The 57,671-nt window shown below is 42.7% G+C and carries 56 protein-coding genes (1 of these 56 running past the window's edge); 22 read left to right on the top strand and 34 right to left on the bottom strand.

All coding sequences use genetic code 11. The annotated features are described in order from the left end of the window. Window positions 1-369: 369 nt before the first annotated feature. The 4 genes from guaB to AC5WJX_RS04340 all read right to left on the bottom strand — a co-directional run bounded on the left by guaB (window position 370) and on the right by AC5WJX_RS04340 (window position 4,993). Window positions 370-1,839, bottom strand: coding sequence for an IMP dehydrogenase (gene guaB, locus AC5WJX_RS04325; RefSeq protein WP_440430510.1), 1,470 nt, complete (start codon window positions 1,837-1,839; stop codon window positions 370-372). 105 nt (window positions 1,840-1,944) lie between these two features. Beyond that, complete coding sequence (locus AC5WJX_RS04330; protein ID WP_494483513.1) at window positions 1,945-2,406, bottom strand: GNAT family N-acetyltransferase; 462 nt, start codon at window positions 2,404-2,406, stop codon at window positions 1,945-1,947. 75 nt (window positions 2,407-2,481) lie between these two features. Then, complete coding sequence (locus AC5WJX_RS04335; protein ID WP_494483514.1) at window positions 2,482-3,756, bottom strand: M16 family metallopeptidase; 1,275 nt, start codon at window positions 3,754-3,756, stop codon at window positions 2,482-2,484. Next, window positions 3,749-4,993 carry a M16 family metallopeptidase gene (locus tag AC5WJX_RS04340; protein ID WP_494483515.1) on the bottom strand — a complete coding sequence of 415 codons (1,245 nt, stop codon included), beginning with the start codon at window positions 4,991-4,993 and terminating at the stop codon, window positions 3,749-3,751. Before AC5WJX_RS04340 ends, AC5WJX_RS04335 begins: the two co-directional genes overlap by 8 nt. Window positions 4,994-5,092: 99 nt before the next feature. Here AC5WJX_RS04340 and mqnC point away from each other — a divergent pair, with 99 nt between their 5' ends. Next, window positions 5,093-6,217, top strand: coding sequence for a cyclic dehypoxanthinyl futalosine synthase (gene mqnC / locus AC5WJX_RS04345; protein ID WP_440430506.1), 1,125 nt, complete (start codon window positions 5,093-5,095; stop codon window positions 6,215-6,217). Window positions 6,218-6,303: 86 nt separating this feature from the next. Here mqnC and AC5WJX_RS04350 read toward each other — a convergent pair whose 3' ends face one another. Then, window positions 6,304-7,155 (bottom strand): ferritin-like domain-containing protein, encoded by an 852-nt coding sequence (locus tag AC5WJX_RS04350; RefSeq protein WP_494483516.1) that lies wholly within the window; start codon window positions 7,153-7,155, stop codon window positions 6,304-6,306. A gap of 11 nt (window positions 7,156-7,166) precedes the next feature. Continuing rightward, on the bottom strand, window positions 7,167-7,898 hold the full coding sequence (locus tag AC5WJX_RS04355) for a ferritin-like domain-containing protein (protein WP_494483517.1): 732 nt from the start codon (window positions 7,896-7,898) through the stop codon (window positions 7,167-7,169). Between the two features lie 141 nt (window positions 7,899-8,039). Here AC5WJX_RS04355 and AC5WJX_RS04360 point away from each other — a divergent pair, with 141 nt between their 5' ends. The 4 genes from AC5WJX_RS04360 (at window position 8,040) to AC5WJX_RS04375 (ending at window position 13,536) form a co-directional block, all read left to right on the top strand. Beyond that, entirely contained in the window at window positions 8,040-8,813 is a 774-nt protein-coding gene (locus AC5WJX_RS04360; RefSeq protein WP_440430503.1) for a LytR/AlgR family response regulator transcription factor, read from the top strand. An 11-nt stretch (window positions 8,814-8,824) separates the two neighbouring features. Next, window positions 8,825-11,752, top strand: coding sequence for a ligand-binding sensor domain-containing protein (locus AC5WJX_RS04365; RefSeq protein ID WP_494483518.1), 2,928 nt, complete (start codon window positions 8,825-8,827; stop codon window positions 11,750-11,752). Between the two features lie 394 nt (window positions 11,753-12,146). Beyond that, window positions 12,147-12,344 carry a hypothetical protein gene (locus tag AC5WJX_RS04370; RefSeq protein WP_494483519.1) on the top strand — a complete coding sequence of 66 codons (198 nt, stop codon included), beginning with the start codon at window positions 12,147-12,149 and terminating at the stop codon, window positions 12,342-12,344. Window positions 12,345-12,417: 73 nt separating this feature from the next. Next, entirely contained in the window at window positions 12,418-13,536 is a 1,119-nt protein-coding gene (locus tag AC5WJX_RS04375) for a GNAT family N-acetyltransferase (RefSeq protein ID WP_494483520.1), read from the top strand. On the opposite strand, the gene AC5WJX_RS04380 is transcribed toward AC5WJX_RS04375, so the two are convergent. The 7 genes from AC5WJX_RS04380 to mce form a co-directional block, all read right to left on the bottom strand. Further along, a complete protein-coding gene (locus AC5WJX_RS04380) occupies window positions 13,533-13,865 on the bottom strand; it encodes a helix-turn-helix domain-containing protein (RefSeq protein ID WP_440430499.1) in 333 nt (110 codons plus the stop codon). The two genes, AC5WJX_RS04375 and AC5WJX_RS04380, sit on opposite strands and share 4 nt — an antisense overlap. A 29-nt stretch (window positions 13,866-13,894) precedes the next feature. Then, entirely contained in the window at window positions 13,895-15,247 is a 1,353-nt protein-coding gene (locus AC5WJX_RS04385) for a UDP-N-acetylmuramate--L-alanine ligase (RefSeq protein WP_494483521.1), read from the bottom strand. A 5-nt stretch (window positions 15,248-15,252) separates the two neighbouring features. Then, a complete protein-coding gene (prmA, locus tag AC5WJX_RS04390; protein WP_494483522.1) occupies window positions 15,253-16,092 on the bottom strand; it encodes a 50S ribosomal protein L11 methyltransferase in 840 nt (279 codons plus the stop codon). After that, window positions 16,092-16,853 (bottom strand): triose-phosphate isomerase, encoded by a 762-nt coding sequence (gene tpiA, locus AC5WJX_RS04395; RefSeq protein ID WP_494483523.1) that lies wholly within the window; start codon window positions 16,851-16,853, stop codon window positions 16,092-16,094. The genes prmA and tpiA overlap by 1 nt, the downstream gene beginning before the upstream one ends. 50 nt (window positions 16,854-16,903) lie before the next feature. Continuing rightward, a complete protein-coding gene (locus AC5WJX_RS04400; protein ID WP_494483524.1) occupies window positions 16,904-18,079 on the bottom strand; it encodes a GlmU family protein in 1,176 nt (391 codons plus the stop codon). 71 nt (window positions 18,080-18,150) lie between these two features. Beyond that, window positions 18,151-18,399 carry a type B 50S ribosomal protein L31 gene (locus tag AC5WJX_RS04405; protein WP_440430494.1) on the bottom strand — a complete coding sequence of 83 codons (249 nt, stop codon included), beginning with the start codon at window positions 18,397-18,399 and terminating at the stop codon, window positions 18,151-18,153. A gap of 99 nt (window positions 18,400-18,498) precedes the next feature. After that, a complete protein-coding gene (gene mce, locus AC5WJX_RS04410; RefSeq protein ID WP_494483525.1) occupies window positions 18,499-18,897 on the bottom strand; it encodes a methylmalonyl-CoA epimerase in 399 nt (132 codons plus the stop codon). 116 nt (window positions 18,898-19,013) lie between these two features. Here mce and AC5WJX_RS04415 point away from each other — a divergent pair, with 116 nt between their 5' ends. From AC5WJX_RS04415 to lysS, 5 genes are all read left to right on the top strand, one after another. Continuing rightward, window positions 19,014-20,225, top strand: coding sequence for an IscS subfamily cysteine desulfurase (locus AC5WJX_RS04415; RefSeq protein ID WP_494483526.1), 1,212 nt, complete (start codon window positions 19,014-19,016; stop codon window positions 20,223-20,225). 56 nt (window positions 20,226-20,281) lie between these two features. Further along, the gene (gene iscU / locus AC5WJX_RS04420) at window positions 20,282-20,695 is read left to right on the top strand and encodes a Fe-S cluster assembly scaffold IscU (protein ID WP_188625793.1); all 414 of its coding nucleotides are present in this window, start codon (window positions 20,282-20,284) and stop codon (window positions 20,693-20,695) included. A 64-nt stretch (window positions 20,696-20,759) separates the two neighbouring features. Beyond that, on the top strand, window positions 20,760-21,086 hold the full coding sequence (locus tag AC5WJX_RS04425) for a HesB/IscA family protein (protein WP_440430491.1): 327 nt from the start codon (window positions 20,760-20,762) through the stop codon (window positions 21,084-21,086). 129 nt (window positions 21,087-21,215) lie between these two features. Then, window positions 21,216-23,129, top strand: a complete 1,914-nt coding sequence (locus AC5WJX_RS04430) for an AMP-dependent synthetase/ligase (RefSeq protein ID WP_494483527.1) — start codon at window positions 21,216-21,218, stop codon at window positions 23,127-23,129. Between the two features lie 67 nt (window positions 23,130-23,196). After that, complete coding sequence (gene lysS / locus AC5WJX_RS04435) at window positions 23,197-24,912, top strand: lysine--tRNA ligase (RefSeq protein ID WP_494483528.1); 1,716 nt, start codon at window positions 23,197-23,199, stop codon at window positions 24,910-24,912. Between the two features lie 304 nt (window positions 24,913-25,216). Here lysS and AC5WJX_RS04440 read toward each other — a convergent pair whose 3' ends face one another. After that, the gene (locus AC5WJX_RS04440; protein ID WP_494483529.1) at window positions 25,217-25,753 is read right to left on the bottom strand and encodes a DUF2892 domain-containing protein; all 537 of its coding nucleotides are present in this window, start codon (window positions 25,751-25,753) and stop codon (window positions 25,217-25,219) included. A 100-nt stretch (window positions 25,754-25,853) separates the two neighbouring features. On the opposite strand from AC5WJX_RS04440, the gene AC5WJX_RS04445 reads away from it, so the two are divergent. Both AC5WJX_RS04445 and ung read left to right on the top strand, forming a co-directional pair. Next, the gene (locus tag AC5WJX_RS04445) at window positions 25,854-26,366 is read left to right on the top strand and encodes a thioredoxin family protein (RefSeq protein WP_494483530.1); all 513 of its coding nucleotides are present in this window, start codon (window positions 25,854-25,856) and stop codon (window positions 26,364-26,366) included. Between the two features lie 3 nt (window positions 26,367-26,369). Next, window positions 26,370-27,047, top strand: coding sequence for a uracil-DNA glycosylase (gene ung / locus AC5WJX_RS04450; protein WP_494483531.1), 678 nt, complete (start codon window positions 26,370-26,372; stop codon window positions 27,045-27,047). 13 nt (window positions 27,048-27,060) lie between these two features. On the opposite strand, the gene AC5WJX_RS04455 is transcribed toward ung, so the two are convergent. Next, window positions 27,061-27,531: an Lrp/AsnC family transcriptional regulator gene (locus tag AC5WJX_RS04455; protein ID WP_188625786.1), complete on the bottom strand. Its 471-nt coding sequence runs from the start codon at window positions 27,529-27,531 to the stop codon at window positions 27,061-27,063. Window positions 27,532-27,988: 457 nt separating this feature from the next. Between AC5WJX_RS04455 and AC5WJX_RS04460 the strand changes: the two genes are divergently transcribed. Together AC5WJX_RS04460 and smpB are read left to right on the top strand one after the other, a co-directional pair. Next, window positions 27,989-29,851, top strand: coding sequence for an Nramp family divalent metal transporter (locus AC5WJX_RS04460; RefSeq protein WP_494483532.1), 1,863 nt, complete (start codon window positions 27,989-27,991; stop codon window positions 29,849-29,851). A gap of 59 nt (window positions 29,852-29,910) precedes the next feature. Next, the gene (smpB, locus tag AC5WJX_RS04465) at window positions 29,911-30,360 is read left to right on the top strand and encodes an SsrA-binding protein SmpB (protein WP_440430484.1); all 450 of its coding nucleotides are present in this window, start codon (window positions 29,911-29,913) and stop codon (window positions 30,358-30,360) included. Here smpB and AC5WJX_RS04470 read toward each other — a convergent pair whose 3' ends face one another. Further along, window positions 30,361-31,017 carry a protein-L-isoaspartate(D-aspartate) O-methyltransferase gene (locus AC5WJX_RS04470; RefSeq protein WP_440430598.1) on the bottom strand — a complete coding sequence of 219 codons (657 nt, stop codon included), beginning with the start codon at window positions 31,015-31,017 and terminating at the stop codon, window positions 30,361-30,363. 178 nt (window positions 31,018-31,195) lie between these two features. Between AC5WJX_RS04470 and AC5WJX_RS04475 the strand changes: the two genes are divergently transcribed. Then, a complete protein-coding gene (locus AC5WJX_RS04475) occupies window positions 31,196-31,837 on the top strand; it encodes a hypothetical protein (protein ID WP_494483533.1) in 642 nt (213 codons plus the stop codon). Here the strand turns inward: AC5WJX_RS04475 and priA are convergent. Together priA and AC5WJX_RS04485 are read right to left on the bottom strand one after the other, a co-directional pair. Further along, window positions 31,834-34,314 carry a replication restart helicase PriA gene (gene priA / locus AC5WJX_RS04480; protein WP_494483534.1) on the bottom strand — a complete coding sequence of 827 codons (2,481 nt, stop codon included), beginning with the start codon at window positions 34,312-34,314 and terminating at the stop codon, window positions 31,834-31,836. The two genes, AC5WJX_RS04475 and priA, sit on opposite strands and share 4 nt — an antisense overlap. Then, on the bottom strand, window positions 34,315-34,698 hold the full coding sequence (locus AC5WJX_RS04485; protein ID WP_494483535.1) for a DUF423 domain-containing protein: 384 nt from the start codon (window positions 34,696-34,698) through the stop codon (window positions 34,315-34,317). It lies immediately after the preceding gene. An 88-nt stretch (window positions 34,699-34,786) separates the two neighbouring features. On the opposite strand from AC5WJX_RS04485, the gene AC5WJX_RS04490 reads away from it, so the two are divergent. Beyond that, the gene (locus tag AC5WJX_RS04490) at window positions 34,787-36,376 is read left to right on the top strand and encodes a hypothetical protein (RefSeq protein ID WP_494483536.1); all 1,590 of its coding nucleotides are present in this window, start codon (window positions 34,787-34,789) and stop codon (window positions 36,374-36,376) included. 3 nt (window positions 36,377-36,379) lie between these two features. On the opposite strand, the gene tsaB is transcribed toward AC5WJX_RS04490, so the two are convergent. From tsaB to mscL, 8 genes are all read right to left on the bottom strand, one after another. Next, window positions 36,380-37,069 carry a tRNA (adenosine(37)-N6)-threonylcarbamoyltransferase complex dimerization subunit type 1 TsaB gene (gene tsaB / locus AC5WJX_RS04495; protein WP_494483537.1) on the bottom strand — a complete coding sequence of 230 codons (690 nt, stop codon included), beginning with the start codon at window positions 37,067-37,069 and terminating at the stop codon, window positions 36,380-36,382. 18 nt (window positions 37,070-37,087) lie between these two features. Then, window positions 37,088-37,321, bottom strand: a complete 234-nt coding sequence (gene yidD / locus AC5WJX_RS04500; RefSeq protein ID WP_440430478.1) for a membrane protein insertion efficiency factor YidD — start codon at window positions 37,319-37,321, stop codon at window positions 37,088-37,090. Next, on the bottom strand, window positions 37,305-37,700 hold the full coding sequence (locus AC5WJX_RS04505) for a ribonuclease P protein component (RefSeq protein WP_440430477.1): 396 nt from the start codon (window positions 37,698-37,700) through the stop codon (window positions 37,305-37,307). Before AC5WJX_RS04505 ends, yidD begins: the two co-directional genes overlap by 17 nt. Before the next feature lie 62 nt (window positions 37,701-37,762). Beyond that, window positions 37,763-37,921, bottom strand: coding sequence for a 50S ribosomal protein L34 (rpmH, locus tag AC5WJX_RS04510; protein WP_008241331.1), 159 nt, complete (start codon window positions 37,919-37,921; stop codon window positions 37,763-37,765). Window positions 37,922-38,027: 106 nt separating this feature from the next. Next, window positions 38,028-38,762, bottom strand: coding sequence for a LytR/AlgR family response regulator transcription factor (locus AC5WJX_RS04515; protein WP_440430476.1), 735 nt, complete (start codon window positions 38,760-38,762; stop codon window positions 38,028-38,030). Next, the gene (locus AC5WJX_RS04520) at window positions 38,740-39,795 is read right to left on the bottom strand and encodes a sensor histidine kinase (RefSeq protein WP_494483538.1); all 1,056 of its coding nucleotides are present in this window, start codon (window positions 39,793-39,795) and stop codon (window positions 38,740-38,742) included. The genes AC5WJX_RS04515 and AC5WJX_RS04520 overlap by 23 nt, the downstream gene beginning before the upstream one ends. A gap of 2 nt (window positions 39,796-39,797) precedes the next feature. Then, window positions 39,798-40,604: a LiaF transmembrane domain-containing protein gene (locus AC5WJX_RS04525; protein WP_494483539.1), complete on the bottom strand. Its 807-nt coding sequence runs from the start codon at window positions 40,602-40,604 to the stop codon at window positions 39,798-39,800. A 109-nt stretch (window positions 40,605-40,713) separates the two neighbouring features. Next, entirely contained in the window at window positions 40,714-41,172 is a 459-nt protein-coding gene (mscL, locus tag AC5WJX_RS04530) for a large conductance mechanosensitive channel protein MscL (protein ID WP_494483540.1), read from the bottom strand. A 172-nt stretch (window positions 41,173-41,344) separates the two neighbouring features. On the opposite strand from mscL, the gene rpoN reads away from it, so the two are divergent. After that, window positions 41,345-42,817: an RNA polymerase factor sigma-54 gene (rpoN, locus tag AC5WJX_RS04535; protein WP_440430472.1), complete on the top strand. Its 1,473-nt coding sequence runs from the start codon at window positions 41,345-41,347 to the stop codon at window positions 42,815-42,817. A gap of 3 nt (window positions 42,818-42,820) precedes the next feature. Here rpoN and AC5WJX_RS04540 read toward each other — a convergent pair whose 3' ends face one another. From AC5WJX_RS04540 to AC5WJX_RS04555, 4 genes are all read right to left on the bottom strand, one after another. Then, complete coding sequence (locus AC5WJX_RS04540; RefSeq protein ID WP_494483541.1) at window positions 42,821-43,828, bottom strand: PorP/SprF family type IX secretion system membrane protein; 1,008 nt, start codon at window positions 43,826-43,828, stop codon at window positions 42,821-42,823. Then, window positions 43,828-45,876, bottom strand: coding sequence for a gliding motility-associated C-terminal domain-containing protein (locus tag AC5WJX_RS04545; RefSeq protein ID WP_494483542.1), 2,049 nt, complete (start codon window positions 45,874-45,876; stop codon window positions 43,828-43,830). The genes AC5WJX_RS04540 and AC5WJX_RS04545 overlap by 1 nt, the downstream gene beginning before the upstream one ends. 152 nt (window positions 45,877-46,028) lie before the next feature. Continuing rightward, window positions 46,029-46,493 (bottom strand): response regulator, encoded by a 465-nt coding sequence (locus AC5WJX_RS04550; RefSeq protein WP_494483543.1) that lies wholly within the window; start codon window positions 46,491-46,493, stop codon window positions 46,029-46,031. A 74-nt stretch (window positions 46,494-46,567) separates the two neighbouring features. Next, window positions 46,568-47,032 carry a response regulator gene (locus tag AC5WJX_RS04555; RefSeq protein ID WP_494483544.1) on the bottom strand — a complete coding sequence of 155 codons (465 nt, stop codon included), beginning with the start codon at window positions 47,030-47,032 and terminating at the stop codon, window positions 46,568-46,570. A 119-nt stretch (window positions 47,033-47,151) separates the two neighbouring features. Between AC5WJX_RS04555 and AC5WJX_RS04560 the strand changes: the two genes are divergently transcribed. From AC5WJX_RS04560 to AC5WJX_RS04580, 5 genes are read left to right on the top strand one after another with little or no spacing between them, the layout of a single operon-like run. After that, entirely contained in the window at window positions 47,152-49,452 is a 2,301-nt protein-coding gene (locus tag AC5WJX_RS04560) for an Rv1355c family protein (protein ID WP_494483545.1), read from the top strand. A 1-nt stretch (window position 49,453) separates the two neighbouring features. Then, complete coding sequence (locus AC5WJX_RS04565; protein WP_440430466.1) at window positions 49,454-50,149, top strand: hypothetical protein; 696 nt, start codon at window positions 49,454-49,456, stop codon at window positions 50,147-50,149. Continuing rightward, window positions 50,142-52,286, top strand: coding sequence for a sensor histidine kinase (locus tag AC5WJX_RS04570; protein ID WP_494483546.1), 2,145 nt, complete (start codon window positions 50,142-50,144; stop codon window positions 52,284-52,286). The genes AC5WJX_RS04565 and AC5WJX_RS04570 overlap by 8 nt, the downstream gene beginning before the upstream one ends. A 14-nt stretch (window positions 52,287-52,300) precedes the next feature. Further along, the gene (locus tag AC5WJX_RS04575) at window positions 52,301-53,386 is read left to right on the top strand and encodes a hybrid sensor histidine kinase/response regulator (protein ID WP_494483547.1); all 1,086 of its coding nucleotides are present in this window, start codon (window positions 52,301-52,303) and stop codon (window positions 53,384-53,386) included. After that, window positions 53,370-53,789 (top strand): response regulator, encoded by a 420-nt coding sequence (locus AC5WJX_RS04580; RefSeq protein WP_440430463.1) that lies wholly within the window; start codon window positions 53,370-53,372, stop codon window positions 53,787-53,789. Before AC5WJX_RS04575 ends, AC5WJX_RS04580 begins: the two co-directional genes overlap by 17 nt. Before the next feature lie 5 nt (window positions 53,790-53,794). Here AC5WJX_RS04580 and AC5WJX_RS04585 read toward each other — a convergent pair whose 3' ends face one another. The 4 genes in view from AC5WJX_RS04585 to AC5WJX_RS04600 are tightly spaced (at most 47 nt apart) and all read right to left on the bottom strand, a layout consistent with a single transcriptional unit that may run on beyond the window. Further along, window positions 53,795-54,406 (bottom strand): OmpA family protein, encoded by a 612-nt coding sequence (locus AC5WJX_RS04585; protein ID WP_494483548.1) that lies wholly within the window; start codon window positions 54,404-54,406, stop codon window positions 53,795-53,797. 47 nt (window positions 54,407-54,453) lie between these two features. Beyond that, the gene (locus AC5WJX_RS04590) at window positions 54,454-55,215 is read right to left on the bottom strand and encodes an MBL fold metallo-hydrolase (RefSeq protein ID WP_440430461.1); all 762 of its coding nucleotides are present in this window, start codon (window positions 55,213-55,215) and stop codon (window positions 54,454-54,456) included. Window positions 55,216-55,233: 18 nt separating this feature from the next. Continuing rightward, window positions 55,234-55,884: an outer membrane lipoprotein periplasmic chaperone LolA1 gene (lolA1, locus tag AC5WJX_RS04595; RefSeq protein ID WP_494483549.1), complete on the bottom strand. Its 651-nt coding sequence runs from the start codon at window positions 55,882-55,884 to the stop codon at window positions 55,234-55,236. A 1-nt stretch (window position 55,885) separates the two neighbouring features. After that, on the bottom strand, window positions 55,886-57,671 hold the 3' portion of the coding sequence (locus tag AC5WJX_RS04600; RefSeq protein WP_494483550.1) for an FtsK/SpoIIIE family DNA translocase. 866 nt of this gene lie beyond the right edge of the window; only the last 1,786 of its 2,652 coding nucleotides appear in the window; its start codon lies off the right edge, out of view — the gene reads right to left on this strand; its stop codon occupies window positions 55,886-55,888.

Below are 57,671 nucleotides of genomic sequence, written 5' to 3' on the forward strand. Positions count from 1 at the left end.
GCAGCAGTTTATCAGATCTCCCCGGGTAAGAACGCAAACTTTCTCTCCATATACCTGTCGAATATACAGCGGGATGTTTCGGATAGTTTTGGGCTTTATTTTGTTGTGCAAACTCACCCACATCCAACTGCCTGATTCGCTTCCTGTTCGTCAGGCCAGAGATTTACCGCCGGCTTCCTTCAGATTCCTCCTCGCGAAGGACACCCTTGCCTTAGGTTAACGCTTCCCACTATCAAGGCGCGTTCGGGACTTTCACCCTATAGTTTGCGCCCGTGCCGGGCGCACACAAACAAGGCCCTGACGCGGCAATTGCCAGGTCAGGGCCTTGTGTAAGCCTTGTCAACCCCTTGTCAACCCCTTGTTAAGGGCCTATCTGGAATAATTAGGGGCCTCCTTAGTTATGGATACATCATGTGGATGGCTTTCACGCATACCAGCTGCCGTAATGCGCACGAACTTGGCATTTTGAAGAGCCTCTATCGTTGCTGCTCCACAGTAGTGCATACCTGCACGAAGACCACCGATATATTGGTATATTACTTCTCCAAGCGTGCCTTTGTACGGTACACGACCAACAATTCCCTCTGGTACAAGTTTGGTAACCACATCTTCTTCATCCTGGAAGTAACGATCTTTTGATCCTTGCTGCATGGCTTCAACAGAGCCCATACCGCGGTAAGACTTGAATTTACGACCTTCATAGATGATGGTTTCACCTGGAGATTCTTCGACACCTGCGAACAGCGAGCCAGCCATAATGGTGCTTGCACCTGCTGCAATTGCTTTCACGATATCACCAGTTTGTTTGATACCGCCATCAGCGATAACAGGAATGCCTGTACCTTTCAAAGCTTGTGCACATTCATAAACGGCATAGAGCTGCGGTACACCTACTCCAGCAATGATACGGGTGGTACAAATCGAACCAGGACCGATACCAACTTTTACGGCGTCCGCACCAGCCTCTGCCAAGGCACGGGCAGCATCTGCGGTAGCAATATTTCCTGCGATAACCTGCAGATCAGGGAAACGTTGCTTAATCGCAATCACCATATCAATTACACCTTTGGAATGTCCGTGTGCAGTATCAACGGTTACGACGTCTACGCCGGCCTGTACCAATGCAGCTACACGTTCTATATTATCAGCAGCAACGCCAACAGCAGCACCTACCCTAAGGCGACCATGTTCGTCTTTACATGCTTTTGGGAAGTTTTTATATTTCTGGATGTCTTTAAAGGTGATCAGTCCTGCAAGGCGGCCTTCCTGATCAACAACCGGAAGTTTTTCAATCTTGTAATCTTGAAGAATTTCTTCCGCCTGCAATAATGTTGTTCCCTCAGGAGCAGTAATCAGGTTTTCCTTTGTCATCACCTCAAAGATGGGGCGCTGCATATTTTTCTGGAATCTAAGATCACGGTTGGTAATGATGCCGACAAGTTTATTGTCTTCGTCAATTACCGGAATACCACCGATCTTGTATTTATTCATGATCTGAAAGGCATCTGAGACTTTAGCATCTTTGCTAAGTGTTACCGGATCCTGGATCATACCACTTTCCGAACGCTTAACTTTACGAACCTCTTCAGCCTGTCGTTCAATGCTCATATTTTTATGCAGCATCCCGATACCACCTGCCTGCGCAATTGCAATGGCTAAGCCGGATTCTGTTACCGTATCCATAGCAGCAGAAACAACAGGAACATTTAAGCGGATTTTTTTGGTCAGATAGGTCTGTGTATCCACATCGCGTGGAAGAACTTCTGAATATGCCGGAACCAGCAATACGTCATCGTATGTTAGTCCTTCAGCAATAAATTTTTGGGGATCGAGTTGCATAGCAAATAATTTAGGAGTTATTATTTGCCGGGCAAATCTACATTAATAATAAGGAATACACAATAGACATCTCGTTATATGCGCCTTTTAACCTGCGGCTGACAATTATTCGGCTTCAGGCTCCGTATGCTGACGCCGCTGCTTCGGTCCTTGCGGCCAGATAAATGCGGTCGTCTGTTTTTTCCAACCCAGACTTTTGTAGAAGTCGCCCTTTCCCGGTGCAGCGGTGAGTGTTACAAAATGATAATTTTCCAGTTGTTCGTTAATTTTACTGACCAGGCTTTTTCCAAGCCCATTACCCTGATAGTCAGGATCTACAATAATGTCGGCCAGTTGAGCATAGTATCTTCCATCATCCACGGTCCTGCCAAAGGCAATGATCTGCGCTTCAAAATAAACAAACAAGGTCACGGTACTTTTGCTAAAAGCCAATCTAATCTCGTCCTCAACTCGGGTGCGCCAGTTAACTTTATAGAACAGTTCACAGATGTGTGTCCAGTCAATGCTGTCCAGGTCTGGGTTGAAAATATAAACAAGCGTGTTTTTATCTATGGGCGTATGAGGCATAAAAAATGTTTAGCGTAGAACAGCAAAGCCGCCTTTGTGTTTCAGCTATTTTAAAGTATATGATCGTAATTTGCTTTATTTTTTACCCACAATTACACTCGTAAAATGCTCTTGTTGCAAATAGCGATTCGCCAGAACCAAGAGTTCTTCGGGTGTGATGGTTTTCACAATGTTGATGTACCGGTCATAGTAGCTGTAATCAAGATTAGAAAAGTAGAGGTTTTTAAATTTATCCGCGTGAGAAAACGCATTCTCCAGACTACCAAGCATGGATCCAAGCATATAGTTTCGTACAAGGTCCAGCTCCGGTGCTTGAACGAGTTCATTTTTCAGCATCTCAATTTCAAGCTCAATCTCCTTTACTGCACTAGTACATACTTCTGCACCCACCTCTGTAGCGATAAAGAAATATCCTGCATCACGCAGCGACACAACAGCTGAACCAATGCCATAAGTATAACCTTTATCTTCACGGATATTAGCCATCAAACGTGAGCCGAAGTAACCTCCCAAAAGTGTATTTAGTACTTGTAAGCCTGGAAAGTCAGGATGGCTACGGTTAATTGCCAATCGTCCCATTCTTATGGCCGATTGTACCGCTTCCGGTCGCTCGATAAAAATCTCTTTGCGATCCTTTATTTTGAAGTCAAATTTATTAATCTGAAATGGCACCTGCTCGCCCCAGTTACCGCCAAAGTTCCGGTTTAGGATTTCAAAAGCATCTGCATCGAATTTCCCTGCAGCAAAGATGGTACAGTTTTCTGGCTTATAAGCTGCATGGAAATAATCCAGCAACTCTTGTCTTGATATTGCATCATAGTGCTCGGGTTCTATGCTGGAACCATAGCTGGTATTGCCGAAAATTTCATTGGCGAATTGCTTCCTAGCCAGGTAGTCATTTTTCTGCATGCTAACCTGTAACGATTGTTTCTGGTTCTGAACAAAAATTGCAAGCTCCTGCTCGGGGAAAATACTTTCTGTGATGATTGATTTTAAAATCGGAAGAACAGCTGCCAGGTGCTTATTCAGCGTATACACACGGACACTGCTTTGATCAGCTCCATATTCGGTTTGCAGGAATGCTCCATAATAATCCACACGCTCTGCAATCTCCTTTGCGCTTAACGAAGGTGTCCCATTGTTGATCAACTGGTTCACGGCTATTGCCTGTAGCGGCTTTAAGGCATTGTAGTTTACATTTTCAAAAATAAACTCAATTCGTACCAGGTGCTGTTGTCCCGCGTTAATGGTAAATACCGGGATGCCGTTGTCCAGCTGTTGTTTGTTTGGCACCAGAAAATTAATATCATTGACCTGTTTAAATTCAGGTGTTATCGTTCTGTTAAGCATCTTTTTTAATCAAATAATACAATGTGGAACATTTCTCAGGAAGGAAAGTAGATTGTGCAGCCATTTGGATTTTTTCTGGTGTCACAGCAAGGTACTTGTCAATCTCTGCATTGAGCAGATTAGCATCGCCCAATAGTTCATAATAGGCCAGGTTCATCGCCTTGTCTAAAAGGTTCAACTCCGCAAAAACCATGATCGACTCCGTTTTGTTCTTCACTTTTGTGATTTCATCATCGCTCACGCCCTGGATTTTTAATAACTCCAGTTCACGCCAGATGGCTGCTTCCGCATCTTCCACCGATACGCCTTCCACAAGCTTACCTTCTATCACAAATAAACCCTCGTCCATGCTGCTGGTAATGTATGCATGAATATCACTGAATAGTTGCTGCTCCTTTAGAAGACTATTATATAACCGGGAAGATTGTCCCTGCGACAACACGTCTGACATGAGATCAAAAGACTGATAAGCGGGATCTCGTCGGGCTGGCATTTTAAAAGCCATATAAATTGCGTTTAATGGCACATCCGCATAAACAACTTCCTTTCTAGCAGCGGTCTGCGCCGGCTCTGTTGGAAGATTTCTGACATACTTCTCACCGGAAGGAATCGGTTCAAACCATTTCTCAGCAAGCTGCTTTACCTCCACCGTTTTAACGTTACCGCCAACAACCATGATGGCGTTCATAGGATTGTAATGCTTCTTAAAAAACGCTTTCACATCTTCCATCCTTGCATTTTCGATCTGTTTAAGATCCTGACCGATGGTGGCCCATTTGTAAGGGTGCTGCTCATAAGCGAGTGGACGCAGTTTCAACCAAACATCACCATAAGGCTGGTTCAGGTAACGTTGCTTAAACTCTTCACACACTACGTTACGCTGGGTTTCCAGGCTTTTTTCAGAAAAGGCAAGACTCAACATCCGGTCACTTTCAAGCCAGAAGGCAGTTTCCAGGTTTGTTGCAGGCAACGTGATGTAGTAATTGGTAATATCGTTACTGGTAAAGGCATTGTTCTCGCCGCCGACCCTTTGCAGGGGTTCATCGTAACTGGGAATATTAATGGACCCTCCAAACATGAGGTGTTCAAACAAATGGGCGAAGCCGGTTTTACCTTGTTCTTCATCTCTGGCACCTACATCGTACAGGATGTTTAATACGGCCATTGGTGTTGTATCATCTTCATGAACCAAAACCCGAAGGCCATTGGCTAATGTAAAACGGTTGAAATCTACCATAAAATATAAAAAAGTTCCGGCAAATATAGGTATTACAGGCAGGGGAAATGTGATATTCTTGTGAAATAATAATAGCGCAGGGAATGGTATATTTGCGACATGAATACTGCCAATTTACTGGAACGGGCCTTGAATTTTGACTTCTTAACACAGGAAGAAGGCGTTTATCTCTATCACCATGCGGCAACAGCAGAACTCGCTTATGTGGCCAATGAATTACGTAAAAAGCAAGTGCCTAGCGGAAAGGTAACCTGGCAGATTGACCGCAATGTAAATACAACCAATGTATGTATTGCGAATTGTAAGTTCTGCAATTTTTTCAGGCGCCCCGGCCACGAAGAAAGCTACATCACCGATATCGAAACTTATAAGCAGAAGATTGAGGAAACTTTTCGCTTAGGGGGTGATCAGCTGCTCTTACAAGGTGGACACCACCCGGATTTGGGCCTGCAGTTTTACGCAGACCTGTTTAAAAAGTTAAAAGAACTTTATCCCGACCTGAAACTACATGCTTTAGGACCACCAGAAATTGCCCACGTAGCCAAACTCGAAGGTATCAGTCATACAGAAGTACTCAGCACACTTAAAGCGGCTGGTATGGACTCACTGCCAGGGGCTGGTGCAGAAATTCTGAATGACCGCGTTAGACGCTTGATATCTAAAGGTAAATGTGGCGGTCAGGAGTGGCTGGACGTGATGCGTGCCGCGCATAAACTGGATATTACCACATCAGCAACCATGATGTTTGGTCATGTGGAGACGATTGAAGAGCGTTTTGAGCACCTCGTCTGGATCCGCGAAGTTCAGTCCGAAAAACCAGCAGATGCAAAAGGATTTTTAGCCTTCATTCCATGGCCTTTTCAGGATGATGGCACGCTGTTGAAGCGCTTAAGGGGTATCAGCAACAATGTTTCCGGTGATGAATACATTCGTATGCTAGCGTTAAGCAGGATCATGTTGCCAAACATTAAGAATATACAGGCAAGCTGGCTTACTGTTGGCAAATCTGTTGCACAAATTTGCCTGCACTCCGGTGCCAACGACTTCGGTTCCATTATGATTGAGGAGAATGTGGTGTCAGCAGCTGGTGCACCGCACCGGTTTACAGCAAAAGGTATACAGCAGGCCATCATGGAAGCTGGCTTTGTGCCGCAGCTACGTGGACAGCAGTATAACTACCGCGAACTGCCGAAGGAAATGGAAGAACAAGTGATTACATATTAAAGCTTTACCGGTATATTCAAAGATCGGTATAAAAAGAAAACGGCGGTAGGATGTTTCTATCGCCGTTTTCTTTTTATATGATGTTATTAGATGATCACCTTGAACTGTGCCAACACATCCTTTAAAGCTGCTTTACTAATCGGTTCATCAAATGCTTCAGTGGCCCTTGCAGCATCGACAGATCGATTATCGTTTATACCTGTAATATTATGTCCTTGTTGCGTAACATTCTCTTCACCTAAATATGCGCCTTGTCCAGGGCGTGCATCGGTCTCATCGTTCAATGAAATCCAAGGCTGTAAGCTCTGTGAAAGATTTCTGGAAAGACGGATCATTCGGATTTTTGTTGAATGCCTTGCTTCTACCGCATGCATATTTAATGCAGCAGTTAAGTATGGACTACCCATTAAATCTTCAGCTACCCCCTTGGTCGCACGTAACGCAACATCTTCCAAGCCCTGTGCGATTTTCAAGAAGCTGTCCAAGTTTTGGAACGGACGAGCAAACTCGCCCTTACCAGTAAAATCGTAAGATGAAACTAATGGTGCTGAAACTGGCGTACCGCCTGCCTTTGAAATGGTATCCTGAAGAAATTTCACGTGAGCCAGCTCATGATCTCTGATAATTGCAATGGCGGCTTTGTCCGCTGCTGCTGTAGAGACACTACCAAATGGTGCTTCATTGAAGCCTCTGGTGTAAAATTCTGCGGAGAAATATTCTATCGCAAGCGCAATGTTCAAAGCATTAATCACCGCCGGACTTGCGGTTTGTCCATAAGCTTTTTTGAACATAGTACCTATTGCAAGTGGTACAGACGCGGCGGCTACTTTCTTGCCAAAGCTGAAGAAGTCTTTCATTGCAGCCCTGCGTGGATTTATGCGATCATAAATCTCACTGTCGGCCTTTTCTATTTCGTTAAGTATATTTAAAAAATTCATAAGGGTTCTGTTTAAGCAGTTGGTAAATTACTGGCGTTGATTTCGGTGGTGATATATTGTTTTACGAAGTTCAGTACCTCTGAAGGTTTTAATGACCGGTCCTGTCCGTTTGCACCTACCACCCCTGCAGCAAAGTCATTTTGCTTTAAAATTTCACGGATATACGCTGCATGACGTGCCTCCACCGACACAATCTTTGCAGCTGTAATTAATGCATCTTTTGATTTAAGTAAATGTGCCACACCATTATAGGCGGCCACGCCAATATCCTCAAGATCTTTCGCTGCAGTCAATACCGAGTTTTTATCACTAAAGTTTACTTTGCTAAAATCAAAAGCTAGGCTTCCAATTTTTTTATCTCCTAACAAGTTTTTGAATAATTCACGATGCGCAACCTCATGCAATTGAATATCTGTAATGAAGTCACGCTCCTTTTCGCTAATGCCCGACCAGAAAGACTCCACCACCTTCGTGTAGAATGCCGCTTCCAATTGTTCCAGCGCATATGCATAGTTTAAAATGCCAGTGTCTCCCGAACCTAGCTCCACTTTGTTCTCTCCAGGAACAATTGGGTCGGTTGGACCAACGTAATCTTTATCTTTGCTGCATCCTGCCGCCATCAGGGCAACGCCTACCGCCCCGGCACCAGCAAATTGCAGGAACGAACGGCGAGGCAAAACTGAATTTAAAATACGCTCACTATCGTGAGTTACTTCTTTTTCTTCTTGTATTAAATTCTTCATGGAAATTTAGATTAACTATTTTGCAAGTTAGATTAAGTACTACGATTAAACCAGATATAGGACAGACTGTGAAAGAAAATGTGTAGTGATTTCACATAGCTACACACTTGATTTCTAGTATATTAACACAACCCGAATGGAATGAGTAACACAATTAATGCCATAATAGTTGACGATGAGGAATTTGCGAGATCCTCGCTATATTTCCTGTTACAAGAGAACTGTAAAGTGGTGCATATCACGGGGATAGCCAAATCCGTCGCCGAGGCAAAACTTCTTTTACAGAAGCATCAGGTAGACTTAATCTTTCTTGATATTGCAATGCCGGGAGAGAATGGATTCGAGTTAATTAGCACAGCTGAGCAGCATAACGCACATGTGGTGTTCACTACCGCATATGACCAATATGCCGTAAAAGCAATTAAGGCCAACGCCCTTGACTATCTGCTAAAACCGATTGACATTGATGAACTGAAGGAAAGTGTCGAGAAAGCGGTAAAGTTTATTTCGTCAAAAAAATCGGATACCTCGAGCAGCGCCCGCCTGTTAAGCTTAAAAAATGACCTTGATCAAAAAAATGTCCGGAAAATCAGCCTACCAAACGGCCAGGGCTATACACTGGTGGATCTTGATCATATTGTACATGTGGAGGCGGACAGTAACTATTCGATCTTCCATCTTCATGATAATGAAAAAATAACAGTCTCTAAAGTTTTGAAAGAATACGAAGAGATCCTTCCAGAAAGTCAGTTCGTGCGGGTTCATAAATCAAGCATTGTAAATCTAAACTATCTGCAAGAATATAATTCCAGGAATGGACTCGAACTTACCCTAAAAAATGGTCAGCGAATTGCGGTTTCCCGGCGACGAGCAAGTGATTTCCTGGAACGGATAAGAAACTACACGCAGCTATAAACAACATCCCAGTGTTATACAAATACTTCCTATATATCCTCTGCGCTGTGCTCTTATCCTCCACGCAGCTTCTTCAGGCGCAAACCACTTACATCGAACATTTCGACGTGAGGGATGGATTGCCCAGCAATACTTGCTTTTTTAGTTTACAGGACAGCAAGGGCTACATCTGGGTCGGCACTGACGCCGGCGTAAGTCGTTTCGACGGCAAATACTTCCGCAATTTCAGCATTGACGATGGTCTTCCCGACAATCAGATCCTCCAGATCAAAGAGGATAAGAACGGACGTATCTGGTTTCTGAGTTTCAGTGGCAAGCTCAGTTATTTTCACAACGGTAAAATTTACAACAAATCCAATTCCCCTCTACTCCGCAAGCTGAATATTACCGAAATCATTATCTCATTTTTCGAAGATAGCCGAGGACGATTCTGGTTAGGAACAAACAAAAACCTGCTCTACCTATTTGACGGCGAAAGGTTGGTAAATTTTCAATCGAAAGACATGAACCGGCAATTCACAGATGCTTCCGTTTATGAAGATCAAGATCGAAATATATGGGTGCTCAATCAGAATGCAGGTATGGTCTTCAAAAATAATGCATTTTATCACGCAGACGGGATGCCAAAGTCCTTGTCCTACAAGACAGTCGATATCAGACCAAAGCACAACCTTTTATACCTTGACAATGATGGCTTGAAGCGCTTTGAGCATGGAGTGAAAGCGATCGACATCAAGGTACCTGCAGAAATGCTGAACAACAAACTGGGGTTCATTCATGCAACATCTACCGAATTGTGGCTTAGCAATAATGAAGGCGTCTTCAAGTTTGAAAAAGGTAAGCCTTCAGTGCAGTACCTACACAACATTCCTGCAAGTCAGGTTATCAGGGATAAGCACCAAAACATGTGGTTTACGACCTCTAATGGTATCTACATGCTACCTGGCGAGGAAAACCGGATGTACATCTTGAATCAGGAACAAGGCTTGTCCAGCAACTACATCAAAAGCATCACCAAAGATAAGAACAACCGCCTTTGGTTGGGTCTGGATAAGGGGATGTTGAATGTTCTTGACCTGAAGTCCAGTTCCATTCAAAAGATCGGCCTTGCTAAACTCGGATTTAAAAACAACATCAAACAGCTACACCTGGATAGTGGTAACAGTTCCATTTATTTCAGTACAGACTTTGCCTTAGGTCGAATTAAAAATATCTATCAACAACAACAAGCAGAATTACTGAGGGAAGCTACAGGTTCAGTACTCGCGGTTAAAGATTTCAGCCTGAGCGCTAAAAACCAATTGGCGATTGCTTCCGCATCCGGAGTATTCCTGATTGACAACCCCCGGGAGCAATTCCATTTTCATGCTTTAAAGCTTAGAAATGGAAAGAACTTCTTTGCCAATCGGGCCTATTCGGTTCATTTCAATAGTACCGGACAACTGTGGTACTCGAATACCGAAGGCTTAAGTTCGGTAGGTGGCGAAGGTTTAAAGAGCGCAAAAGACATCGAGTACCTCAAAGACAAACGGGTTAACGACATCAAGGAACTTGGAAACGGTATGCTTGTACTTGCTACTGACGGTTACGGTCTGACTTACATTAAAGATGGCAAGATCATCAGGACAGTTACGATCTTAGACGGATTAGCCGACAACATATGTAAGAAACTATTCGTTGACGGTGATCACCTTTGGGTAATTACAAACAATGGGATTAACAATGTCCACATCGATGGAGCTAAGGTAGAAATACAAAGCTTTGAATATACCAATGCACTGTTAAAAAACGATGTTAATGACCTTTACATCAGTGGCAAAACAGCCTATTTTGCGACGAACAATGGATTGATTTTCATTCCAAAAAAAGCATTTACCAAGAAAAGCAAGGCACCTAAAGTCATCGTTTCCAGTATCCTGAATAACAACAATTCCCTCGCTGTTGAGGATACCCTAGTTTCACTTGATCCATCAAAAAATAACATCACCTTCATCTATAGCGCAATTGACTTCGAAAAACAGGACCTTGTTTATAGATTTCGATTGAATCCTCTAGATAACTGGACTGAAACCCGGAACAGGAGACTGGAGTTTTCAGCGCTTTCTCCCGGCGATTATACTTTCGAAATCAGCAGCAAATCCAACAACACCGAATGGAGTGATCCTACAAAGATCAAGTTTAAGCTTGAAGAACATTTCTGGCAACGCAATTGGTTTATTCTGGTACTGCTCATTGCCGCCAGTTTCTCCTTCTATAAAATTGCCGTAATCATTACCAATTGGCGGAAAAACCAGGAACAAAAGCAATTGGTGTTAAAGCACAAGATCTTAATCCTGGAACAACGTGCATTGCTCGCAATGATGAACCCACATTTTATCTTTAATGTGATGAATTCAATTCAACACTACATCAACACCAAGGATACCTCCTCAGCCAATAAGATCTTAACAGGTTTCGCACGCCTGATCCGGAAGAACCTGGAAATATGTACCAAAAGCTTTATTTCCTTGGAAGAGGAACTCGAATACCTTACGCTCTACTTAGGGCTTGAAAAGAAGCGTTTTGGTGAAAAGTTCAACTATACCATCAAAATAGATCCTAAGATTGATAAAGAAGAGGTTTTTATTCCTTCGATGCTGCTGCAACCCTATGTAGAAAATGCAATCTGGCATGGGATCATGCCAAAAGAAGAAGGTGGAAATATTCAGATCACCATGGAAGTTATTGATGAAGAAGTACTGCTAATATATATCATTGATGACGGCGTGGGTATAGATAATTCACAAAGACTGAAGCGGGATAGCCATAGTAGCAAAGGTATGAGCTTAACGCAGGAAAGGGTACAGTTGCTTAATCAGATTGAATCGATTTCAATCCAGATCTCCATCAATCAACGTGGAAATTCTGGCACCATGGTGACCATACAAGTGCCAATTTGATCACAATTGACCGTTTACTCAATAATTTCTACCATTAGCTAAGAATAAAAAAATAGAGCCAAGCTTTGCCTTAAACTTGTATTAGAAATTAAACAAACATGGTTTGTTAAAGCGCGTTCTTATAGAATTGACCAAAGATATGTTCACCTAACCTAAAAACAGTATCTCAATTCAGGGTTTCATTTGTGTGTTAAAAGTGGTAAAGCCAAAATCTTTACCACTTTTTTTTTGCGCACAATTCTGCAGGTTCGCATATTTAAATGCAAGTTTTAAAATTCAGCTTGGAAGATTTATTTATTTTTTAATTTTGCATTGTACAACACGTACCGCCCCTTAGATAATCAATTTGTATATTTAAATTAGCATTCGTAACCAGCCATTTTATTTTATTTGTATGACAACAACTAAGAAATTCACCAAGAAAAGTTCTGTTGATGATACCCGTTTTGAAGATGACAATCTAGATGGAATTCAGACCACTGGCTTTAGCAAAGCAGCTCCTTTCGACGACGAGGATGATGACTTTGATTTGCCTCTGGATGATCTGGATACGCTAGATACTTTTGATTCTGACGACGACGATGATTATTAACTGATAAAAAAAACTTAATATTGAAGCATCCTAAATAGGATGCTTTTTAATTTTACACCCATTCAGCGCGCGCATGCAGATTATTGAAGTTAACAGCAAGAGTACCCGTAAAGCATTTTTAAACGTTCCACACCTCATATATCAAGGAGATGAAAATTGGATCTGTCCGCTTGATCAGGACATTGAACAGATCTTTGACGCAACTAAGAATCCTTTCTATAGCCATGGCGTTTGCACCAGATGGATCTTAAGAAATGATCAGGGGCTTGTTATCGGACGTGTTGCAGCATTTGTAAACTTTAAAAAAGCACATCAGTACGAGGTACCTACCGGTGGAATGGGGTTCTTCGAGTGCATTGATGATCAGGCAGCTGCTTCATTGCTATTTGCAACCGCCGAATCCTGGTTGAAAGCGCAAAAAATGGAGGCCATGGAAGGGCCAATTAACTTCGGTGAAAATGATTCTTTCTGGGGCTTACTGGTAGAAGGCTTCAGCCCGCCGTCCTATGGTATGAACTATCACCCGCCATATTACCACAAACTCTTTACTGCTTACGGCTTTGAAACTTCTTACGAGCAAATTACCAATCACCTCGACATCACCAAGCCTTTTCCTGAGCGCTTTTCCAAAATCGCCAACTGGGTTGCAAATAAGCCTGGTTATACTTTCGAGCACTTCTCCAAAAAGAACTCGGAAAAGTATGTCAACGATTTAATGGAAATCTATAATGACGCATGGAAAGACTTCAAAAACTTTGTACCAATTAAAAAAGAAACCCTGATGGAATCCTTCAAAAAGATGGAAACCATTATGGACGAGCAACTCATTTGGTTTGCCTATGTCAATGGCGAGCCCGCATCATTCCTCGTGACCATTCCCGATGCAAATCAGATGATCAAAGGTTTCAAAGGAAAGTTAGGTTTGCTGCAGAAGCTGATCTTCGTTTATAAACGCTGGAGAGGCGTTTCCCGAATGCGTGCCATTGTAATGGGTACTAAAACAGCCTATCAAAAACATGGATTGGAGTCTGCCCTATTTATCACCCTGGGCAAGTATGTCCTGCCGCTAAATCAGTACAGGGAACTTGAAATGTCTTGGGTAGGAGATTTTAACGATAAAATGCTGGCAATTCATGAAGCAACGGGTGCCGCTTTTGGCAAGCGGCACATGACGTTGCGTAAAACTTTCTAGTTTTCTCCTCTGATTTCTTCATAAAGATCAATAACCTTTTTCTGAAGTTTAATGATCTCTTCTTCTCTTGCGGATAACTTTTCTTTCAGACTGTTGATCTCTTCGAAGTTTACCGATTGTGGGTTTTCTCCTTCTTTAGAAATAATGTCCATTGTCGAAACCTCAAAGAGATTTGCAATCTGTTCTAATCTGGAGATATTTATGTCTGTAATGCCCGTTTCTATTTTGGAAAATGCAGGTATGGAAATCTTCAATCTTTTTGCTACTTCCCCCTGGCTCCATCCATTTTTCTGTCGTAGCTGTCGAATATTTTTACCGATAATGTTCATGATAGTTTTTTAACTGTGTGTTTCTTGGTCTAGACCTTCAACTCGCGTGCCAGTTTAATAAGATCTAAACCACTGAAATTTCCTGAACTCATAAGCAATAAGTTCGTATTAGTAAAATTCATTGCCAACAGGTAGTTTTCCAGGGCGCTCTTCTCGTTAAAGAAGATTAAGTTTTCATCTTTAAATGCCTCCTGGACATCGATTTCAGTAAACGGCCTGATCTTTTTGTGCTCAAATGTCGCATTGTCAATGTATACGATTGCATGATCTGCCATCGCCATTGTATCATCATATTGACGTAAAAATTCTTTATTCAGGCTACTGAATGTATGCAACTCTATACAAGCGACCAGCTTCCTGTCAGGAAACTGTGACTTGACAGCAGCAATGGTAGCCTTTAACTTCGAAGGCGAATGTGCAAAATCTTTATACACGTTAGACGTTTCGGTATGGCCAATGAGTTCCAACCGCTTTGCTGCACCTTTAAACGACGCTATTGCTTTGTTAAACGCTTCTTCAGTTATATCTAGGCTTGCACAAACATGCCGCGCTGCACTTAAATTCATCAGGTTGTGGTCGCCGAACACATTCAGGGCTGTACCATCGGGCAGCAAGGTGGTAACACCATTCTTAACCACATGGGCTGGAATCCGATACGGAATCTTCTCTACACCTGCAGTAGAGGCTTCAACAACCTTTTTAACTTCCGCATCCAGCTCACAGTAAATCAGGCGACCTCCAGGTTGAATGGTATTGATAAAGATGTCAAATTGTTCAACATAGCTTTCGAAAGTTGGAAACACATTGATGTGATCCCAGGCAATTCCACTGATAACAGCGACATTGGCTTTATATAAATGAAACTTCGGTCTCCGGTCTATTGGCGAAGCGAGGTATTCATCGCCTTCAATGATGATCACAGGAGCTTCATCCGTCACTTTCACCATCGTATCAAAACCTTCAAGTTGTGCTCCAACCAGGTAGTCGAAATCTCTCTGATAGTAGTTTAGTACATGCAGGATCATGGAGGTAATGGTTGTCTTACCATGACTGCCGCCAATTACCACACGCAGCTTGTCCTTCGTTTGTTCATAGATATATTCAGGATACGAATAAACCCTAAGCCCAAGTTCCTGAGCTTTCAATAATTCCGGGTTATCCGGAAAAGCATGCATGCCCAAAATGACCGCATCCAGATCGGCAGTGATCTTATTTGCATCCCAGCCCATCACACTTGGCAACAAGCCAAATCTTGCAAGCCTACTGCTGGAAGGCTCAAACACGGCATCATCAGAGCCAGTGATTTGAAATCCCTTTTTATGTAAAGCGATTGCCAGGTTGTGCATCGCACTACCTCCAATTGCAATGAAATGTATACGCATAATTGTTATTGTTTGATAAACCGGGCAGCAACCCAGTCATTAATCTTTTTATGATCCTGGTACTGCATGCCTGCATTTAAGCAAGCCTCTTTAATCATATCAAGATCCGGGCTTTCATAAAACCCGCTGAAAACGATCTCTCCCCCAGCTTTTAGTACTTCTGAATATCTACCGATCTGATCCAGCAGAATATTTCTGTTGATGTTGGCCAGAATAACATCAAACGATAAGCCCGGAATAACTTCCTTACCCCCGCAGATGATGTCGATGTTGCTGATCTTGTTTAACGCCGCATTCTCCAGGGTACTGTCATAACAAACCTGATCGTAGTCGATTGCGGTAAGTTGAGAGGCCCCTTTTTTTGCCGCCAGAAAAGCAAGGATGCCCGTACCACATCCCATGTCTAACACTGTTTTACCATTCAGGTCCATGGAAAGGATATATTCCATCATCATCGTGGTTGTCTGATGGTGTCCCGTACCAAAGGCCATTTTCGGATCTATTACAATCTCATATGGATATTCTGGCTTTGCTGGGTGAAAAGTCGCACGGACGTAACACTGATCACTGATCACAAGCGGCTCAAAATTCTTTTCCCACTGTTCATTCCAGTTTTCACCGGCAATCTCGTTCACAGCATAGCTGTATTCCAATTCTTCATCATAGGATAACAAAACCGTCTTTAATGATGACTCTTTATAGCTATCCTGATCTATGAATGCCGAAAAGCCATTCTCGGTATCTTCGAAGGTATTGAAACCAATATCAGCGAGATCACTTATTAAAAGATCCCGCTGATATTCTTCAATGTTTTTAAATTCAAATGTGACTTGTATATATTGCATTAGGCGTTGAATGCTTTAACGATATCCGTAAAATCACGGGATTTAAGTGACGCTCCACCGATTAAGCCCCCATCGATATCCTGCTGTGCAAAAAGTTCTGCAGCATTCTTTGGATTACAGCTACCTCCGTAAAGGATACTTACACCCTCAGCAATTTCTGATCCGAATTGTGTAGCAATCTCGGCTCTGATGAAAGCATGAACTTCCTGCGCCTGATCAGAAGAAGCAGTTAAACCTGTTCCAATAGCCCAAACTGGTTCATAAGCAATAACGATCTTAGCAAAATCTTCAGCAGATAAGCCAAAAATACCATTGGTAAGCTGTGATTTAATTACATTAAAGTAATCACCGTTGTTACGCTCATCCAATGTCTCGCCTATACAGAAAATCGGGGTAAGTCCATTTGCAAGTGCTGCTTTTGTTTTTTCAGCCAATAGGGCGTCCGTCTCTGCGAAGTATTGTCTACGTTCAGAGTGACCAATAATTACGAAGCTGCAACCAACAGATTTGATCATCTTAGCTGAGATTTCTCCGGTATAAGCTCCAGACGCATTCTGATGGCAGTTTTGCGCACCAATGTGAACGGTCGTGCCGCCTAATTTAGCCAGGCTGTTCAAATGAATAAATGGCGCACAGATGATCGCTTGCTGATCGCCTTTTTTCTCATCTCTAACCATGTTTACAATTTCTGAGAATAGGGAAACGCCTTCAGCATAATCCATATTCATTTTCCAGTTACCAGCTACAATTTTTTTCCTCATGATATTAGGTATTTTTAGTTTAGGTTAAGCAATGCCTAAGGCCTTGCAATTTATTTAAAGTTTCTGTTGACAGCAGTTAATTCAAAAACTTGTTGCAAAATTTCTTTTTCTGTAGCATCAAAAGGAAGGTTCCTTCTTTCAAAGACCTTCGTTGCCGTTTCAAACATCTTTTTTAGAGTATACACCTCGTAACCATGGGAGCCACCCCAGGAGAAGTCAGGAATAAAGTTTCTGGGAAATCCAGCACCAAAGATGTTAGCACTTACGCCCGCAACCGTCCCGGTATTAAACATCGTGTTGATGGCACATTTGGCATGATCAGCCATGATCAGTCCGCAGAATTGGAGCCCTGTCCTTCGGAAACTTTCTTTTTGATAATCCCACAAGCGAACTTCAGCATAGTTGTTTTTGAGATTGCTATTATTGGAGTCAGCGCCAATGTTACACCATTGTCCAAGCACAGAATTACCAAGATAACCTTCGTGTCCTTTGGATGAATAGCCCCATATTACAGCATTATTGATCTCGCCACCTACACGGGAAAATGGTCCTATGGTAGTTTGACCATAAATTTTGGCGCCCATTTTTACCTGTGAGTCATGGCACATCGCGAATGAACCCCGGACATTGCTGCCTTCCCATACCTGAGCATTGCGCCCTAAATAAATCGGACCGTTCTTGGAATTAAACGTTGAACATTCTGCAGAAGCACCTTCTTCCACAAAAATTTGATCTCCGATCAAGGTATTCGTAGCACTAAGACTAGCTGAAGTACGTCCTGTAGTTAACAACTGGAAATCTTTGCGCAGCTCAACATCGTTGAACTTAAAGATATCCTCCGGATAGTTTATTTTAATAAAGTCTGCTTCGTAAGCTATTGCAGCACCTGCCGGATGAGATAATGCTATATCCTCCGCAGGTTCAAACTTCCCGGCGATGGTGATACCATCCTTCATGAGCATGTCGCCTGTTTTCAGGCCAAGAATAGCTTCAACAAGCTGTACATCCGGACAAATAGAACCATTGATGTATAGTTCTGCCTCCTGGTTTAAAGGGTATTTCGTGGAAAGATATGCTTGCGTCTTGAAGCCTGTATCAGCATTCAAGTATTTTGACCACTTCTCAGCGATGGTTAGTATGCCAAGCCTGAGATCGGCAACTGGCCTTGTAAAAGTTAATGGACGGAGCGAATTCCATGCACCATCATCAAATAAATTGATTGTCATAAGCGACAAAAATAAAAAAAGTCCCGGTGCATCTCGCAACGGGACTTAAAATAAAAGTCTTTATTTCTGAATTACTTCTTAGCGTAACGGGTTTTGAATTTATCGATACGACCAGCAGTATCAACAAGTTTCATTTTACCAGTGTAGAAAGGGTGTGAAGTATGAGAAATCTCTAATTTGTATAGAGGGTATTCGTTTCCATCTTCCCAAGTAACAGTCTCTTTGGTATCTACACAAGATTTAGTTAAGAAAGAATAGTCGTTAGACATATCTTTAAATACTACGAACCTATAGTTTGATGGATGCAGATCTTTTTTCATGATAATATATTTATATACTTAGTTGTCGCTTATTTTTAAGGTTGCAAATATCCAAATTTAATTATACATATACAAGACCATACGCAGATAATTTCTATTTTATATTTGCTGGCATAGTTCTATAAGTACACCATTAGTCTCTCTCGGGTGTACAAAACACACGAGCTTGTTATCTGCACCTGACTTAGGCACTTCATTTAACAAGACGAAGCCTTCCTTTTTTAATCTCGCCATTTCAGCCACAATATCTTCTACATCAAAAGCGATATGATGAATCCCCTCCCCTTTCTTGGCCAGGAACTTCGCTATTGCACTCTCCGGACCGGTGGCCTCAAGCAACTCCACTTTATTATCTCCAACCTTGAAAAAGGAAGTATTCACCTGTTCGCTTGGTACGGACTCTTCTTTATAGGGAGAAACACCCATAATCTTTTCGAAAACCAGATTGGCTGTTTGCATGTTTTTCACTGCGATACCGATATGTTCAATTTTATTCATTCTTTTAAGGTTATACAATTGTAAAAATACGGGAATAATCAGTATACAAAAGGCCACAAATATACGCTGGTAATCTTTTTTCTTATCTTTGTGTATAAAACAAGACCCAATATTTTATGGAACTTCCTATTTATCTAGATAATAATGCAACGACTCCCCTTGATCCAAGGGTATTAGAAGCGATGCTCCCATATTTTACCAACAAGTTTGGTAACGCTGCGAGCCGTAACCATGCTTTTGGCTGGGTTGCTGAAGAAGGTGTAGATTATGCACGTGAGCAGGTGGCTAAGTTAATTGGCTGTACAGAGAAAGAGATTATCTTCACCTCTGGTGCTACTGAAGCAGACAACCTTGGTATCAAAGGTGTGTTTGAAATGTACCAGGATCGTGGTAATCATATCATCACTGCAACTACAGAACACAAAGCTGTTTTAGATACCTGTAAGCACCTGGAAAAGCTTGGTGCTAGAGTAACCTACCTGAATGTTAAGGAAGATGGTCTGATTGATCTTCAGGAACTGGAAGCTGCAATGACGGAACAAACCATCCTGGTAACCATCATGTATGGAAACAACGAGATCGGTGTTGTTCAGCCAATCAAAGAAATATCTGCTATTGCACATAAATACGGTGCCTTATTCATGACCGATGCTACGCAGGCAGTTGGTAAAATTCCCGTAGATGTAAATGCTGACGGAATTGACTTAATGGCATTCAGTGCACACAAAATGTACGGACCTAAAGGTGTTGGTGTACTTTACGTACGTCGTAAAAACCCAAGGGTTAAAGTTACCGCTCAAATTGACGGTGGTGGTCACGAACGCGGCATGCGTTCAGGAACTCTTAACGTTCCAGGTATTGTGGGCTTGGGTAAAGCATGCGAACTATGCAGATTAGAAATGGCTTCTGAAGCAGCAAGATTGTCTGCTTTAAGAGACAAACTGGAAAGTGCATTAACGGTTCTTGAAGAAAGTTATGTAAACGGTAACCGCGAGCACCGTCTGCCACACGTAACCAATATCTCCTTTAAATATGTAGAAGGTGAAGGATTAATGATGGCGATGAAGGACCTTGCAGTATCTTCAGGTTCTGCATGTACATCAGCATCCCTTGAGCCATCTTATGTATTAAAGAGCTTAGGTTTATCTGATGATCTTGCACACTCTTCTATCCGTTTCGGTTTAGGTAGATTTACAACTGAAGAAGAGATCGACTACGCAATTGAGAACACTAAAAAAGCGGTACTTCATTTGCGGGACCTTTCACCACTATGGGAGATGTTCAAAGAAGGTGTTGACTTAAGTAAAATTGAATGGGCAGAGCACTAAGCACTGTCAGATAACAAAGATATTAACAGGCTTTGAATGGCCGGGAGGAAAATAAAATGGCATACTCAGAAAAAGTAATGGAACACTATACCAACCCTAGAAATGTTGGTACGTTAAATAAAGACAGTAAATCTGTAGGTACAGGACTTGTAGGCGCACCTGAATGTGGTGACGTTATGCGTCTTCAGATTGAAGTAGATGAAAACAACGTGATTACCGATGCAAAATTCAAAACCTTTGGTTGTGGATCTGCTATCGCTTCATCTTCTTTGGCTACAGAATGGTTAAAAGGTAAAACTGTTGACGAAGCTTTGGCTATCGACAATATGGACATCGTTGAAGAGCTGGCTTTACCACCAGTTAAGATTCACTGTTCCGTATTGGCAGAAGATGCAATCAAATCTGCAATCAACGATTACCGTGTAAAAAATGGTATGGAGCCAATTGAACTGGCTAAATCACACCACTAATTTTTAAATGGGGCGTTCTCTTTAGCGTCCCTGAACATGAAGTTAGTATATAAAACAAGATACAATGATTACAATAACTGATAAAGCTAAAAGCAAGATTGATCACTTGATGCAGGATGCCAACATGGATAATGAATATTTCCTACGTGTTTCTGTTAAAGGTGGCGGATGTTCCGGCTTGTCCTACAACCTTGACTTCGATAATGAGACAAAAACCGGCGATCAGTTTTTTGAAGATAAAGGGATCAAAATTGCATTGGATATGAAATCTTTCCTTTACCTGGCTGGAACTGAATTAGACTTTTCAGACGGCTTAAATGGTAAAGGTTTCAATTTCCACAACCCGAACGCTAGCCGCTCTTGTGGTTGCGGAGAAAGTTTTTCTGTTTAAATACATTAATTAAAGTGTTAAAAGGGGCATCCGCCCCTTTTTTTATACCCAAAATGTCTGCAACAATTTCAGGTTGCATTTTTACCTCGAAAACTCTATCATTGCTCTCCCAAATTAACAAACAGTTATATGGTAACCTTCAATGAATTTTCTACCGTTCCCAGTCTTTTAAGAAACGTAGTAGAAAACATCCACAATCCCGACCACACCTTCCTGAAGCAAAAGAAAGGCAACGACTGGAAAGAGATATCTTACGGCACTACACTCAAAAATGCCGATGCCGTTTCCGCATTCTTTCTAAGAAAGGGGATCAATAAAGGTGATCGAATGGGGCTCATCATAGAAAACTCTCCAGAGTACGTCTATTACGATCAGGGTATCCAGCAAATTGGTGCAATAAATGTTTCCATATATCCCACGCTGTCCGAGCATGAGGTAGAATACATCATTAATGACTCTGGTATTAAGTCCATCCTCGTCGGCAGCCCTTTCCTTTTTAAAAAGATATTAAAGATCGCCAGGAACTGTCGCGAGTTATTATACGTGATCCCCGCCTTTACTGATGTGGACAAAATTGCCGTTCCATCAGATTTCCCAAAGGAGATCATTCATTTCGATGAGGTGCTGAATACAGCTGAAAATATTACTATAGAAGAAGTACAACAGATCACGGCTCTACGTAATGCTTTAAGACCTAAAGATCTCTCCTCTTTGATATATACCTCCGGAACAACCGGCACACCAAAAGGCGTTATGCTCTCGCATAGCAACTTCGTGGAAAATGTTAAAGTGTGCCTGCAACAGATCCCGGTTATTGATAAAGACGACCTGTTTTTATCTTTTCTTCCATTGTCGCACGTTTTCGAACGTACAGCAACCTACCATGTTTGCTGTGCACAGGGCTGTACCATTGCTTATGCGCAGAGCCTGGAATTACTCGCTAAAAACATGGCTGAAGTAAGACCAACGGTGATGAGCTGTGTGCCCAGACTTTTGGAACGCATACACGACAAAGCCATAAAAAGTGGAACTGCTGCAGGTGGTATGAAAGCGAAAATATTCATGTGGGCTTTGGAAACGGGACAAGCGTATCGCAACAAAAAAGAAGCTGGCCAAAACCCAGGTATTCTTTTGGGGCTTAAACAGAATACTGCAGACAAGCTGGTGTTCAGTAAAATCAAAGAAAAGACCGGCGGCAGGTTGAAGTTCATGATCTCCGGCGGTGCAGCGCTTCCGAAAAATGTAGGCGAGTTCTTTGGAAATCTTGGTATTAAAATATTAGAAGGATTCGGACTTACCGAAACTTCGCCCGTAATGTCCGTGACGGAATATCACCGCCAGGTTTATGGGACTGTCGGCCGGATCATTCCGGGGATTGAAGTGGGTATACAAGATGTAGAAACCAAAAACTTCATCAGCATTCAAACACACGAGAGCTTTAATGAAGATTTCGAATGTGAAGAAGGTGAAGTTGTAGTTCGTGGACATTGTGTGATGCAGGGCTATTTCAACAAACCTGCGGAAACCGCTGAAGCGATAGATTGTGACAATTGGTTCCACACTGGTGATATTGGTCGTTTCTACAAGGGCAACCTGCAGATCACAGACCGGATTAAAAACATGATCGTTAACGCCTACGGGAAAAATGTTTATCCTACACCGGTAGAAAACATTTATTTGAAGAGTCTAAAGATTGAATCCATATTCCTGATTGGAGACAAAAGAGAATACCTCACAGCGTTGATTGTTCCTAACCGGGAAACCCTCCAGGAGCAGTTTAATTTGCCGGATGCATACTTCAATCAGCCTGAGCTGTTCATTGAAGATCAGGAGATTTTAAGCTGGATTAACCAGGACATCCGGAAGCTGTCTAATGAACTTGCGAAATTCGAACGCATCAAGAACTTCAAATTGAAGCGCAGTCCTTTCAGCATGGAAGAAGGCGAAATGACGCCGAGCATGAAACTAAAACGAAAGGTGATTGAGCGTAAGTATGCCGAACCTATCAACGAGATGTACAAAATGGCCGTAGAAGCAGATTAGATTTACTATTTTTGCAGTCATTTAACTCAGTAAAACGTCGCCGGTAAATGCCGGAACATATATCCATATGAGCTTATCAGAATTAGAAATATTACGCCGTAGTGCGTTATCCGAACTACGGAAATTAGGTATCGATCCATATCCTGCAGAAAGTTTCGACATCAATGCCAACGCTGCAGATATCCTTGCAAACTTTGAGGCTAATCCAGATGCCTATAAGAGCATCAGTCTTGCCGGAAGGATCATGTCCCGCAGAATCATGGGAAGTGCTGCTTTCGTGGAGCTTCAGGATGCTACCGGCAGGATCCAGATCTACCTGAAACGGGATGAACTTTGCCCGGACGAGGATAAAACACTTTATAATACCGTATTTAAAAAGTTATTAGACCTGGGTGACTACATTGGCATCAAAGGTTATGCTTTTACCACCCAAACCGGCGAGATTTCTATCCATGTTACCGAGTTCAAGTTATTATCCAAATCCTTGAAACCGCTTCCGATCGTAAAACGTGACGAAGAAGGTAATATCTATGATGGATTCACCGATCCTGAACTCCGTTACAGACAACGTTATGTTGACTTAACCGTAAACCCGGGCTTCAAACAGATTTTCATAAATCGCTCGAAGGTAATCAACACCATGCGCAATTACTTCAATGAGCAAGGCTGGATGGAGGTAGAAACCCCGATCCTACAACCGATCCATGGTGGTGCAGCTGCAAGACCCTTTGCAACGCATCATAATACCCTGGACATGCCTTTGTACCTGAGAATTGCCAATGAGCTGTACCTTAAAAGGTTGATCGTTGCTGGTTTTGATGGCGTATATGAGTTCGGTAAAATGTTCAGAAATGAAGGTATGGACCGTACGCACAACCCGGAATATACGGCAATGGAAATCTATGTAGCCTATAAGGATTATATCTGGATGATGGCTATGGTTGAGGAATGCCTTGAACGCGTTGCTACTGCCATTCACGGTAAACCAGTTGTTACTGTAGGTAAGAACGAAATTAACTTTGCTGGACCATACGAAAAGCTTACCATGTATGAGTCCATCCAAAAATACACCGGAATTGACGTTTCTGCGATGAGCGAAACAGAAATTGCAGATACCTGCAGGCAGTTAGGAATTGAAATTGATGCAAGTATGGGTCGCGGTAAACTGATTGACGAACTGTTTTCGGAGAAAGTGGAAGCCAATCTGATCCAACCGACCTACATCACAGACTATCCGATAGAAATGACGCCACTTGCGAAAAAACACCGCAGTAAGGAAGGTCTGGTAGAACGGTTTGAGCTTTTCGTTAACGGAAAGGAAATCGCAAATGCGTACTCAGAGTTGAATGACCCGATTGATCAAAAGGAACGTTTTGAAGATCAACTGAAGCTTGCTGCAAGAGGCGATAGCGAAGCGATGGCCATGGATGAGGATTTTGTGAGAGCATTGGAATATGGTATGCCTCCAACCTCGGGGCTAGGTGTCGGTATCGACCGCTTGGTGATGTTAATGACAAACCAATCCACGATTCAGGAAGTTCTGTTCTTCCCGCAAATGCGTCCGGAGAAAAAAGTGAAGGTCACTGAAGATCAGGATTTCGTTGACGCAGGTATCCCTGCAGAATGGGTACAGGCGATCCGCAAAATGGGCATCAATACTATTGAAGACTTAAAAGCTGCAAACCCGAACAAGGTGTTCAATGACCTTGGTGGTATGCGCAAAAAATTGAAGCTTGATTTACCAATGCCCGGCAAAGAGGATGTGATGTCCTGGTTTGCATAGCTTATAAAGATTATATCTACAACGAAGCCGCATTGTCATATGATAATGCGGTTTTTTCATTTTAGGAGCGCGCAAGTTTAAGGCAATGAGCAAACAAAAGTGCTGCCACTGAAGCACTCCTGGAAGGGTTATGAACCAGACCTCAGGCACACCTCACCCACACCTCGCCCACACCTTACCCACGGAATGTGTGGGTTTGATGTGGTTCAGGTCTTTGCCTGGTGTGCCGTAATTCTGAGACATAATAAAAGCGGCATCATTGCTGATGCCGCTTCTGTAATTCTTATTATCTGTTCTAAAAGATCTACCTGTATCTGATCTGTTGTTTGTCTAACATCACCATCTGATCTTTCATCTGCTTGATCTGGTCGGCAAGCAATTTATTCTTGTCAGCTTTCTTAGCTTCCGTCAAATACATCTGGGCTTCGCGCTTGTTGCGTTTTCCCATAGCGATACCTGCAAGGCTAAGTTTTGCCAGAGCGATGTTATGATCCATTTGCAGACCTAATGAAAGTGCTTTCTTGAAGTACTTTTCAGATTGCATTGGTGCTTTTCGGGATTCAATTAGTCCTACCAGCAGGTTGTAGTACCCATGCTGCATTCTTACCAGTTGTGTTTCATAGTTGGTGATTCTTTTCAGGAAAGACTCTGCTTTCGGCATATCATCTTTTCTCAAAAACCATTGTGCCAGCAACATGTTTTCATTGTAGAAATATGTTGCAAGTACGATTATACTGATTAACACAGCAAGAATGCCCCAGCCCCAGTATCCAAAAACCATCAGTGCTATGGCACCACCCAGGATTGAAAACCCTATAATTAAACGAAAAATGTTTGGCATAAATCAATTGTAAATTTTGTGCAAATATCGTGTTTATATACTTAAAATCAGATTTAAACTTCTAAATTCAAAAATTAATAAAACAATTATCCCGTAATCGATGAACAAATTATTAACGCTTTTAGTCCTTTTCCTAGGCTTTCAAGTAAGTGCACAGGAACTAAATAAGAAAAAGCAGGATACTTATCGAAATAAAGAAATCATGATCAACAACTGCACAAGAGAAAGCGTGTGTAACTTCCCGGAGTTTAAGACAATGTACGATACCATGTACGAAAGCTATGCACCGGATGCGGAAACCATTACGGCACTGAAGCCACTGATGGATGGCGTAAAGGTAACCATCGTAATGGGAACCTGGTGCGGTGACAGCAAGTTGCAGGTACCTCATTTCTACAAGATCACTGATCAGCTTGGTATCACTGAGCAAGACATGACGCTGATTTGTGTTGATGGAGAAAAGAAAGCTGAAAATGGCTTAATTGATAACATGAATATTGAACGTGTACCAACGTTTATTTTCTATAAAGAAGGTAAAGAAATTGGCCGGATCATAGAGTCTCCAAAAGACACCTTAGAAAAGGATGCCTTAGAACTACTAAGCAAGAAGTAATTGATGGCTACTACGTTTGAGCCTGGATGGCAGGGAATTCTTGAAAAAGAGTTGGAGAAAGACTACATGCAGTCGCTTCGAAATTTCCTAAAACAGGAAAAAGAAAGTGGTCAACTGGTTTTTCCGAAATCAGCTGATGTATTTAATGCTTTTAAACACACCCCCTTGGAGCGCGTAAAGGTGGTGCTGTTGGGGCAAGATCCTTACCATGGTCCAGGGCAGGCTCATGGCCTCTCCTTTTCCGTACAGAAAGGCGTGGCAATTCCTCCCTCACTGCGGAACATGTACAAAGAACTGGCAAATGATATCCCTGGTTTTAAGATCCCGGCACATGGGGATCTTACGGCATGGGCCGATCAGGGCGTCCTCTTGTTAAACGCTACCTTAACCGTGCGGGCGCATCAGGCCGGTTCACACCAGGGAAAAGGCTGGGAGACCTTCACCAATCACGTGATCAGCGCCTTGTCAGCAGAAAAACAAGGACTGGTATTTTTACTTTGGGGTAGATTCGCGCAGAACAAGGCACAGCTCATTGATGACACAAAACACAATCTGTTAAAAGCGGCGCACCCATCTCCCCTGTCTGCTCACAACGGATTTCTAGGGTGCCGCCATTTTTCTAAAACCAACGACATCTTGCAGGCACAAGGCCAGAGCCCTATCGATTGGCAGATTATATAAAGTTGGTTAAGATCTAGTATTCCAAAGGAATGATCGGTTCTTTTTTAGTGGTAGACATGATCATCATGGTCTGAAAAGTCTTAACGACGGTAATTTTACTGATCTTTTCCATGATCAGGCGTTCGTAGGCTTTGATGTCATGTACATAAACCTTCAAAAGAAAATCAGCCTGACCGGTAACGTGGTGACATTCCGTGATTTCTTTGATTTGGTTTACTTCGTCCAGAAAAGTTTGGATCGTGTTGTTCTTGTGGAAATCCAGTTGCACCTGGATAAAGGTTTTAATACCTAAGCCAAGTTTTTCTTCGTCTACCAGTGCATGATAACTTTTGATGTATCCGGATTGTTCAAGTTTACGAACCCGCTCTAAAGTCGGTGCAGGCGAAAGTCCGATCTCCTGAGATAACAATAAGTTTGTTATTCTTCCATTCTCCTGCAGGAGTCTTAATATTTTTAAGTCAATTTTATCTAATTCTGCGGCCATATGTTAGGTTGTTTACTTTCAAAGGTAATTAGAAATCGTTCTCCACAAAATTAAATTCTTATAAAACCATATTTTTGATAGAAAATTTTTCAACCAAATCTGCTAATAACCTCCTTTTTTGGGCTGCACTTTACCTGAAGTGAAAAGATTTGCCTGTACTTAACGAAGACAACAGCGCTCTAAATCGGGTAATAAACTGGAAAATGTGTTTGAACTAAACCGATTTAGCTAAAGTGTTGAACATGCCAGTGGGCTGATGATCGGGCCTTAGCTTGTTACGCTTTTATCCGCTGCAGCCGGTTAGCCCTGCTGTCAGCCGCAATTTTTTGTGCAAAGGGCCTGTACAAAATTATATTTGCTAACTTACGGGTATGATATTTGGAGTAAATACGCACAAATAATAATATGGGAAAAAACTACAAGGATACGGTTTCTTGATATGCAGGCGGATAAGACAATGAGGAGAGATGGTGAGTCGTTGGCCGAGGTGCATCAAAGTGTAGAGACCAACAAAAGAACCGGATGGCGAAGAATTTTAAGTTTCATAGGACCTGCCTATCTTGTAAGTGTAGGTTATATGGATCCTGGAAACTGGGCAACTGACCTTGCCGGTGGGAGTAAGTTTGGCTACTCGCTGATATGGGTATTGCTCATGTCAAACTTAATTGCACTGCTGTTACAGTCGCTTAGCTCGCGACTGGGTATCGTTCGTGGGCTTGATCTGGCGCAAGCATCAAAAAACACCTATCCAAAATGGGTGAATATCCCTTTGTATATCCTTGCACAAACGGCTATTATCGCCTGCGACCTGGCGGAGATCATCGGTATGGCGATAGGTTTGCAATTGCTGTTTGACCTGCCGCTGCTCTATGGCATCAGCATTACCATTCTGGACACTTTTGTATTGCTCTTTCTGATGAACAAGGGCATGCGTAAGATGGAAGCATTTATCGTATCAATGGTTTTCATTGTCGGCATCTCCTTTCTTGTTGAAATGTTTATCGTTGAGCCTAGCCTGATTGAAGTTGCGAAGGGTTTTGAACCGAGTTTACTTTCGGGCGAAGCATTGTATATCGCTATCGGTATCATTGGTGCCACAGTGATGCCACATAACCTGTATCTGCATTCCTCACTCGTACAAACCAGAAAATTTGAACGTGATAGTAAAGGCATCAAAGAAGCTTTGAAGTTTAACTTCATCGATACCGCCGTGGCACTTAACCTGGCATTTTTTGTTAACGCTGCAATCCTGATCTTAGCCGCAGCAGCTTTTTATAAGAACGGCCTGCATGAAGTCGCTGAAATTCAGGATGCACATAAGCTTCTGGGCAATATATTCGGTAATGTTGCACCTGCATTGTTCGCAATTGCGCTGATTGCAGCCGGACAAAGTTCTACGGTAACTGGTACCCTTGCCGGACAGATCATTATGGAAGGCCACCTGAACCTGCGGATACAGCCATGGCTCAGACGTCTGATCACGAGGATCCTGGCCATCCTGCCTGCATTTTTCACCATTCTTTACTTTGGAGAAGATGCCCTTGGAAGTTTACTGATCCTGAGCCAGGTAGTACTCAGTTTGCAGTTGGGCTTTGCGGTGATCCCTTTGATCCATATTACTTCCGACAAGAAGCAAATGAAGGAGTTTGCATTAAAAAACTGGGTGAAGATATTAGCTTGGACTAGCGCCTTGGTGATCGTAATCCTAAATGTTAAGCTTGTCATCGAGGAGATTAGTTCCTGGGCAAATTCAGCCAGCACCCTCCTGATCTACGGCCTTGTTGTGCCGATAGCCGTCCTTGTCGGATTCTTGCTGCTGTTTGTCTTCATCTATCCGCTCCTTAAAGACCAGCGGATTGGATCTAATGTACCACATGGTAACGCCCTGGAGATCGGTCCGATTGAACATCTGGCGTATAAGCGTATTGGCATTTCAGTAGATTTCTCAAAAAATGATCTAAAAACCATCAGACATGGTCTGGTACAAGGTGGCAAGGACGCCGACTACTTTATCATACATATTGTGGAAACTGCGGTGGCCACCTACCACGGTACCTCTGCTATGGACCACGAGACCAAATCGGATGCTGATAACCTCGACGCCTACTGCATCAACCTGCGGGAGCTGGGATACCGGGCCACACCTTGCATCGGCTTTGGAAAGCCGGCAAATTCAATATCACGCCTGAGTAGAGAGAACAACCTGGATTTACTTGTTATGGGCGCCCACGGCCATAAGGGTGTGAAAGATCTAATTCTAGGCACTACCGTAAATTCGGTGAGGCACCAGGTTTCTATTCCGGTTTTGATTGTACGGTAGGAATATTGCAGCTATTGCCCGATGAATAATTAAGAAATTCGGATATTCGCTTAATAATTATGAAGAACGACGTACAAATAAAGAATAAAAGAGCCTACTTTGACTACCACATTGTGGAGAATTTCAATGCGGGGATTGCATTATTGGGAACAGAGATCAAGGCTATTCGTCAGGGTAAAGCAAACATGTCGGACGCTTTCTGTATGTTCATCGGAAATGTCCTTTATGTAAGAAACCTGCACATCTCTGAGTACAGCCATAGTTCTTTTCACCACCACGATATAAAACGTGACCGCGTATTACTGCTACATAAAAAGGAACTGCGGAAGCTTAAAGCTAAGAGTGAGGAAAAAGGCTATACCATCGTTCCATTGAGAATTTACACCAATGAGCGTGGATTTGCGAAAATCGAGATCGCACTTGCTCAAGGTAAAAAGGAATACGACAAACGGGATAGTATTAAAGACAGAGAATCTAAAAGAGAACTTGACCGGGCAATGAAGGTGTAACTACCAAGCCTGGTCGCCCACAAGCGGTACAAATCTGAACTGGTCCAGTTCAATCTTTTCAAATTCCGTTTCACTGATGCGGATTACGGTAACCATTGTCTGGCTTTGTTCATTACCGACCGGAATAACCAGGATACCCCCTATTTTAAGCTGCTTCAACAACACTTCAGGTACAAAGGGTGCCCCTGCGGTTACAATAATCTTATTATACGGTGCGTGTGCAGGAATTCCCATTGAACCATCGCCAAAAAAGAAGTTGGCATTATAGCCCATACCAGGTAACACCTTTATGGTGTGCTTGTAAATATTTTCCTGCCGCTCAATGGTGTACACGTTTGCGCCAAGCTCCATCAATACACAGGTTTGATAGCCGGAGCCTGTTCCAATTTCCAAAACTTTATCTCCCGGCGTAATGTGTAGCAACTCGGTCTGATATGCAACCGTATACGGTTGGGATATGGTCTGACCATCACCTATTGGAAAGGCAATGTCCTTATAGGCCTGGTTCCAGAAGGTTTCGTCAAAGAAAAAATGACGTGGAATTTTTCCAATAGCGTTCAAAACATTTACGTCAGTAATACCTCTTGATTTAAGGTGTTCAACCAGCTTCTTCCTTGCGCCTCGTTCCCGGTAATTGTCAACAAACTTGTATGCCATTTGCTCCAAAAATAAGGCTTTCCCCTCGATCTGCTTCAAGACTTTAATGAATATTTTAGCGAGCAATATCTAACTTGCACTTAATCAATATTATTTTCACAACGTTCTAAACATTTCCTTGTATTAAAGCTGTTTAAAAACTACTTTTGGTCACCAATTTTTAAGTGCCACGAGATTTATGAAGAAAATACTTATTCTATGCATCTTAATGCTGACGAGCTACCTAACCATGGCACAAATTGATGGCAGCTTTAACAACTCTGTGAGTGTACGTGCATTTGGAATCATGCAGGTCCCAAAAATTCAGAATGAATCCAAGAAAGATAACTACGTTAACAGTTACCTGAATTCGATAACCTTAAAGTTTAATGATAATCAAATCAGTTACCGCCTATCCGGCAGTTACTTAAATGACGACATTGACGTGATGGAATCGGATAACGGTCGTGGCACGATCAGGGATTATACCATAAAAATGGGTTTTGAAAAGAACTTCAACTATGGTGTGGTACAACCCTACTTTTTAACCGACCTTGGCTACCGTTCACATGAATTTGAAGGGCTGATTAGCACCGTTACGGCTGCAAAAGTTACTAAACACGGTTTTACCCTTGCACCTGGATTCGGGTTGAAGCTTAATGTGCTCAGACAACTCACGTTTTTTGCCGAAGGAAATGTGGAGTTCTTTTATTTCCAGAACAAACAGGAAATAACACCTGCTGGCAGCGAGGCGAGAAATATCAATAAAAATTACCAGTCACAGTTCCTGCTAAATCCGATCTTTACGGGTCTGCAGTTTCACTTCGGAAATAATCGCTAATAAGGGTCTACGTCAATCTGAATGATGACACCTTTGAACGCTGGGTCTACATTAACCTGAAGGATGGTTTCCGTAATCAGATTTTTAACTTTCTGAATGGCCGTATCCCGCTCTGCTTTAACGATGATCTGCATCAGAAAATAGTTACGCACTCTGGAGACCAAAGGCTGTTCGGGTCCAAGTACCCGTTTACCGAGTTGTGCCCGAAGGCCGTTGGCCAGCATCCGCGAAGCATAATTCAATACATCCGGATCTTTATGTTTCAGGTTAAGGAATATCAGTCTGGAGAAAGGAGGATAATTAAACTGTTTGCGTTCGGCAATTTCGTCTTCATACATCTCCTCATAACGGTTTTCCACAACCTGCTGTATGATGCGATGATTATCATCGTAAGCCTGAATGTCGACCTTTCCCTGTTTGTCGCGCCTGCCGGCACGCCCGGATACCTGTGCGAGCAGTTGATAGCTCCGTTCAAATGCCCGAAAATCAGGGTAGTTCAATAAGGTATCCGCATTGATGATCCCGATAAGACTGACATTGTCGAAGTCTAATCCTTTAGCGACCATCTGCGTACCGATGAGGATATTGGTGGTACCATCCTGAAAGTCGGAGATAATCTTCTGCAGGCTGTTCTTTGTACGTGTACTGTCTACATCTAAACGCGCGATTTTGGCTTCAGGGAATAGCAGCGCTAATTCTTCTTCCACGCGTTCGGTACCAAACCCTTTCTGCTCAATATGCACAGAACCACAAGCAGGACAGATGTTCAAGGTGTTCTGATGATAACCACAATAGTGACAATGCAGTTTCCCACTGCTCTTATGGAAAGTTAAACTTACATCGCAATTCACACATTTTGGAGCAAAGCCACAGGTCGCGCATATCAGGATGGTCGCGTACCCCCTCCTGTTTTGAAAGAGGATCACCTGTTCCTGGTTTTCCAGGCAAGCTTGTATATCTTCAATCAGCACACTTGAAAAATAGGAAACCATCTTTTTCCGCTTTGTCTCTTCTGCAAGACTTACAACCTGATGATTTGGCAATTCGACACCACTAAACCGATCTGTGAGGGTTACCAGGCCATATTTTTGTGTTAAAGCGTTGTAATAGCTCTCGATGGATGGTGTTGCTGATCCCAGGATCACCTTAGCCTTATGCAAATGGGCCAGGTAAACGGCACAATCTCTTGCCTGATAGCGCGGCGCAGGTTCATGCTGCTTGTAAGAAGCTTCATGCTCTTCATCCACAACGATGAACCTGAGGTTTTGAAATGGCAGAAAAACCGCCGAACGTGCACCAAGAATGATCTTGAAGCTTCCATTCAACACCTTATTCCAAATCTCTACACGTTCAAAATCGTTGAACTTCGAATGATAAACGCCTATTGCATCGCCAAAGTAATGTTTTATGCGCTCCACAATCTGAGTTGTCAAAGCAATCTCCGGCAGCAGGAACAGCGCTTGCCCCTCTTCGGCAATGGCTTCTTCGATGAGCTTGATGTAAATCTGGGTTTTACCGGAAGCCGTTACACCATGAAGCAGTACGACTTCTTTTTCCTGAAATGCGTCCTTCACGGCAGTAATAGCGGTAGTTTGTGCCGCGGAAAGCTCATAGTTCCGAATTTCGTCAGTTTCGTCCATCGACAGGCGGCTTACAGGCTTTTTACGTTGCACAAATATGTCTTTATCGATCAACGCTTTTATGGAGGCCTGGCCACAATTACTGTTACTCAGGATATCTGATTTCAGCACTTCTTTTGTGGACTTAGAAAGATGGATCAAAGCCAGGAGTGCATCTAATTGCCGGGGCGCCCGCTCCAGGATCTCAAAGAGTTCTTTAAGTTTACCTTCGTTCTTGTAAACAGGGTTTAGCGAAATGAAGGTCTTCAGCAGGGGCTTGTATTTCTCCACCACTTCTTCCGCGACATAGACCAGGTCTTTGCTCAGCAAGGACTTAACCAGGGAGATGACTGTTTTTTGCCCGAGTATCTTTGCGATTTCCGCAATGCTAAGCTTTTCCTGCTTCTTCAGAAATTCAATGATCAGCTGTTCCTTATCTTTTAACACCGCATGTTCCAGGTCTGCATCTTCTTTAAGCACGATGATGGTTTCACTTGCCAGTTTTAAACCTGCGGGCAATGCTGCAGTCATGATCTCCCCCTCATTACACATGTAATAAGTAGACATCCAGTTCCAGAATTTAAACTGATTAGCATTTACAACCGGGAAGGCATCAATGACATCGATGATGTACTTAGCGGCATAGACCACCGGTGCTTCGGTTGTAATAGAACGAATAAGGGCTGTATAGATCTTATTTTTACCAAACTGTACGATTACCCGCTTCCCTGGTGCAACCTCTTCATTCATTTCGAAGGGTACACGATAGATGTAATTCTTTGATAACGATAACGGAAGAATGACCTCTACAAACAACGTTTCTCTTTCCTGAAAAGCGGTATCAAAGTTTTGCTCCATCTATTTCTTTTTTGCTGCTGTGAAAAATAACATCATCCAGCCCAGGATGAAGAAAAGCCCACCAATGGGTGTTACAGGGCCAATATAGGAAGCGAGCTGCAGATGGTGGATCTCCCGGGTTGCAAGTATATATAGGGAACCTGAGAACAGGACAATACCGAGACCAAAGAACACGTGTGCCAGTCTGGTTAAGCTGCTTTGTTCAGGAAGGTTAGACAGAAATAGTAATGCGAAGACATGATAGAACTGGTATTCTACGCCCTTGGTCCAGATGGCGAGTGCATTTTCACCGATACTGTCCTTCAGGCTATGGGCACCGAAAGCACCTAAAATTACCGCCATTACGCCAAATACAGAAGCGGTTAAAACTATATTTTTATTCATTTATAGCGCTTATTAGCTGCCTAAATTAAGAAAACCATGGCAGTATCTCTGTATTCCAACTATTAAAATTAAATTTGCTTACACACCGATGAAGAAAATATATTTTATACTGGCAACTCTAGTAATTTTGATTTCAGGGATGAGTTATATGTATTTCTCAACCTTGAATAAGGCGGGCGTAAAAGCAGATTTGAGCCTGGAATTGGTCAGCAAAAACGCTGGATTTATTTTCAGCTTTCAGAATGATAAGAGTGTCCGAAATATCCTGAGTGGACAAGCGTTGCTGAACAATCTTGTCGGTGAAGAAAAGGTTGTGGCGCTAAAAGGCTTGCAAGCTGCATTACAGCACAAGGAACTGGCGCCCTTGTTTGAAGGGCAAGACGTATACCTGGGCATTTATCCTTCGGAACAGAAAAGGCTCGATTTTATGGTTGCGGTTCAGCTCCGTCCGGAGGCCAACGAAAAACTGTTGAACGAAAGCCTGAAGCGGTCGGGATTAGCGCTTAAGCCCTATGCTACCTATCAGCAGGTACAACTTTCTGCGAATCAAACTTATTATGTTTTGATACAACAACGGGTGGTTTTGATTGCAAGTGCATCAAGTGTGATAGACAAGCTAATCGCCAGTCCGAAAGACAATTCAGAAGCAGACTTCATCAGCTTCATTCAAAAGAGCGACAGACTGGGTAAAAACAGCCTCGCAAACCTGTATATCAACTTCAAACAGCTAGGATCTTTGATGAGATCCATTACCCCTTATTTTAACCGGGCTGAACTGGGGCTGCTCAATAAGCAGCATGCTTATGCCAGACTAACCTACAACTTCAGTAAGGAAAAAGTATTCTTTAGCGGGGAAACTAAGGTGTTAAATTCCGACAGCTACTTCTCTTTATTTGCCAACCTTAAACCCGAGAAAATAGAGTTGGATAAAGTGCTTCCGGCAAATACAGCAAGCTATACCCTATTCGCCTTTGGCGATTACAAAACCTTTCATACCGGCTTACAAAAATGGTTTGCCACTAAAAAGGAGGATAAGAATGTACAAGGGAAGATAAAAGCAATAAACGAGAAGTACAGGTTAAATCTTGATGAGGTATTTTTAAGGTATACGAGCTCGCAGGCCATCACCGTTCAACTGCAGAATAAACAGAAGCTAGCCGCTATTAAGCTAAACAGCGGTGAAAAGGTAGAACAACTGCTATTGGACCTTAGCCGGGATTATGATGGTGAGATCAGGGAGCTGACGGAGCCAGACCTGCTTTACTACTATTTTGGAGAGCCATTTAAAAGCTTCAAAAAGCCTTATTACCTGATCATCAATAACTACATCATCTTTGCTGCTTACCCAAGTTCTCTGCTGGATTTTAGAAACAGTTACCAGAATAATAACCTTCTCGTCCTTGATAAAACCTATGGTCAGGTCTACAAACAACTGCCACTAAGCGCCAACATTCTGTTTTATATCAACAATAGAAAAGCCCAGAACATCATCATCAACACCATCTATCCGGAGTATTACAATCAGTTCCGTTCGGAAAACGGCCTGAATGCATTTGACAGCTTTGTTTACCAGTTGAGTGGTGATCAGGGAACCTTTCAGTCAAATGTGCTTTTTAGCCTTCCTCCTGCTACAACTGCAACCCTGCGCGTTGAAGCGGACAGCCTGCTTGTACGGTAGCGCTTAAAATGGTTTCTTTTTTGATACCGTGATCATGAAGTCTTTGAGATAGAAAGGCTCAAAATAGGCCACATCCTCAAATGCACCCGCCTGAAAACGCTGATATGCTAAAGCAGACATATTTGCTGCAGTATTGAAATTTTCGGTAAGAAAAGTTGCATTAGGATTATTGAGTATGGGTTCGCATTTTGCTGCGCCATCTCCAATAAAAGTTATTTTTGAAGCCCTCAGCTCCGCAGCATAGGAGTTTTCATTGATGATACGTGCCGATACCGGTTCGAGTTCATCACCTAAGGGAGAATACAAGGATGTATAAACTTCTAATCTTCTGGCATCAATCATCGGACAAACGAGATCATTGTGTTCAGGATGTGCTTTTAAGAACCCATCGGCCATCATTTTAAGTGTATCCACTGCAATAAGCGGCTTATCTGCTGCGTAACAAAGTCCCTTAGCAGTAGAAACACCAATACGCAGTCCGGTATATGATCCTGGACCTTTACTCACCGCAACTGCATCCAAATCTGCGTATTGAAGTCCAGACTGCGACATTACCTCGTCAATAAATAAAGTTAAGGAGCCGGCATGGAGATTCTGACCAGCTGCAATCTTAAGATTTAACGTTTCACCATTTCCGGATACTGCTGCCGAACAGTACAGGGTAGAAGTTTCAATTTGTAAGATGGTAATCATAAAGCAAAGGTACGTTTATTATGGAACCGGATCATGCCCATGTGCACCCCAAGGGTGGCAACGACCTATTCTTTTAAGGGTTAACCAGCCACCTTTAAATGGTCCGTGCTTTTTTATTGCTTCTATTCCATACTGGGAACATGTTGGGGTAAACCGGCAGTTAGATCCAAGCAATGGAGAAATCACCAATTGATAGATCCTGATCAGGGTTAAGAAAAACCAGGAAATGATGGTTTTAAGTGTGTTGATCATTGTCTATACTGCTGAGGAGTTTCTTGAGCACAGCGCTAAGCTTCTTTTCAATAAATGGGAACTCGTATTTCTGCTTACCTACAAACTGCAGTGACAGCAGTAACAGGCCCTTGGATTGCGGAAGATGATCATAAAGTCCCTCCTGTTTTTGTAGACGGTAGGCTTCTCTGATCCGACGTTTTAGTAAGTTTCGGTCTACGGCATGTTTATACCGCTTCTTGGGAACATTGATAACCACCTGCACAGGGTATACCTGTTTGTCCTCAACAAAAAGATAAGAAACACGAAAGGGGTATAATAAAAAAGAAGAACCGTTTTTAAATAGCAGGTCTAAATATTTCCTGCTACATAACCGTTCTTCTTTAATAAATGTTTTCATGCTTTGATCGCGATAGTACAGATACGAATGACCTGCGTTACACTATGCGTGCTGCAATCAAATTATGCTTTGTGGCGACGCTCGTCAGACACTGATAATTTCTTTCTTCCTTTTGCGCGGCGAGAAGCTAATACTCTTCTACCGTTTGCTGTAGCCATTCTTTCGCGGAAGCCGTGTTTATTTCTTCTCTTTCTTTGCGAAGGTTGGAATGTTCTTTTCATAACTGTATGATATCTTAACTGTATTTTTTAAATAAGAAGTGCAAATATAGTCGGATTTTATTTTAAATGCAAATAGATTAACAAGCCTGGTAAATTTTATAGGAGTTTAAATACCTAAGGATGCCTTTAACTTCATATATCCGTTTTTACTAACGGGCAACCAAAGCCCTGATTTCAGGAGCACCACGTAGTTTTCCTTCTCTTTAAGCTCAATTTTCGATACCTGGTTCAGGTTTATAATGTAGGAACGGTGGACACGAATAAACTGGTTGGCATCAAGGGTTTGCTCAAAAAAACTCATCGTTTTGTTCTTGAAATAGGCACCATCAGCCGTGCTGATCTTCACCTGATCATCATCTGCTTCAATGTACTGAATATCTGAAGTCGGAATAATTTTAATGCTGCGATCTACTTTAACGACCACACGGCTGCTATGGGCCGGGTTTCCGGGTGTGTTAAGTAGTTCGGAGGTGTCTGTGGTAGCGGTTTGGCTTTTGGATATCAGCTTTTTCAGAGCCTGGTCGAAACGTTCTTTTTCAATGGGTTTAAGCAGATAGTCAATCGCATTGACATCAAAGGCTTTTATGGCGAACTCATCAAAGGCTGTAGTGAAGATTACATTAGGCCGGCGTTCCACCAACTCAAGCATCTCGAAGCCGCTGATTTTTGGCATTTGTACGTCGAGAAAAATCAGATCTGGCTCATATTGCGCAATTGCTTTTAAGCCTTCGAAGCCATCCTTACATTCAGCAACGATTTCAATTTCAGGGTGATCAGCCAGATAGTACTTAATGATATCTCTTGCAAGGGGCTCATCATCAATTAAAATGGTTCTTATCATGTTGAGGAATGCTAATGGTCGTAATAAAAATTTTCTCTGGTGTAGCTTCTGTTTGTATTAAATCATTGTCTGCGAAGAGCAAATATAATCTTCTTCTAATTGCAGACAAGCCAAAGCCAGTGCCAGCATCCGTTTTAATGTCCGGATCATAAGGGTTCTTAACCGTAACCTTCAACATGTGATTGGCAATACGGACATCAACAGAAATCGTGATGGCTTCAGAAGTATTGTACAGCCCGAATTTGATGGCATTCTCAATGACAGGCTGGAGGATGGTTCCAGGAAGTTTCTGCTCAAGGCTAGCTTCATCAACGGTGATTTCGATCTGCAGCCGATGGCTGAACCGTACCTTTTCGATGTCGAGGTACAGCTGGATGTACTCCATCTCCTCTTCAACACTAACCCAGGTATCATCGTCACGTTTTAACGTCCCTCGAAGAAAAGCCGCAAGTTTAGTGATCATGGTACCGGCTTCTTTCGGGTTAACAATGGTTAAGGCAAAAACAGAATTAAGACTATTAAATAGAAAGTGCGGCTGCAGCTGGTGACGGAGTTTATTCAGTTCCGCTTCTTTGGCCAAGTTCTGAACCTGGTAAAAGCGCTCCTGCATATAGGCCTGTTCCTCTAACTTATACCATAAAATATTAGCAAGCGCACACCAGGAAAGGAACACCAGAAATACAAGGAAACGAATCGGCAAAGATAAAGCGAGGAAGATCTGGTAATTCTGATCTGGGATTAGATAATCAAGCACCACGTGGTTAAGGCTTACCAGGACTGATGTAATGACCAGAGAAATGAAAAGCACGTACAACGTAGCTTGCTTTTTTGGTTGATAGTATCCTAGAATATTGCTGATGACGATACATGCAAGTGCCAGAAGCACGTTCGTTGTTGCGGCATCAATGGCTGAATGGCGCAAATTAAGGTGCAGCACATAGTGAAATAACACAAAAATCAGTGCAGTCCAGACGACTAGAACTGGGGTTGCAATCTGCTGAACCTTTTTGAGTGATAAGGGCCTGGTCGTCATGTTTAAAAGTTTCTGATGTCGACACCTCCAAATAATGCTACACCTTTAAGAACAACGACTTTCCTCGGCTCACCCTGGTAAGGCATCAGTGCTCTTTTATCATCTATACCCCCGAAAATCGCTGTCACTTCATTTTTCACCTCCCAGGTAGGTGGAATAATGATTTTCACACCTCCGAATATGGCAACAACCTCAATGACAATAGTACCTTCGAAATTGGACTGGGTCAGGTTGAGGTCACAACCCCCAAATACAGAAACGATCTCACCCCCCTTAAGATTCTTGGACACGATATTCTGGTGTGCACCGCTGAAAACATTTACCGAGTCTATCACGTACTGATCATCGGTGTTCGGCGGCATATACTGCCCCTGCGTTGAGGTCGTCGGCTCCGCAGCTGTGAAACTTGAAGCATTCGGATCAGTCGGGTTCGCCGTTGTAAAATCGGTTAATTTATTTTTGGAACGCCTGCGCCAGGGACGATCATGTTTAGGAGAAAAGATTAGATAAAGACCCAAAATGGTAAGTCCCACAGGAAGCGCGAACCTGCCAAACTCATAGTCCGTTAGGTCCTGTAAGGTGAAGTATCCTCCGATAAGCACTAGCGCAAGCCAGCCACCGCCACTGAAGTTTCGTTTTACACCGATTATTAAACCTAACACAAATAGGAAAGTGTGCCAGTTAAAAAGCCAGTCGAATGTATAAATCCCGAAGTTCTTAAGTAAGAAGTTTAGTCCGATTACGAGAATAAGTAAGCCAACACCTACCCGGTAGATCCTGCTGTTTTGTGTTCTGTTGTAAGTTTCCATGATCTTTGAATATGAATCAAATGTAGAACAGAACACTTGTTTAATATATAGCAGGACCAGGAATGAAAGGAAAGTACCGGTAAACAGCTATAATTTACCGGTAAATGCATTAGAGTTTTGGTCTTGATCTTAACAGATCGCGAATTTCCGACAGTAATACTTCTTCATTACTTGGCGGAACAACAACGGGCGGAACGGGTTCGGATTCCTGTTTACGCTTCATGGTATTGATTGCTTTTACCATCAGAAAAATAATGAAAGCCAGAATCAGGAAGTTAATGACCTCGGTAGCAAAATTACCCCAGGCAAATACCGGTCCTACCGCGCGGACTTCCTCAAGGGATGCATTAGGATGAGTAGCTACAAATTCCCGAACCTTGGCGTTCAAAGGCACAAATAAATTCACGAAACCTTTGTTACCAATCAGGATGCTAATGGGTGGCATAATCAAGTCATTTACTGTTGAGTTAACAATTTTGCCGAATGCTCCTCCGATAATCACACCGACAGCGAGGTCGATCACATTACCTTTAATGGCAAATTCCTTAAATTCTTTGATAAAGCCCATAGTGTTTTTGTTTAATGATGAGTGTGTTGACAATTTAAACTATAATTTACTAATAAAAAATTAAATACCAGGCAACAAATTCCGGTGTTCACAATAAAGGAGCCGCCAATTAGTTTATATCTTAAACCAAATGCCTATTTTTGGCACGGGTATAAAAATACTTTTGTGCAATATGCTAAAACAACATTTACAACAAAAATTACTTCAGAAACTATCTCCCCAACAGATACAATTTATAAAGTTACTGCAGGTACCTACAGTTGCATTAGATACTCGAATAAAAGAAGAACTTGAAGAGAACCCGGCCCTTGAAGATCCAAGTTTGATGGTGGCGGATGAGCCGGTAAATGAATATGATGATTTGAATGATAGCCCCGATGACTTCGACGCTAGTGCGAAAGAAGAAAATACGGATGAGTTCAACGTTGATGACTACCTTCAAGACGACAGCGTAAATGATTACAGCACTTCATATAGTAATGGTGATGATGATGAAGAAAAAAAGGAGACTCCAATAGCAATTGAGAGCACCTTTTTTGAAAGTCTTCAGGAACAGTTAGACCTTGTGCCTTTGTCTAACAATGACTTCATCATTGGCAAGCAGATTATTGGTAGCCTGGATGACGATGGGTACCTACGCAGGCCGATTACCTCCATGATAGATGACCTTGCGTTCTCTCAAAACGTGATTGTTGAAGAAGAGGATGTGCTCGAAATGCTTAAAGTGATCCAAAGCTTTGACCCTCCAGGCATTGCAGCGAGAGACTTGCAGGAATGCCTTACTTTGCAGCTTAGACGCAAGGATGCCTCAAATCCGATTATCCAGAAAGCCATTATAATTGTAGAAAACTACCTGGATGAGTTCACCCGTAAACACTACGACAAACTGGAGAAATCATTAGGTCTGAGCAGTGAAGACCTGAAAGAGGTCATCAACGAGATCCTAAGGTTAAACCCAAAGCCAGGTGATTCCAATCAGGTAACAACAAAGCAGTTACAGGTCATTCCAGATTTCCACATCACCAATAATGATGGCGTACTGATCCTGACCCTAAACTCCAAGAATGCACCGGAGCTTCGCGTGAGCAGATCATATATTGATATGTTTGAGCACTACGATAAATCTGCGCAGAAGGATAAAAAGCTGAAAGAAGCCGTGCAGTTCGTTAAGCAGAAGCTGGACTCTGCGAAGTGGTTTATTGATGCCATTAAACAAAGACAACAGACGTTACTGAAAACCATGAACGCAATCATGCAATATCAGTATGAATATTTGCTGACTGGTGACGAGCGGAAAATGCGCCCGATGATCCTGAAGGACATTGCTGATAAAATTGATATGGACATATCAACGGTTTCTCGCGTTGCGAACTCTAAATATGTTCAAACGGAATTCGGCACTTTCCTGCTTAAATCCTTTTTCTCGGAAGCCATTCAAACTGAAAGCGGGGAAGAGGTTTCCAACAAAGAGGTTAAAAAGATTCTTGAAGATTGCATTAGTAATGAAGACAAGCGTAAGCCTTTGGCTGACGAGAAACTTACCGACATCCTAAAGGAAAGAGGTTACAACATCGCACGCCGTACGGTAGCTAAATACCGTGAGCAGATGAACATTCCGGTTGCAAGGCTTCGTAAAGAGCTTTAGAAATTACCACATCCTTTGGGTACTGCGTACCCGATATCTATTATCTAGTTGGAAGCCAAGAACGATTTCATGGCTTCCACTTGTATAAGACCTCAACCTTGAAGTAGCATAATCATAAGCGTAAGTAATGTTGAAGACATTACTGAAATTAACGCCTGCAAGTGCAGCAAACGAGTCCTGCTTACGATAGCTTCCCCCTACCCAGAACCTGTCCCTAAATGAAACTTTAAGGTTTGCATCATAGGAAATGGGAATATTCCCTACTTTTTTAATCATCACTGAAGGGACTGCTGATATTTCATCATCAATAAACAGCTTATAGCCGGTAGTCACAAAGAAATGGGCAACTTCTTTTCCGCCGTTTGACACTGAAGAGAACCCGATTTCCCGTTGTAATAACTGTTGTACCGAAGCCCCGGCAAAATAACGTGCCCCATAAAGCCATAGTCCAACGCTTAGATCAGGATTCAATTGGGCCTTCCCTGCGTTGCTTAAGGCAGGATCACTAGGATTTTCCAAGTGCAGTTCATTTACATTTATGGATGCCCGACTTATACCAACCGCAGTACCTAACGAAAGGTTAAGTGCGTTGTTCAACTTCAAATGATAGGCATACGTGACAGCAAGATCGAGAAATGAGAGCGGACCTGCTTTGTCGTTCATACCAATTAAGCCAATTCCGTGGTGTGCTGGAGAAGCCGTGTAATTTTGCGTATAAAGACGACCCATAGGCGGGTCCCCATTTTCGGGCAGCGACAATGCGTTCTTCCAAAGATATTTATCGCCCAGCACCATGTTTGCAGAGATGAAGGTAGTTGTCGGCGCACCATTAATCCCTTGCCATTGCTGTCGGTGGCCAATTTTCAAATCCGTGTAATTCTCCATTCCACTTAAAGCTGGATTCAGCAAATAGTTATTGAAAATATACTGTGTATACTGTGGTTTTTGCTGGGCGCGGCCGTACAATGGTATGACCAGAAGCAAACTGAAGATTAGCTTTCTGGAATTCATTATCTGATGATGGTTAGTGAACCGGACAAATTTTTCTTCCCGTTTCTTGGTGAGATGACGTAATAATAGGTACCTATCGGTAAAGGTTGACCCTGAAAATAACCATCAAATGGTATCCGATACCCGATGTTAGCATAAACCAATTGTCCATACCGGTTGAATATTTCTACAAGTGAATTCTCGTATGTACTCAAAAGTTTAAGATTCCAAACGTCGTTTACGCCATCGCCATTGGGCGAAAAGGTATTCGGAATATTAAATGTGTCGACCACCTTCAGCACTACTTGCTTGGAAATCGAACACCCTAGATCGGAGTATGCAGTAATTGTATAATTGGTTGTCTGTTCGGCGGTAACTACAGGATTCACGATATTCGCATCACTTACACCAAAAGCTGGTGTCCAACGATAGCTGATATTGCCGGTTCCCGGAATACCCGGGATTTTTGCTGTCCCTCCTGCAAGAATCTCTACGGTATCAGGCACACTAAATTCTGGCTGAGTAATTTCGAAATTGTAAGTGTAGATCTTATTGCCTGCTTCATCAGGGCAGGGATTAGTTCCCGGGTCAAGTTCTGCAATCACTGAAATCTGGTGAATGCCTAGCGTATTATAGCGAACGACGCCATTGTTGTAAACATACTCATACTGCGTTTCTCCCTCGTCATTGACAAAGTTCCTGGCCACAGGGTTACTTTCTGAAAAGTTAAGGTTTGCATCTTCGAACTGCCAGTTTAATCTCGTGGCTCTGGCCGGCAGAACAACTTTAACAGCAAGGGGTTCATTAATGCATGCATTTGTGCTTGTCACATTTGCGTTCAGGTTTGTGAACTGCAGGTAGTTGTTTACCGCAAGGTTTGTCCCCGCTGAATAAGCATAGGATTCAAATTCTCCAAAGCCATACGCCATAGCATTAAATCCTTCATCAGCGGTTAAGCTAAGACTGCTTTGTGAAAGAGTATATTGATTGAAGGAAATTTGTATATAGGCATATGTGGGGTCACTAGGAAGTTTTCGCCATATGCCCTCAGGTGCTACACCATTTATCTTGAAACTTGATGTGCCCGAGGCTTTCATGAACACGTTAAGGTAAAACTCCGGTGTACGATCAAATGAGGCGAACAGCGTGATCTTTTTGATGTTATATTCTTCAGGATTTAGAATCACCATATCAGGGTCGCCGAAGGCCACCTCGCCCGGCACGGTATTAAGATCAGCCTGAATATAGGCAAACTGTGCTACGGACACGGGTTTGTTCGCGCTCAATATGGAAGGTTGCGTTAAGGGTAAGTTTGAGGGTGTAAACGACTCCCCTGCATCCATTCGCGCCTGCACCGTGCCATCTATATAGATCTCAGTACCATCTTCTGCAGCAATCACCTTGTAGAAATGTTTACGCTTAGAGAAGGGTATTAGCCCATATCGTCTGCCCCAGCTCTCGGTTGGATATAATTGCTGTACCAGCGGGTCAAAAGATGTTATGATTTGGGCTTCATGGGTGAAAGCAATGCCGGAGTGACCAGAATAAACGGCGAATTTAGAACATCCAGTCGCTTCGACTTTCGTACCAGAGAAATCCTCATCACCTGTCAACATAAAGATATCACCAGCTTCCGGCAGTGTTTGAGTGACTAAGGACCCGTCGGGCCTGGTTATTACCACATCAGTGTTTGCCTCGGTCGCCGTAATGATCAGATAATGTTTACCGTGGTAGCCGCTTTCAGCATCGGTAGGTACCGGTGTGCCTGGATGACCAATTGCATAGTATCGCTGGCCCATCGCGTCTTTTGGTAACACTAAGTATGCCTCCGAGCGGGCACTTGCCGAGATAAAAGCAAATACCGCAATTTTAGCTTTACCAGGATCGACCTCAATGTGAATACCTTTATTCTTGATCAGGGTATTCGAAAGCTTATAATCAAGGTGTGCTTGCGCGTATTCGATCGGTATCTCCACAATCTCATTGGCGAGCACTTCGAAGTTAACGCTGTTACCGGCTACGGTTACCTTCCCCGAGCTATTTTGCTGGGAGGTAATGTAGATAGACATTTTTGCCAAGGTATTCGGCCCGGTGGGGATGTGTGTCGGAAAGACAGCCCAGAAGTCGAGGCCTTCATTAGAAGTTGTCTGGCCTTTTGCAACAAATCCAAAACAAGTAAGAAGGAAAATGATGCAAAAAAGCCAGGTACTGCGCATAGTTGTTATGGTAGAAGATCCTGCTGCAGCAGCTCTTCAATCTTTTTGTTTGTTTCTAGAATCCGCTGCGTCAGATCTTTCTTCTCTTTCCGCAAAGAATAGATGTCGTAGGCTTTCTGAATATGAATCCGTAAGTCGTCTTCCATCCAGGGCTTTTGAATATACTTATACACCTTTCCTTTATTGATCGCATCAATCACCGCATTGATATCTGCGAATCCGGTCATTAAGATACGTATCGGATCGGGAAACTCATCAAGAATGGATTCTAAAAATTCAATGCCCGTCATCACAGGCATTCTCTGGTCCGTTAAGATCACATGAATATGTTCGGTCTCCAGAATCCTGCGACCTTCTGCTGCAGACTCAGCAAGAAAAATGTTAAACAAACGTCTGAAACCTGCGCGAAAAGCATTTAGATTATGTATTTCGTCGTCTATATACAGAACATTAATTGGAGTGGCGCTCATTTTATATTTTGTAAGGAATGTATTTTAAAATTTTACCTGGACAGTCGCATGCAGTATTTGGCGAAGGGATCTAACTAGGATATTAATTTCTGACGTAGCATAAATTCCAGTTGGCTATTTACCACGAGCAGGTTTTCCGTAAGCAGTTTATTTTGCCTTCTCAGGTCAAACACCTCAAATGCTTTTTCCAGATTCTGTCTAAGTTCCTCTTCTTGCCAAGGTTTAGTGATATATAAGTATACCTGACCTTTATTTATCGCATCTACAACTGCCGTCAAATCTGAGTAACCGGTTAAAAGTATTCGGATCGGATCAGGATGTTTATCTAAAATGGACGCTAAAAATTCCACTCCAGTCATATTTGGCATCCTTTGGTCAGTCAAAATGATGTGAATATCCTCAGTTTCCAAGATCGGCAGCGCGTCTTTACCAGATTCGGCAGTGAATACGTTAAAGGTCCTGCGGAAGGAAGCTTTGAACGCGTTTAGATTGTGAACTTCATCATCTATATATAAAATATTGATCTCTTTTGTGTTCATGTGATTTAATGTGAAGCAAAAGTGAGTAATTACATCTATAATTGCTAATTCTCTATTAAATTAAACTATTTTTGTAAGCATAAATTAGAAATTTCAAGCCGTAATCTATTTTTGTCAAAATGTTAACACTCGCCAACCACTCCGTAGAGAAAGATCTCAGCTACGAGCCCCAGTTCTTCAGAATTTATAAGCCCAATGATCGTGATGCCCTGGAGGCATTGTTGAATGCCAAACCCCATATCAAGATCCATGACGAACTGGATTCTCAGCTTGATGAGTTGATCAAATCGAAGCACCCAAAGAAAAAACCAGCGCCGGAACAGCTTGAGGCACTTAAGCTTTTGCACTTAGGTGACCTAAGTATGGAGGATTACGGTGTATGGGTATATTATCCATGGTCGGAACGTCTAGTACATCTTCTTGATGAAGAGGAGTTCGTTAACATGCGTACCAACCGTAATGTTTACAAGATTACACCGGAAGAACGGGATATATTAGGCAAACAAATCGTAGGTGTGGTAGGCTTATCTGTTGGCCAGTCTGTATCTGTAACCATGGCAATGGAAAGAGGGTTTGGAGAAATCAGGCTTGCAGATTTCGACTTACTCGAACTTTCTAATTTAAACCGGATCCGTACCGGGGTTCAAAGCCTGGGCTTACCAAAGGTGATCATTGTTGCTAGAGAGATCAAAGAGATTGATCCATTCTTGAAGGTTACCTGTTTCAATGATGGGCTTACCGAAGAAAACATGGATCGTTTTTTCACGGCTGGCGGTAAGCTTAATGTAATTGTAGACGAATGTGATGGTTTAGACATCAAAATTCTGTTGCGCCATAAAGCGAAGGCACTAGGAATCCCTGTGGTAATGGATGCCAGTGATCGCGGAACAGTTGATGTTGAACGATTTGATCTGGAGCCAGAGCGCCCGATTCTGCACGGCTTAATAGAACACCTGGACCATACACAGGTTAAATATCTGAAAACGAACGAAGAAAAAGTACCTTTTCTATTGGCGATGATCGGTGTAGAAACCTTATCAAACCGATTGAAAGCATCTATGATAGAGGTAGGTCAGTCGATAACAACCTGGCCGCAGCTGGCATCAGCTGTTACACTAGGTGGTGCGTTATGTGCCGATGTTTGTCGGCGGATCATTCTTGATCAGTACCATGAGTCTGGAAGGTATTGGATTGACATCGAGGAACTTATTGGAGATAAAACTCCAAAGGAAGATCATGATTACAGCGTGGTTGACCTCACTGCAGATGAGCTGACCAGGGAAGAAATGGAAAGCGCAGCAAGTGCAACACCATTGGCTAACCACGAAAGCCTGATCATTTTAGATCAGGATCAAGTAACCGAGATTGTTACTGCTGCAGGCTTCGCCCCTTCCGGTGGAAATACGCAACCTTGGAGATTCCTCTATCGTAATGGCATGTTATACCTCTTTCATGACGAAAAAGAGGCTGCTTCATGGATTAACTATAACAACAACGCCTCCTATATTGCGCTGGGTGCAGCAATTGAAAACCTGAAAGTCAAAGCAGGTTCGCTAGGGTTGAAAGCTCATGCAACACTGTTTCCTTCTGCCGAATATAAGCGTCTGATTGCCTCCATTTACTTCCAAACAACTCAACCGGAAAAAGCGTATTTTCCAGAACTGGCTAGTGCATTAAACCTTCGTCTCACCAACCGGAAAAAAGGTAATGGCGAAAAGATCAGTGATCAGGTGCTAAACAAGCTTGTAGAGACAGTACGCTATACTGAGCAGGCAGATCTGTTGATCCTGGAGGATCAGCAGGAAATTAAAAAGATTGCGGACATTGTTTCCGCAGTAGAAAGAATTCGCTTTATGTTCCCGCAAGGACATCACGATTTTTATACCAAAGAACTTAAGTGGACCACCGAAACAGATGGTCCGGTGGAAGAAGGTATGGACATTAAAACGTTAGAACTTGCAGAAAGCGATAAGGTAGGTCTTCGTGTTGCCGCCAGTCCTGAGGTAATTAAACTCCTGAATAAATGGGGCGGTGGGGCAGCTTTTGAAAAAATTTCAAAGGGCCCAATTGCATCATCGTCAGCAATTGGCCTGATTACATTACCTGAATACTCCGCGCTGAACTATCTTATTGGTGGGCAGGCCCTACAAAGGGTATGGATGGACGCAAACCTCCAAGGACTATCTTTCCAGCCACTAACCGCACCATTCTTCATGTTCTCCATATTGAATAACACCAATGGTGAAGGTATGTCAGAAAAAATGAGACAGGAATTAACTGCACTAGAAAAGCAAATCAATACAATCTTCCCTTCCCTTTCAGCCAGCAAAGGTGTGTTTATGTTCCGACTATCCTATGCCGATGAAGCAACCATCAGAACCTCTAGAAGACCCGTAAACAAAATCTTGCACTTTAGCTAAAATGAGAAAAATAAGATTCAGATCCTTTACTGCCATCAATGATCCAGAAACCTGTGAAGAATACCTGAAGGAACACGTACAGGTACTAGTAGACTACGGTATTACGAATATCACGACCAATAATCGCGACTGGATGAGCCTTCCTACAGTTCATGGCGTGGTTGCTGAAAATGAAGACGGAGTAATTGTAGGCGGTGTAAGGGTGCACATTGCTGATGGCGTTCATAAACTGCCGGTGGAATCCGCAGTAGGTTATATGGATCCAAATGTAGAGAAGGTTATAAATGCATATGCGGAGCATGGCACAGGCGAGCTTTGTGGCTTATGGAACGCTAAAAGTGTTGCCGGAATTGGCCTGAGCATTTTACTGGTTCGTGCCGGCATTGCAATTGTAAACCAAATTAACTTATCATCTTTGTTTACCATTTGTGCCGACTATACCCTACCGATGGTTAAAAAGGTGGGCTTCATCGTTGAAGATACCCTTGGAAATGGAGGCGAGTTTATTTACCCTAATGAAAACTACATCGCACGCGTGCTACGGAAAATGAATGCGGAAACATTGGAAACAGCTGACGAATACGACAGAGACCGGATTTTCGACCTTCGTACTAACCCAACGCAGAAAACGATGGAACTTGGACCAAGGGGTGAATTAGAAGTCGACTATCATCTAGTAATACCCAACTATGAATAGCAAAGCATTATTTTCATTTATTTATCTGATGGTAGGCCTTCTCTGGTCTGCCATCGGACAGGAGATCATCCAATTAAATGAAGATAAAACCCTTAACAACTTCGGCAAGAAGGTTTATCTACTTACCGATCCGCAACAGCAGTTAACCATAAAAGAGGTTATCAAAGAAGACGGTTTCGAACTGCTGGAAACAGATGTGCCTAATCTTGGCATCAACCACAATGCTTACTGGCTGAAATTACATGTTCAAAATCTTACAGACGCAAAGCAATTAGCTCTACAGATCAGACTTCCAACGCTGGACTTTGTAGACTTCTACCAGGTAGCTCAGCATGGCCAGCTCGTTAAAGAAGAAAAAATCGGCGATCGGCGGCCATATTATGACAGGGAATTTGATAACCCTTTCAGCACCTTCCTTTTCCATGCTAATCCTAAGGAAATCAATACCATTTACATCAGGATAGCGGGATCGGAGCAGCTACAGGTGCCGCTTACCTTATCAACAGAGGCAAGTTTACAGCAAAAGAACTCAGATGCTTACATCATTTTCGGTGTTTATGCAGGTATTATCTGTGTCATGTTCGTCTACAATCTCTTTCTGTACTTATCTACCCGGGACGAGACCTACCTCTATTACATTGTTTATTTGTTCTTTATAGGCTTGCTGCAGGCGAACTTTCAGGGTTTTCCATTCAAATACCTCTGGCCAGGAAATATGTGGCTTTCTACCCACGCGGTTTATATCCTGACACCACTAGGAGCGCTGACTGCGCTGGAGTTTATGCGCAAGTTTCTACATACAAAAGAAATCCTGCCTAAGCATAACAGAATGCTGAGCTTATTCTACATTCCCTATGGTATCGCATTGTTGCTGATGGTCATGGGAGAACTCATGTACTCCTACCAACTACTGCAAATCACGGCAATGGTTATTGCGATCTACATGCTGGTTATTGCCTTTAAGACCTATAATAATGGTTATAAGTCTGCCAAGTTCTTTATCCGGGCCTGGATAGTGTTTCTGCTTGGCTTATGCATATTTGTACTAAAAGATTATAACATACTCCCATACAACACGGTCACTTACAACATGATGCCTTTTGGCTCAGCATTAGAAGTGATTTTACTCTCCTTTGCTTTAGCAGACAAGATCAACATCCTGAAAAAAGAGAAAGAGGCCTCACAGGAAGAGGCACTTAGGATATCTTTGGAAAATGAGAAACTCATTTTAGAACAGAACTTTGAGTTGGAGAAAAAGGTGAACGAACGAACCTTGGAGTTGCAGCAGTCTAATGAAGCCTTAGAGCAAACCCTGAGCGAGCTGAAGGATGCGCAGTCGCAACTCGTAGAATCGGAAAAGATGGCTGGTCTGGGTCAACTTACTGCGGGGATTGCCCACGAAATCAACAATCCAATTAACTTCGTTACAGCCAACATCAAACCGCTTCAACTCGATATTGATGACCTGAACGAGATCATCACCAAATACGAAAAACTAGATCCGAACGCCGACGTTAAGGAACAACTAGACAGTATTGACAAGTTCAAAAAACAGATAGACCTTGATTTTGTGCAGACGGAAATCAAAGGCCTTTTGTCCGGCATTGATGAAGGTGCGAAAAGAACAGCGGAAATCATCAGAAGTCTGAAGAATTTCAGCCGGTTGGATGAAAGCGATACCAAGCCAATTAACCTGAATGAGGGAATTGATTCGACGTTTGTTTTACTTCGAAGCACTTTTCCTTCAAATCTAAAGGTCGTAAAAGAATATGGCGACATTCCATTGGTGGAGTGTTTACCGGGTAAGATTAACCAGGTCTTCATGAACATTATTTCTAATGGTATCCATGCGATCAAAAACAAATCAGAACAACGCGAGGAGGAACAAATAGCAGTACGGACCTGGCAGGATGGTAGTACCGTTAAGGTCAGCATCAAAGACACTGGCTCTGGAATGACTGAAGAAACCAAGCAGAAAATATTTGAGCCTTTCTTTACCACCAAAGATGTCGGTGAAGGCACAGGATTGGGTCTGTCTATTGTTTTCAGAATAATTGAAAGTCATCAGGGCAACATCGATGTTTTATCGAATGTTGGCGAGGGTACTGAATTTATTATTACATTGCCTGTAAATTAGAAAAAGGATTTATCATGGATACTCCGTCTGTCAAGGTTCTTTACATTGATGATGAAGAACACAATCTACAAGCCTTCAAAGCAAGCTTCAGGCGGCAGTATGAAATCTATACGGCCCTCTCAGCAGCTGAAGGACTGAAGATTCTGCAAAACATAGAAGTCAATGTTATCATCGCCGACCAAAAGATGCCGGAAACAACTGGCGTTCAATTCTTCAAGAGTATAAAAGACTCTCATCCTGACCCAATACGGATTTTACTGACAGGCTACACTGATATTGAAGCCCTTGCTGATGCCATCAATCACGGCGATGTTTACCGCTACATCACTAAGCCCTGGAGTGATCTGGAGCTACACAATTCCATCAAGAATGCCTATGATGCTTACAAGAGTAAGATCGATCTTAGAAACAAGATATCTGAACTGGAAAAGACCAATGACGAACTGAACAGGTTCATCTACAGTATCTCTCACGAGCTTCGTGCACCATTGGTATCGGTCATCGGAATTGTAAACCTGGTAAAGATGGAAGGGCTCTATAATTCAAGCGGAGAGTATTGGAACCTTATTGAAATCTGCTCAAATAAACTTGATTTCTATATTCAGAAGACACTCCAGTATTACAAGAACAACAAGAACGTAGCGGAGCATAGTCCAGTTGAATTTAGGGGGCTGGTGCAGGACCTGATTAGTCTATACTCCTATTCCGATAAAGAAACCGAGTTCAACGTAAACATCAACCAACCAGTTCCTTTTTATAATGATGCTTTCCGGATCGAGGTTATACTTGGGAATCTAATCAATAATGCGATAAAATATCAGAAATCTACGGAGCCAAATAAATATGTGAATATTGACATTGACGTAGATGGCCAACGAGCTGAAATTACGATCAGCGACAATGGTATTGGTATCTTAAATGAACATCTGGAAAAAATATTCAATCAGTTCTTTAAAAGCAAGAACCATCATGGAAGTGGTTTAGGCTTGTTCATTGTAAAAGAGGCCTTAAATAAGATCAATGGCAAAATCGAAGTTACTTCAGATTTAGCTGTAGGTACGACATTTAAAATCACGATCCCTAATGGTAAAACCAATTAACGCTCCAAAAGTAGTCATGCTAATTGACGACAATGAAATTGATTTAAAGATCAATGAAAAGGTTGTCCGAATCACTAAACTGTTCGATGATATAATCGTATGCAGATCCGGAGAAGAAGCTTTAAACCACCTGAAGTCTCATCTGACGAATCCGGTATCGCTTCCTGACTTCATCTTATTGGATATACAGATGCCAGATATGAATGGATTTGAGTTCCTGGAACAGTACAAGAGATTGCCAAAAGATCTTATCGATGTATGTATCATTGCAATGCTTTCCTCAACGCTTGACTTTAGTGACATACAGCGAGCAGAGGCTAATCCATACGTTGTTCAACTGCTGAAAAAGCCTCTGATGCCTAAGATCATACTAGATGTGGTGCGAGAGCACCTTCCAGGATAAATCACTTATTTCTTCTTGATTGCAATTTCTACCCGGCGGTTTTGCTCCCTGCCTTCAGCGGTCGCATTCGTGGCCACAGGTTTCGCTTCGCCGACCGGATTAATGGAGATTCGCTCTGCCTTAACATCTCCTTCGCTGGTAAGCCATGACTTCACGGCTTCAGCACGTGCTTCTGCAAGTTGCTTATTGGAAGCCTGGTCACCACTCGCATCAGTATGTCCAATGATTCTAATGTCGGTATCAGGATACCGCTTTTTCGCAGATTTGGCAACCCTTTCCAACTTGGCTTCTGCACCTGATTTTAGCTGACTTTGACCGGAGTCAAACAATACAGCTTCGGAGATGCTATAAATTGCATACTGTGCATTTCCATGTACTTCAATATCTGCATCTTCAAGCTCATCATAGGTTTCGATCGGTAAGTTCATCTGATCTACACCGCTCCAGTTGGCATTGATCACACTTTCTACGGTGCTGGAATCACTTGCTGCTTCAGCAACAACTTCGGGGTTGCTTTTACCTCTAAGGAAATAAAATGCAATCAGGGCTACAATCACCAATACGATCAGTATCAGCAGCCAATTACTTCTTGTGGGTTTGTTTTCAGAATATGCCATAGTAAGTTTCTTTTAAAACTTTTAACAGTGGCAATATATTCTTTGTTTTAAATAAAGATACTTAGAGTATCATAAGCGAGCGACACACCGGCTGGCAGGTCCTTCTCAACTTCTTCATGCCGACCCAAATTATGGCTCACATGGGTGAGATACGTTTGCTCAGCGCCAACCGTTCGGGCAAATTCAAGTGCTTCTTGCAGGTTGAAATGAGAAATATGATCCGTGTGCTGCAATGCATTTACAACCAATACGCGGGTACCCTGAAGCTGTTTCATGGTTTCTTCCGGAATGGTCTTGGCATCTGTGATGTAGCTAAAATCGCCAATTCTGAAGCCATGAATGGGTAACTTGTAGTGCATAACCTTCAGTGGAACTATGGTGCTTGCACCAATTTGAAAAGCTGCATCTGTAATCGTGTTGAGGTTGATCCTCGGTAGTCCAAGATACTGAACGTTGGTAAAAATATAGGAAAACTCGCGCTTCAAGGCTTCCTGCACGCGAGGCGCCGCATAAACATCGATATTCTTATGCAGCATATAGTTGAATGGCCTGATATCATCCATCCCTGCTACATGATCCTTATGTTCATGGGTAAAAAGAATGGCATCCAAGTCAGTAGCCTCCGCACGAAGCATTTGATACCTGAAATCCGGACCGCTATCAATGACAATTGTTTTATCATCAGTTTCAATTAAAACTGAAGTTCTCAAACGCTTATCCTTAAAATCTTTAGAAGTACAAACGGCGCACCTACAGGTGATAACGGGTATGCCTTGTGAAGTTCCTGTTCCTAAAAAGGTGATTTTCAAAATACGATGCTGTGCTGGTTACCTTAAATCTACAATTTCAACACCAGGATAGTTTTTAGCGTTGAACGTGAAAGTAGATTCGGGAACCTTGGCGTTCGGCGTAAAAGAGGTTATCGTATAGGTGTATGTGCTACTATTCTTATCAAAAATGACAACGTTTGCGAGCTGCTTTGCAGCTTTATCAATGCTTAGCCTGATCTTAAAATAAGGCTTCTTCGCATCTAGCGGCGACAAATCAATCATTTGGTAAACCTTAGCACCTGCCTTGCGCTCGCCATTATAGATGTATTTAAATCCTTTTTCGAAGATGGTGAAAACATTGGCGGGATTCAGCGCATCTTCTGAATTATCGGCATTGCTCAGCTGCACCTCATCGTCGTTCTTCAGATAGGTCCATTGTACCTTGCCATCGCTGATCAGGTCACGCTCAGTCATGGTAACTTTATACTTTTTACTATTAGATTTTGCGTATAAAGTACCTTTTTCAGATTGCTTGAAGTTGTTTTGTTTATTGTCAACGCTAAAGCTAAAATCAGCCTTAATGATATTGTATGAGCGGTATTTCTTGCTTACTTCTGCCAGGATTGCTTTTGCCTTCGGATCTGTTTGCCCATAGACTGTACCAATTATAAGGCTGAAGGCAAACAGCAACGCAACAAGTTTTTTCATATTAGTTTTCTTTATCCAGGTTGTTCAAGAACTGTTCCAAAGCGTAATCATCTGGAAGTAAAACTTCACGGGCCTTACTGCCTTCAAACGGGCCGACAACGCCCGCAGCCTCTAACTGATCAATGATCCGGCCCGCCCTGTTGTAACCCAGTTTAAGCTTCCGCTGGATCAAGGATGTAGAGCCTTGCTGGTGCATCACGATCAGCCTTGCAGCATCCTCAAACATAGCATCCCGTTCCGAAGCGCTGAATTCCAATTTGGAGTTTTCCGCAGCTTCATCAATGTATTCCGGCAACTGATAAGCCTCCGGATATCCACGCTGATTTCCAATGAACTCGGAGATGCGGTCTACCTCCGGCGTGTCTACAAATGCACATTGAAGCCTGATCAGATCGTTCCCGGTTGATAACAGCATGTCTCCCCTACCAATCAACTGATCTGCACCACCACTGTCCAGAATGGTCCGTGAGTCGATCTTCGAAAGTACCCTGAATGCCAGTCGAGCGGGGAAGTTGGCCTTGATGGTACCGGTAATGATGTTTACTGAAGGTCTTTGTGTTGCAAGCACCAGGTGTATACCTACGGCACGGGCAAGCTGTGCAAGCCTCGCAATAGGCGTCTCCACCTCTTTACCGGCTGTCATCATTAGATCGGCAAACTCGTCCACCACCAATACAATGTATGGTAGGAATCGATGTGCATTATTCGGATTCAGCTTTCTACGAATAAACTTGTCATTATATTCTTTCAGATTACGAACCTGGGCATCTTTCAGCAAGTCATAACGCTGATCCATTTCAATACACAGGGAGTTCAGCGTATTAATTACTTTCTTCGTATCTGTGATGATCGCATCCGCTTCTCCGGGCAATTTCGCAAGGAAGTGACGTTCGATCTTATTAAACAAGGTCAACTCCACTTTCTTTGGATCCACAAGCACAAACTTCAGTTGGGATGGATGTTTTTTAAATAGCAAAGATACGAGTAAGGCATTTATACCCACAGACTTCCCTTGGCCGGTAGCACCGGCAACCAGTAAGTGTGGCATTTTCGAAAGATCTGCAATATATACCTCATTGGAAATCGTCTTCCCCAGAGCAATCGGCAAGTCCATGGTCGTAGTCTGAAACTTTTCAGTCGCCAGAATGCTTCTCATGGAAACCATCTCCGGATGCATGTTTGGCACCTCAATACCGATGGTTCCTTTGCCCGGCATTGGTGCGATGATCCTGATACCAAGCGCGGCAAGACTTAAAGCGATATCGTCTTCCAGGTTTTTGATCTTCGAAATACGGACACCTGGTGCCGGAATGATCTCGTACAAGGTTACTGTCGGCCCGATGGTGGCTTTTATCTTGTCAATCTCGATATTGTAATGGTTAAGCGTTTCAACGATTTTGTTCTTATTTGCTTCAAGCTCATCTGCGTTAACGGAAATCTTATTAGAGCCATAGTTTTCCAATAGTTCCAGGTGAGGATATTTATAGCTTGCTAAGTCTAAGGTTGGATCATAAGTTCCAAATTGTTCAACCAACTGTTCAGATTTCTTTTCCTCTTCTGTTTTCTCTATCGTAAGTTGAGGAACCGGTTTGTCAGGTTCTTCCTCCGTGGACTTGTCGAATTGTAGGTTTGGGCGTATTGCGGCTGGCTTATCAACAGTCGTAGACAGCACGATTGGTGTATTGGCCTCTAGCGTTGTTGTCAACGGAGCAGCAGCAGCTGTGGGCGCAAAAGTATTTGAAGCAAGTGTGGCGGCAGTAGCAGCTGAGGGCAGGATCTCATGCTCA

This window comes from Pedobacter sp. NEAU-ZC8, assembly GCF_059278965.1.

Bases quoted from the DNA above. Each gene is read 5' to 3' on its own strand.
- guaB (WP_440430510.1), bottom strand. From the start codon at position 1,839: ATGCAACTCGATCCCCAAAAATTTATTGCTGAAGGACTAACATACGAT.
- AC5WJX_RS04330 (WP_494483513.1), bottom strand. From the start codon at position 2,406: ATGCCTCATACGCCCATAGATAAAAACACGCTTGTTTATATTTTCAAC.
- AC5WJX_RS04335 (WP_494483514.1), bottom strand. From the start codon at position 3,756: ATGCTTAACAGAACGATAACACCTGAATTTAAACAGGTCAATGATATT.
- AC5WJX_RS04340 (WP_494483515.1), bottom strand. From the start codon at position 4,993: ATGGTAGATTTCAACCGTTTTACATTAGCCAATGGCCTTCGGGTTTTG.
- mqnC (WP_440430506.1), top strand. From the start codon at position 5,093: ATGAATACTGCCAATTTACTGGAACGGGCCTTGAATTTTGACTTCTTA.
- AC5WJX_RS04350 (WP_494483516.1), bottom strand. From the start codon at position 7,155: ATGAATTTTTTAAATATACTTAACGAAATAGAAAAGGCCGACAGTGAG.
- AC5WJX_RS04355 (WP_494483517.1), bottom strand. From the start codon at position 7,898: ATGAAGAATTTAATACAAGAAGAAAAAGAAGTAACTCACGATAGTGAG.
- AC5WJX_RS04360 (WP_440430503.1), top strand. From the start codon at position 8,040: ATGAGTAACACAATTAATGCCATAATAGTTGACGATGAGGAATTTGCG.
- AC5WJX_RS04370 (WP_494483519.1), top strand. From the start codon at position 12,147: ATGACAACAACTAAGAAATTCACCAAGAAAAGTTCTGTTGATGATACC.
- AC5WJX_RS04375 (WP_494483520.1), top strand. From the start codon at position 12,418: ATGCAGATTATTGAAGTTAACAGCAAGAGTACCCGTAAAGCATTTTTA.
- AC5WJX_RS04380 (WP_440430499.1), bottom strand. From the start codon at position 13,865: ATGAACATTATCGGTAAAAATATTCGACAGCTACGACAGAAAAATGGA.
- AC5WJX_RS04385 (WP_494483521.1), bottom strand. From the start codon at position 15,247: ATGCGTATACATTTCATTGCAATTGGAGGTAGTGCGATGCACAACCTG.
- prmA (WP_494483522.1), bottom strand. From the start codon at position 16,092: ATGCAATATATACAAGTCACATTTGAATTTAAAAACATTGAAGAATAT.
- tpiA (WP_494483523.1), bottom strand. From the start codon at position 16,853: ATGAGGAAAAAAATTGTAGCTGGTAACTGGAAAATGAATATGGATTAT.
- AC5WJX_RS04400 (WP_494483524.1), bottom strand. From the start codon at position 18,079: ATGACAATCAATTTATTTGATGATGGTGCATGGAATTCGCTCCGTCCA.
- AC5WJX_RS04405 (WP_440430494.1), bottom strand. From the start codon at position 18,399: ATGAAAAAAGATCTGCATCCATCAAACTATAGGTTCGTAGTATTTAAA.
- mce (WP_494483525.1), bottom strand. From the start codon at position 18,897: ATGAATAAAATTGAACATATCGGTATCGCAGTGAAAAACATGCAAACA.
- AC5WJX_RS04415 (WP_494483526.1), top strand. From the start codon at position 19,014: ATGGAACTTCCTATTTATCTAGATAATAATGCAACGACTCCCCTTGAT.
- iscU (WP_188625793.1), top strand. From the start codon at position 20,282: ATGGCATACTCAGAAAAAGTAATGGAACACTATACCAACCCTAGAAAT.
- AC5WJX_RS04425 (WP_440430491.1), top strand. From the start codon at position 20,760: ATGATTACAATAACTGATAAAGCTAAAAGCAAGATTGATCACTTGATG.
- AC5WJX_RS04430 (WP_494483527.1), top strand. From the start codon at position 21,216: ATGGTAACCTTCAATGAATTTTCTACCGTTCCCAGTCTTTTAAGAAAC.
- lysS (WP_494483528.1), top strand. From the start codon at position 23,197: ATGAGCTTATCAGAATTAGAAATATTACGCCGTAGTGCGTTATCCGAA.
- AC5WJX_RS04440 (WP_494483529.1), bottom strand. From the start codon at position 25,753: ATGCCAAACATTTTTCGTTTAATTATAGGGTTTTCAATCCTGGGTGGT.
- AC5WJX_RS04445 (WP_494483530.1), top strand. From the start codon at position 25,854: ATGAACAAATTATTAACGCTTTTAGTCCTTTTCCTAGGCTTTCAAGTA.
- ung (WP_494483531.1), top strand. From the start codon at position 26,370: ATGGCTACTACGTTTGAGCCTGGATGGCAGGGAATTCTTGAAAAAGAG.
- AC5WJX_RS04455 (WP_188625786.1), bottom strand. From the start codon at position 27,531: ATGGCCGCAGAATTAGATAAAATTGACTTAAAAATATTAAGACTCCTG.
- AC5WJX_RS04460 (WP_494483532.1), top strand. From the start codon at position 27,989: ATGAGGAGAGATGGTGAGTCGTTGGCCGAGGTGCATCAAAGTGTAGAG.
- smpB (WP_440430484.1), top strand. From the start codon at position 29,911: ATGAAGAACGACGTACAAATAAAGAATAAAAGAGCCTACTTTGACTAC.
- AC5WJX_RS04470 (WP_440430598.1), bottom strand. From the start codon at position 31,017: ATGGCATACAAGTTTGTTGACAATTACCGGGAACGAGGCGCAAGGAAG.
- AC5WJX_RS04475 (WP_494483533.1), top strand. From the start codon at position 31,196: ATGAAGAAAATACTTATTCTATGCATCTTAATGCTGACGAGCTACCTA.
- priA (WP_494483534.1), bottom strand. From the start codon at position 34,314: ATGGAGCAAAACTTTGATACCGCTTTTCAGGAAAGAGAAACGTTGTTT.
- AC5WJX_RS04485 (WP_494483535.1), bottom strand. From the start codon at position 34,698: ATGAATAAAAATATAGTTTTAACCGCTTCTGTATTTGGCGTAATGGCG.
- AC5WJX_RS04490 (WP_494483536.1), top strand. From the start codon at position 34,787: ATGAAGAAAATATATTTTATACTGGCAACTCTAGTAATTTTGATTTCA.
- tsaB (WP_494483537.1), bottom strand. From the start codon at position 37,069: ATGATTACCATCTTACAAATTGAAACTTCTACCCTGTACTGTTCGGCA.
- yidD (WP_440430478.1), bottom strand. From the start codon at position 37,321: ATGATCAACACACTTAAAACCATCATTTCCTGGTTTTTCTTAACCCTG.
- AC5WJX_RS04505 (WP_440430477.1), bottom strand. From the start codon at position 37,700: ATGAAAACATTTATTAAAGAAGAACGGTTATGTAGCAGGAAATATTTA.
- rpmH (WP_008241331.1), bottom strand. From the start codon at position 37,921: ATGAAAAGAACATTCCAACCTTCGCAAAGAAAGAGAAGAAATAAACAC.
- AC5WJX_RS04515 (WP_440430476.1), bottom strand. From the start codon at position 38,762: ATGATAAGAACCATTTTAATTGATGATGAGCCCCTTGCAAGAGATATC.
- AC5WJX_RS04520 (WP_494483538.1), bottom strand. From the start codon at position 39,795: ATGACGACCAGGCCCTTATCACTCAAAAAGGTTCAGCAGATTGCAACC.
- AC5WJX_RS04525 (WP_494483539.1), bottom strand. From the start codon at position 40,604: ATGGAAACTTACAACAGAACACAAAACAGCAGGATCTACCGGGTAGGT.
- mscL (WP_494483540.1), bottom strand. From the start codon at position 41,172: ATGGGCTTTATCAAAGAATTTAAGGAATTTGCCATTAAAGGTAATGTG.
- rpoN (WP_440430472.1), top strand. From the start codon at position 41,345: ATGCTAAAACAACATTTACAACAAAAATTACTTCAGAAACTATCTCCC.
- AC5WJX_RS04540 (WP_494483541.1), bottom strand. From the start codon at position 43,828: ATGAATTCCAGAAAGCTAATCTTCAGTTTGCTTCTGGTCATACCATTG.
- AC5WJX_RS04545 (WP_494483542.1), bottom strand. From the start codon at position 45,876: ATGTCTATCTACATTACCTCCCAGCAAAATAGCTCGGGGAAGGTAACC.
- AC5WJX_RS04550 (WP_494483543.1), bottom strand. From the start codon at position 46,493: ATGAGCGCCACTCCAATTAATGTTCTGTATATAGACGACGAAATACAT.
- AC5WJX_RS04555 (WP_494483544.1), bottom strand. From the start codon at position 47,032: ATGAACACAAAAGAGATCAATATTTTATATATAGATGATGAAGTTCAC.
- AC5WJX_RS04560 (WP_494483545.1), top strand. From the start codon at position 47,152: ATGTTAACACTCGCCAACCACTCCGTAGAGAAAGATCTCAGCTACGAG.
- AC5WJX_RS04565 (WP_440430466.1), top strand. From the start codon at position 49,454: ATGAGAAAAATAAGATTCAGATCCTTTACTGCCATCAATGATCCAGAA.
- AC5WJX_RS04570 (WP_494483546.1), top strand. From the start codon at position 50,142: ATGAATAGCAAAGCATTATTTTCATTTATTTATCTGATGGTAGGCCTT.
- AC5WJX_RS04575 (WP_494483547.1), top strand. From the start codon at position 52,301: ATGGATACTCCGTCTGTCAAGGTTCTTTACATTGATGATGAAGAACAC.
- AC5WJX_RS04580 (WP_440430463.1), top strand. From the start codon at position 53,370: ATGGTAAAACCAATTAACGCTCCAAAAGTAGTCATGCTAATTGACGAC.
- AC5WJX_RS04585 (WP_494483548.1), bottom strand. From the start codon at position 54,406: ATGGCATATTCTGAAAACAAACCCACAAGAAGTAATTGGCTGCTGATA.
- lolA1 (WP_494483549.1), bottom strand. From the start codon at position 55,884: ATGAAAAAACTTGTTGCGTTGCTGTTTGCCTTCAGCCTTATAATTGGT.